Source organism: Raineyella sp. LH-20, from assembly GCF_033110965.1.
Taxonomy (GTDB): Bacteria; Actinomycetota; Actinomycetes; order Propionibacteriales; family Propionibacteriaceae; genus Raineyella.
Genome location: NZ_CP137003.1, coordinates 978,313 through 1,035,983 on the forward strand (window position 1 = coordinate 978,313; position 57,671 = coordinate 1,035,983).

The window sequence follows — 57,671 nt, forward strand, 5'->3', positions numbered from 1 at the left end:
GGACAGCCGGAGTTCAACTTCCATCTGCCGCTCACGGACCGTACGCCCGACGATGTCCTCAAGGGCATGAACCAGCTGTGGCGCCGCAACATCAAGAAGGCCGACAAGCTCGGCGTCACGGTGCGCCGCGGCACCATCGCCGACCTTCCGGCCTTCCACGCGCTCTACGTCGAGACCGCCGAGCGCGACGGGTTCACCCCACGGCCGGCGAGCTACTTCCGGACCATGATGGAGGCGATGGAGACGGAGGACGCCGACCGCATCCACCTCTACCTGGCCGAGCATGAGGGCGACCTCGTCGCCGCCACCACCTGGGTGCGGGTCGGCGGGCACAGCTGGTACTCGTACGGTGCATCCTCGACGCAGAAGCGCGACGTCCGCGGCTCGAACGCGATCCAGTGGCGGATGATCCAGGACGCCCTCGCCGCCGGGGCGGACGTCTACGACCTGCGCGGCATCACCGACTCCGTCGACAAGAACGACCCGCACGTCGGACTGATCGAGTTCAAGGTCGGCACCGGTGGAGAGGCCGTCGAGTACCTCGGCGAATGGGACCTGCCGCTGAACCGGGTGCTCTACACCGCCTTCGATCTGTACATGAAGCGACGCGGCTGAGCCTCGCCGGCAGTCACCGGCTCGGCGTCTGCGCCCGGGAGGGTTGTACGTACGTCGTCACCGGCACCGGCACCGGGCCCGCGGGGCCGGGAGCGGGGCGCTGCGCACCCGCGGCAGTTAGGCTGACCGAGTGAGCGGACTGACCCTGACCATCGACACCGACGCTTGGCGCGCCCACCAGCGGGCCGTCCTCGAGCGGACCCCGGGCATCATCCCGGTCGCCAAGGGCAACGGGTACGGGTTCGGCCTGGCCCGGCTGGCCGAGGAGGCCCGCGCCCTGAAGGTCCCCACCCTCGCCGTCGGCGTTCCCGGCGAAGTCGCCGCGGTCCGCGACCACTTCGACGGCGACATCGTCATCCTCCAGCCGTGGCGCGCCTTCGACGCCCGCGCGGTCGAACTCGCCCGCGACCCCCGCATCATCTCGACCGTCTCCCGGCTCGAGGACCTCGAGGTGCTGAGCAACCTCGGCGGTGGCGTACGCCCCCGGGTGGTCCTCGAGGTGCTCACCTCGATGCGCCGCCACGGCCTGTCCATCGCTGACCTGGAGGGCGCCGAGGCCGCTTCCGGGCTGGTCGAGATCGAGGGCTGGACGATCCACCTGCCGCTGCACTCGACCGCCACCGAGGCGGAGGCCCGCACCCTCGCCGAGCGGGCTGTCGACGCGTTCCGCGCCCCGGTGTGGCTGTCCCACGTCCCGTCGACCACGGCGCAGGCCCTCGCCCAGGACCTCAGCGCCCAGGGCGAGCCGCTCCGGACCCGACTGCGGATCGGCACCGAGCTGTGGCTCGGCAAGCGTTCCGCGTACGCCACCTCCGCAACGGTCCTCGACATCCACCAGGTGTCCCGCGGCGAACGGGTCGGCTACCACCAGCACCGGGCCCCCGGCGACGGCTGGGTGGTGATCGTCGCCGGCGGCACCGCGAACGGCGTCGGCATGGAGGCCCCGACCTCCGGAGCGACGATGCGCGCGAAGGCCATCTCGGTGGCGACCGGGGCGATGGAGGCCGCCGGGCGCGCCCTGTCGCCGTACACCCTGGACGGGAAGAAGCGGATGTTCCTCGAACCGCCGCACATGCAGTCCTCGATGGTGTTCCTGCCGCACGGGTCGACCCCACCGCAGGTCGGCGATCAGGTGCCGGTGGAGGTGCGGATGACCACCGCGCTCTTCGACGACGTGGTCACCGGGCGCATCGGGGCGGAGTAGTCCGCCGGCCCCGGGGCGCGCAGATCCGACCGGCCCAGATCCAACCGGCCCAGATCCAACCGGTTCAGATCCGACCGGCCCAGATCCGGACCGGACGACCTGCCCCGAAACAATCGACCCGCCCGGACCGATCACGGCGGAAGGACGTCTCCAGCAAACTTCCATAGGTTTCCCCTATGGTCCCGCGGAGGACAACCAACACCCCAGCCGGTCGTCGCCTCGTCAGCCCACCAGCTTGCGACGCATCTGCGCGGTGTCGGTCGGGGTCCAGCCGATCCGGCCGAGCATCGGTTCGACACCTCCGAAGTGCTCCTCCGCGTAGCCCAGGAAGGCACGCATCGACTCGGGGCGGGTGTTGTGCGAGGCGACCGGACGGCCGGCCATGCTCTCGGCGTACGTCTCCCGGGCGATCAGGCGGGCGATGATCAGTTCCATCCGTTCGGTGCTTGCGGCGTAGTCCTCGATCACCGCCTCGGCGTCGGCCCCGGCGATCATCAGCGCCAGTGCCACGGTCGTCCCGGTGCGGTCCTTCCCGGCGGCACAGTGCACCAGCGCGGCGCCGTCGGCGTACGCCACATCGCGCAGCGCGGCGAGCACCGATGCCGGACGGTCGGCGAGGAAGGACAGGTAGGAGGAGGCGAAGGCGTCGGCGATCCGGACCGAGTGCGGCCGGCCACCGGTCCACGGCAGCGCGTCCCCCGGCAGTTCGGCGCCACCCCGTCCGTCGGCCTCGTCGTCGGACGACACGCCGTCGGACGACACCACCGTGCCGTCGGCGGCGCGCTCGATGACGAAGGAATGCCGATGGATCGCGAAGCCGGACTCGACCTCCAGCGGTCCGGGCCCCTCGGAGTGCACCTCGAACGCCGACCGCAGGTCGATCACGTCGGTCACCCCCAGCTCCCGTAGCCGCTGGATGTCGGCCGCCGTGAGGGCCTGGAGATTGTCCGAACGGATCAGCCGGCGCGGCAGGATGGCGCCCCCGTCGACCGTCGGGATCCCGCCCACGTCACGGGCGTTGACCAGGGAATCGAAATCCAACCACTGCACGCTCACACCGGCAGTCTGGCACGCCCCGCCCAACAGCGGGTGAACCGGCGGACGTTCCCGCGGGAACGTCCTGAGTGGTCCACGTCACAGCGGGCGCGGTCAGCGGGTGCCGCCGGCAGGCGCGTCACAGCGGGCGCGTCACAGCGGGTTCGTCACAGCGGGCGGGGGCCTTGAGACGTTCCCGCGGGAACGTGAGTGATCACCGCGTGCCGAGACCGCCGAGGACGAAGGCCCCGATCACCAGGACCACCGTGGCGATGCCCCAGGGAAGGTCCGTACGACCAGGCGCGCCGCTGCCGCGCGGCCGCGCCGACCCCACAGCAGGATCCGCCGTCCTGACCTCCGACGCGATCGGCAACGACCGCCAGCCGGCGCCGGCCGCAGCCAGGAACAACACCGCCGAGACGGCGAACTCCCACCGGCCCAGCGCCACCGCGAGCGTCGTCTCGACCACCGTCATGAACAGCAGCGACAGCAGCAGCGACCAGCGCGAGGACAGCTGGTGCGGCGCGCGACCGCGCGGCGACGGCCGCCGGGGCGCCAGAGGATCAGGGAGATGGTCCGTCACCCCGCCATGCTACGGCCGTCGGACCGTACGGTGAGTGCAGCGGGATGCGGCGCCGCCCGATCCGGGGGGACGGCGTCCCGAGAGGCCCTGCCCCCGACTCGCACACCGTCACGCGTACGTCCGGAGGAACCGGGTCACGCCCACCCGCCGCTGCCGCACGACCGCCAGGCCACTGGCCAACGCCCCGAGCAGGGCCCAGGCGAGGATCCCGACCAGCGGCGCACCGACCGATCCGCCGGTCGCCGCCGCCCGGACCGCATCCAGCACGGGGCTGAGCGCCAGCAGGGGCCGTACGGTGTCGAAGAAGGCGGGCAGGGCGGACGTGAGCCCGGCAGCGACGGTGAGGACGCCCATCAGCAGCCCGATGCCGCGGCCGATCATCCCGCCCCAGGCCGCCAGCGCGTGCTGGACCAGCGCGAACATCGCCCCGCCGAGCACGAGCACGCCGAGCACCGCCGCAGCCCGCGCCGCCGACAGCCCCATCACCGCCTGCACGGCCAGCGCCACGCCGATCGCCTGGACCACGCCGATCGCGACGCCCGGACCAACGGTCCGCGCCACCAGCCACGGCGTCGACCGGGTCGAGCCCAGCAGCCGATCGGAGAGCGGCCGGCGCAGGACGTACGTCACCAACGTCCCGAGCCACAGCGCCACCACGGCCAACAGCGCCCCGGCGGCGAGCACCGGGGTGGACGCCACTGCCCCGCGGGTGGCGACCGGGGCGGCCACCACCGCGGCGAGATTCTTCGCCTCGGCATCGGTGTAGGTGGGCAGCGCGCCGAGGTTGTCGGTGATGCCGCGGGCCAGCTGGTCCGCGCCGTCGGCGGCCTGGGTGATCCCGGACGACAGCGGCACCATGCCGTCGGCGAGCTGGGACGTGCCGTCGGCCAGCTGAGCTGCCGCGGACGCGAGCTGGTCGGCGCCGGAGGCCGACGCGGCCGCCCCGTCGGCCAGTTGACCGGCCCCGGAAGACAGCTGTTCCGCCCCGTCGACCAGCGCGGGCCCGTTGGCCTTGAGCTGGGCGAGCCCGGACGACAACTGTGCGGCGCCGTCGTTGAGCTGGTGCACGCCCGACTGCAGCTGGGCGACCTGGCCGGGCAGGTCGTTCAACGCCGCCATGATCGCGTCGATCTGGGTCTGGTCGAGCCCGGGCAGGGTGCCACCGTTGGCCCGGACCAGGGCCTGGAAGGCGCTTGCCCCGTCGTCGGCGGCCTTGGCGGCGGTGACGACGCTGTAGCCGGTCCTCGGATCCTTGGTGGTGAGCAGGCCGAGGGCACGATCCGCCCCGCTCTGGGCACCCTGCTTCCAGGCGGCGCAGACCTCGGGCCCCTGGGCGGTGATGTCGGCGGGACAACTGACCTTCCCGTCCGACATCGCGGTCAGGTCGGCGACGGTCGAGTCGAGCCCCTTCACCACGGCACCGGTGCCGGCGCTGAGCCGGTCGGCTGTGCCCTGCAGGTCCTTCAGGGCGGCGGTGATCTGGTCCAGCACCGGCCGCAGCCGGTCGATCGTCGCCTGGATCTCGGCGAGCTGCTCGGGGGCGGGCAGCGCCGAGTCGAGCTGGCGGGTCATCTGGTCGATGCCGGCACTGATCTGGGCGGCCCCGTCGGCGGCCGAGGAGACCCCGTCGGTGTACTGCTTGACCCCCGAGGCGTACGTGGACGCGCCGCCGGAGAGCTGTCGGGCACCGTCGGAGAGCTGGCCCAGCCCGGACGACAACTGCCCGACACCGTCGGAGACCTGCCGCGAACCGTCGGCCAGCTGCTTGGTCTGGTCGGGCAGTTGCGCGGTGCCGGCCTGCAACTGGGCCAGCCCGTCGGCCAGGTCCGAGGTGCCGGAGGCGAGCTGGCGCATGCCGTCGGCGGACTTGTTGAAGCCCAGGTACACCTGGTCCAGATAGCCCTCGGTGAGCGTGCTGTTCAGGCTGCGCGCGGCGGCGTCGGAGAGTTGGCGGGCGATCTCGGCATCGGCGACCCCGGTGATCGAGGAGGTGGTGACGTCGAGGGTGGCCCGGCGCGCGTCGGCAGCCGGCCCGCCGTACGAGGTGGTGGCCGCGGAGAAGTCGGCCGGGATGACGACCCGGGCGACGTAGCGGCCCGAGGCCAGCCCGGCCGCCGCGTCGGAGTCGTCGCTGAGCACCCAGGTGTAGCCGGAGCCCTCAGCGGGCCCCTCGACCAGCGCGGCCGACAGCTGGCGGCCCATCGGGGCGAGTTGCCCCTGGACGGTCGCCGGCACGTCGTGGTTGACGATCGCGGCCCGTACGGTCGGCCGGCGACTCTCGGCGGTCGCGGTCACCCAGCCCAGCGAGCCGACGATCAGCAGCGGCACCAGCACCAGTCCGAGCACGGTCGCCCAGCGTCGGGCCGCCGTCTTCGTGGTCATCGGGTTTCTCCTGCCTGGAGGACGGCGTCGGCCGGTGCGGTCGGCGCGAGGTCGGGGGACTGCGGTGAGGCGGCCTGGTCGACGGCCCGGTCAGGCCGGGCCGCGTCGGAGCGGGCCGCGTCGGAGCGGGCCCCACCGGGGCGGGACACGCCGGAGCCGGCGGGGACGGCGTGGTCGGCATCAGGTCTGTCCACACCAGGTCGAGCCGCATCGGCACCGGCCGTCTCGGTTCGAGCCGTCGCCACGTACGGTCGGGCCACCACCCGCGGCGTGCCGAACGGCAGCAGCGGCTCCAGGCCGCGCTCGTCCAAGGCCCCGATCACCACCGTCGCCGGACTGTGCCGCACCAGGGTCGCCAGCAGCTCGCGGGTGCGGGCGTCGGCCGCCATGTCGGCGTCGTCGATGACGATCACCCGCTCGGGGTCGGTCGGGCGGTCGACCAGCCGGGCCAGCTCGGCGGCCGCGTCGGGGGTCCGCCACAGGTCGATGTACGCCACCCGACGCCGCACCCGCCCGGCACGTTCCAGCAACCCACCGGCGACCCTGGCCCGCCCCTCGGCCACCGGCAGCCGACCGGCCAGGGCCAGCAGCAGCGCCGTACGGTCCGCGGGCTCGCCGGCCACCAGCAGACGTTCGCCGGGGAGCAGACGGATGTCGACCGGGTGGTGGAGTCGGTGGTCGGCGTCGCCGGCGACCAGTCCCTCGGCGGTGAGCACGGTCGGTTCGCCGGGGCCGGGCCAGTCACGCAGCGAGAGTTCCCGGGCCAGGTCGGAGCCCTCGACGTCGAGCATCGGCATACGTACGTCCAGCCAGTGTGGCAACCACCAGGCGCGGTCACCGAGCAGCGCCATCACCGCCGGCACCAGGGTCATCCGGACCAGGAAGGCGTCGATCGCGACACCGACGGTCAGCGCGAAGGCGATCGGCTGCAGCGAGCCGCGGTCGGACTCGGGCACGAAGAAGGCGAAGACGGCGACCATGATCACTGCGGCCGCGACGACCACCATCGCGGAGCCGACGAAGCCGGTGTGCACCGCGGCCCTGGCCGGCCGACCGTGCACGTGGTCCTCCCGCATCCGGGAGACGAGGAACACCTCGTAGTCCATCGACAGGCCGAAGAGGATGCCCATGGTGATGATCGGCAGGAAGGAGATCAGCGGGCCGGTCACCTCGACGTTGACCAGCCGGGCGCCGACGCCGTCGGTGAAGACGAGCGTGGTGAGGCCGAAGCAGGCGAGGACGGACAGCAGGTAGCCGACGGTCGCCTTGATCGGCACCACCAGGGAGCGGAACACCATCGTCAGCAGCACCATCGACAGGCCGACGACGAAGATGCCGAACGGCAGCAGGGCCGCCCCGAGGCGTTGCGAGACGTCGATCGCGATGGCGGTGTAGCCGGTCACCGCGGTGTCGACGCCGTAGCGGTCGTGCCACTGGGGGGCGGCTGCCCGGATCCGGTGCACGAGCTCCTCGGTGGCCGGGTCGTCCGGGCCGGTGGTCGGGAAGATCTGGACGATGCCGGTGTCGGCGGTGCGGTTGGGCGTGGCGACCGGGACGACGGCGACGCCCGGCATCGCCTCGATGTCCTTCTTCAGCCCGTCCATCACGCCCAGCGGGTCGGTCGAGCCGACGATCTGGGCGGTGACCACCAGCGGCCCGTTGTAGCCGGGCCCGAAGTGCTCCGCGGTCAGATCGTACGCCTCGCGGGCCGGCGTGCCGGCCTTCGCCTGGCCGGCGTTGGGCAGGGCGAGCCGCATGTCCCGGGCCGGCACGGCGAGGGCTCCGAGGATCAGCACGACCGCGACGATGGTGAACGCCGGCCGCCGGGTGACGGTGCGCACCCACCAGCCCGACGGTCCCCCACCACGGCCCTCGGCGACCGCCGCCATCCGCAGCCGGGCCGCCTCGTGCGGGTCGTCGACGTACGTCCCGGCGGTGCGGCGGGCCTGCATCCGCCGGCTCAGCCGCTGCGGTCGCGGACGCATCCGCTCACCGGCCAGCCCGGCGAGGGCAGGCACCAGGGTGAGGGCGATCGACACCGTCACGGCGATCGCTCCGGCGGCGGCGATCCCCATCGTGGTGAGGAACGGGATGCCGGCGACGCCCAGTCCGATCAGCGCGATGAAGACGGTGAGGCCGGCGAAGACCACCGCCGATCCGGAGGTGGCGACCGCCCGGGCGGCCGACTCCTCGGTGCCGAGCCCCTCGGCGAGCTGTTCGCGGTGCCGCGACAGGATGAACAGGGCATAGTCGATGCCCACCGCGAGACCCAACATCAGCGCGAGCATCGGGGTGGTGGAGTTGGTGGTGATGAAGCCGGTGGAGGCCAGGATCAGCGCCATCGAGACGCCGACCCCGACCAGCGCGGTGAGCAGCGGCATGCCGGCGGCGATCAGCGAGCCCATGGTGAGCATCAGCACGACCAGGGCGACGACCAGACCGAGCAGTTCGACCACGCCGACGGTGGGGATGGTCGCGTTGAACGCCTCACCGCCCATCCGCACCTTCGACCCCGGCAGCTGCGCCTGCAGTCGATCGGCGGCGTCGAGCAGCTCCTGCTTCTGCGCCGGCGTGAAGTCGGTCATCGTCACGTCGAGCATCACCGAGACCAGGCCGGCCTGCCGGTCGTCGCTGATCATCCCGTGCATCAGGTCGCCGTACGGAGACTGGGCCGAGCGGACGACGTCGAGCCGGCCGATCTCGTCGGTGGTCCGCTCCACCGCGGACCGTACGACCGGGTCGTCGAGGGTGTCGCCCGGGCCGGCGACGACGACCATGGTGGCCGAGCCGCCGGACATCTCCGGGAAGGTCATGCCGAGCTGGTCGAGGGCCTGCTGGGACTGCGTGCCGGGCAGGGTGAACGAGTTGTCGAACGTGCGCATCAGGCCCAGTGCCGCCCCGCCGGCGAGGGCGAGGATCACCAGCCATCCCACCAGGACGCGTCCGCCGTGACGGAAGCACCACCGACCGATGGCATACAGGACCGATGACAATGTGACTCCCAAGTGCCTGCCGCGTGACTCCCAGATGCCTGCCGCATGGAATGACCGGCATCCGCCGCGTTCGAAACACTAGTGTATCCGCGCTACGGACGTGCCCGAACAGCCACCGACCGGCAGCTGACCGACTATCGTGCATCGCGAACCCCAGCCGAGGAGGACCATGTCCGACATCCCGATCTCGCCCCGACGTGCCGAGACCCGGCAACGGCTGTTGGACGGGGCGGTCGGAGTGTTCGCCGATCGCGGGGTGCTGGCGGCGAGCGTGGAGGAGATCTGCGACCGGGCGGGCTTCACCCGCGGCGCCTTCTACTCGAACTACGCCTCGAAGAACGACCTGGTGCTGGCCCTGCTGGCGCAGGACCGGGAACGCCAGCAGGCGATGGTCGACGGCGTGGCCTCCTCCGAGTTCGTGGGCCGGCCGGTGACCTCGTCCCAGGAGATCGGCGTGCTGGTGGAGCACGCGGTCCGGAGGTTCGTCTCCAGGCGTCGCCTCGACCGCGACTGGGTGATGGTGTCGGCGGAGCTGCGCCTCTACGCCGCCCGCGAGCCCGGGATCCGCGAGGCGTTCCTGGCCCACCAGCAGGCCGCCCGGGCCGAGCTGCTGCAGAGTGCGCTGAGCATCGCCGAACGCGCCGGCTGCGAGTTCACCGTCCCGCTCGACTCGGTGCTGCAGATCTTCGACGACATGTACGAGGGCACCCTCCTCCAGGCGCTGCTGCACCATCCGGAGCTGGGTGACGAGGAGCGGGTCCAGGCCAGCCTGGGCCCCTTCATCCACGTGATCACCAGCATCGTCCGGCCGGTCGGCGGCCGCGCGAGGGCCTGAGGCACCCCGGCGCGCAGGCGCTGTGCGCGACGCAGCGACCGGGCGTCACCCCGACGTAGCCTGGCCTCATGACACCCGTACGCCGCACCGCCACCCGGATCACCGAGCCCCTGTGCTACCACGCCGAGGGCCCGGTCTGGTCGCCCGCGTGGGGCGGCCTGCGGTGGGTCGACATGCTCGCCGGTGACCTGCTCACCCTGCGCGCCGACGGCAGCGTCGACCGGTTGCACGTCGGGACCGGCCCCTGGGTCGACGCAGCGATCGGCACCTCCCGGGGCCGCGACTGGAAGCCGATCGCCGCCTTCTGCCGCCCCCGTGCCGAGGGTGGCTACGTGGTCGGCCTGGAACGCGGCTACGGCCTGGCCGAGGACGTCGACGTCACCCCGGACCGGGTGGTGGCACTGTGGGACGACCCGAACCTGCGGATGAACGAGGGCGGCACCGACCCGTGGGGCCGGCTCTACGCCGGCGGCATGGCGTACGACCGTACGCCGGAGGCCTCGGCGCTCTACCGGATCGGGCCGGACGGCTCGGCCGAGATCGTCGCGAGTGAGGTGACCACCTCCAACGGCATCGCGTTCACCGCCGACCTGTCGAAGGCCTACTACAACGACACCGGGCTGCGGCGCACCGACGTCTTCGACGTGTACGACGACGAACTGGACGGGCGGCGGCCGTTCCACGACGCGCCGATCCTCACCCGCGGGGAGCGGGCCGGCTCGCCGGCCAGCCCCGACGGTCTGTGCGTGGACTCCGCCGGCAACGTGTGGATCGCGATGAACCGCTCCGGTGAGGTGCACCAGGTCTCCCCCGCGGGGGAGGTGCTCACCATCGTCGAGCTGCCGGTGCAGCTGGTCACCGCCTGCACGCTCGGCGGGGACGATCTGCGCACCCTCTTCATCACCACCTCGCGGGAGAATCTCGCCGACCCCGAGCCGGACGCCGGTGCGATCTTCGCCGTCGAGGTGGAGGTGCCCGGGGTGCCGGTCACGCCGTACGCCGGCTGAGCGACAGCACCGGGACGACCGCGCAGGCTTGGTCGGGAAGTTGTGCAGCGAACCGGCGCCATGCCGGCGTCATGTGGAATCCGCCAAAGGTCGTCAGGGTTGGACCTCATCGTCACGCCGCCGCAGATGCGGCCCCGCGCCACCCCTGCTGTTACTCGAGGAGCACGTTCGTCCCGCGTTCTCCTGAGTGTTACCTGAGAGACACCGGGATTCACTACTTCTTGGCCTATGCGTCTTCATCGCCGTCTGACGGCCGCCGCTGCGGCCGCTCTCGTCACAGGCCTCGGCCTGCCCGCCCTCGCCTTCGCCGCCGATGGCACCCCGAACATCCAGATCACCGAGTTTGAGTACAACACCTCGGAGTTCGTGGAGCTGACCAATGTCGGCACCGCTCCCCAGGACTTCACCGGGTGGTCGTTCTCCGACTCCGGCGACACCCCCGGTGACCTCAGCCTCTCCGGCTTCGGCACCGTCGCCCCCGGCGAATCGGTGATCATCTCCGAGGACTCTGCGGCCGCCTTCCGCACCGCGTGGGGCCTCAAGGACACCGTCAAGGTGGTCGGCGGCAACACCACGAATCTCGGCAACGGCGATGCGATCAACATCTATGACGCCGGCAACACTCTGGTCGACTCGCTGACCTACCCCGGCGACAAGGCCACCCAGACGAAGAGCGGCTACGTGCACGCCGATGCGCTGGCCGAGACCACCTTCTCGTTGACCGGCTGGACGCTGTCCAGCGTCGGCGACGCCGAAGGCAGCTGGGCCGGACTGAACGGGGGCATCGGCACCCCCGGCGCCAGCACCCTCGGCACCTCCACGCCGGACGACGTCCGGCTCCCCGCTGACGGCGGCGATCCCGGCGACGGCACCCCGACCGACCCGGCGCCGACCCTGGACTGCCAGCCCGAGGCCGCGTCCGGCACCGGCCCGGCGGCCGCCGGCGCCGTGACCTGGCCGGGCTCCTCCTCGGTGACCGTCGTCGACAAGGAGTGCGCCTGGAAGACCACCACCGGCCCTGAGGGCCGCGACATGAGCGGCATGGTCTTCGACAAGGCCGACCCGAACGTGCTGTGGGCGGTGAAGAACAAGAGCTGGATCTTCCGCCTGGTCAAGGACACGAACGGCCTGTGGGTGCCGGACACCGCCAACGGCTGGGGCGCCGGCAAGGAGATCTACTTCCCCGGCACGACGGGCGAGCCCGATTCCGAGGGCATCACCCAGGGCCCCGACGGCATGCTCTACACCACCACCGAGCGTGACAATGCCGCGAACACCATCGCCCACAACGCCATCCTGGCGTTCGACCCGTCGGCGAACGGCACCTCGCTGACCGCGGTCAAGGAATGGAACCTCACCGACGAGTTCCCGGAGCTCAAGACCGGCACCAAGACCGACGCCAACCTGGGCTTCGAAGGCGTCACGTACGTCCCCGACAGCTACCTGGTCGACAACGGCTTCGTCGACCAGTCGACCGGCGCCGCGTACGATCCGGCTCGCTACCCGCTGCACGGAAAGGGCCTGTTCTTCGCCGCCCTGGAGAACGACGGCAAGCTCTACGCGTACGCACTGAACAGTGACGGCAGCTTCCACCGGGTCGCGGTCGTCGACACGACGATGGGCCACGTGATGGACGTCCAGTACGACGCCGCACTGCAGCGGGTCTGGGCGCTGTGTGACAACACCTGCTCGGTGTCGATGACGGTGCTCGGCATCGACGCCACGGGCACGATGACCCCGCAGGCCGTCTACGCCAAGCCGGCCGACCTGCCGGTGGTCAACCTGGAGGGCTTCGCGGTCGCGCCGGCCTCCACTTGCGTCAACGGCGCCCGGACCGCGCTGTGGTCCGACGACGGCATCTCGGCTCCCGATCACCTCGGCCACGCACTGTACGCCGGGACGCTCCCCTGCACGCTCGACCTCCCGGCGCAGGGCACCGGCACCGGGAACGGGAACGGGAACGGGAACGACCAGGGCCAGGACGGTCCGGGTCAGGACGGCGGCCAGAGCAACGACCAGGGCCAGGCCGGCGGCCAGGACCAGGGCAACGGCGTCGACGGTGGCCACGGCGCGCCGGCCAACGGCGCGGGCAACCTTGCTCGCACCGGTGGTCCGGTGGCTCTCGCCGGCCTGGGCGCTCTGGCACTGCTCGCCACCGGCACCATGCTGGTCCGGCGCTTCCGCTGATCTGGCCCGGCTGCAGGATGAGTCCGGGCGTCCGCTGACCCGGCCCGACGGCATGATCAGTCCGCCCGCGGATCAGGCCCCGCGCCACGATCAGTCCGCCCGCAGATCAGGCCCGGCGGCAGGATCAGGCCCGGGCAGCCCCGCGCCCGGCCCCCGGAAGACACGCCTGGACCGCGCACCAGGTCCACTGACGCGTTTCGCTCATGCGTTCGTGCTGGAAGTCCGACACCAACGCATGAGCGAAACGCATAGGCGAGAGAGCCCCCTGCCGCCCCGGGACACACCTCAGGCTGCTGCCCCGGGACGCACCTCAGGCCGTCGCCCCCGAACGCACCTCAGCCTGCCGGACCGGACGCGACTCAGGCCGTCGGCGCGCCCTCGAAGCCGTACGGGTTCTGCTCCTGCCAGTGCCAGTGGTCGCGGCACATCTCGTCGATGTCACGGGTCGCGGCCCAGCCGAGGTCGGCGAGCGCCGAGGACGGATCGGCGTACGACACGGCGACGTCACCGGGGCGGCGGGCGACGATCTCGTAGGGGATCGGCCGGCCGCTGGCCCGCTCGAACGCGGCACGGACCTCGAGGACGGAGTAGCCGCGGCCGGTGCCGAGGTTCCAGCGGTGCAGGCCACCGTGCTGGGCCAGGTACTCGATTGCCGCGACGTGGCCGTCGCCGAGGTCCATCACGTGGATGTAGTCGCGGACGCCGGTGCCGTCGGGGGTCGGGTAATCGTTGCCGAAGACCATCAGCTTCTCGCGGCGGCCCACGGCGACCTGGGCGACGAAGGGCATCAGGTTGTTCGGCTTGCCGGTCGGATCCTCGCCGATCCGGCCGGACGGGTGGGCGCCGACCGGGTTGAAGTAGCGCAGCAGGGCGACGCTCCAGCGCGGGTCGGACGCAGCCAGATCGGACAGGATGTCCTCGACCTGCTCCTTCGTACGCCCGTAGGGGTTGACCGCGTCGAGATCGAGCTTCTCGGTCAGCGGCATCTCGTCGACGTCGCCGTAGACGGTGGCCGAGGAGGAGAACACGATGGTGCGGCAGTCGACCGCCTCCATCGCCCGCAGCAGGGTGATCGTGCCGGCGACGTTGTTCTCGTAGTAGGTCAGCGGGATCTCGGCCGACTCGCCGACCGCCTTCATCCCGGCGAAGTGCACCACCCCGTCCGGCCGGACCTCCGCCATCACCCGATCCAGGGCCGTACGGTCCCGGATGTCGGCCTGCACCAGCGGCACCTGACAGCCACTCAGCTCCGCCACGCGCTGCAGGGCGACCGGGGAGGAGTTGGAGAGGTTGTCGAGGACGGTCACCTCGTGACCGGCCTCCTGGAGCAGCAGCACGGTGTGCGAGCCGATGTAGCCGGCGCCACCGGTGACGAGGATCTTCATGGTCCCCACCGTAGTGGGCGCGCGGCGCAGTGCTGTCGGCTGCACCGCCCACACCACCATCCATCACACCAACTTGCATGTCCCTAAAGCTCACGTTAGAGTTCCGGTCATCGCCACTCCTGCACCCGTACGACATGAAGGACGTCAGACCATGGCCTATTTCGACGATGCGACCAAGCTCATCGGCCGCACTCCGCTGGTGAAGATCAATCGGCTCTACGGTGATTCCGAAGCCACCGTGCTGGGCAAGCTGGAGTACTACAACCCAGCCAACTCGGTGAAGGACCGGATCGGCGTGTCCATCGTCAACGCCGCCGAGGCGTCCGGCCAGCTGCAGCCCGGCGGCACCATCGTCGAGGGCACCTCCGGCAACACCGGCATCGCGCTGGCATGGGTCGGCGCCGCGCGTGGTTACCGGGTGATCATCACCCTGCCGGAGACCTTCTCCAAGGAGCGTCGCGCCGTGCTGCGCGCCTTCGGCGCCGAGCTGGTCCTCACCCCGGCCGCCGACGGTGTGCCCGGCGCCAACCAGCGCGCCGCGGAGATCGTCGCCGCCACCCCGGGGGCGATCCTCGCCAGCCAGTTCGAGAACCCGGCCAACGTCGAGATCCACCGCAAGACGACCGCCGAGGAGATCTGGGCGGACACCGAGGGCAAGGTCGACATCGTGGTGGCCGGCGTGGGCACCGGCGGCACCATTTCCGGTGTCGGCGAGGTGCTCAAGGCCTACAAGCCCGAGGTGAAGGTGTACGCCGTGGAGGCCGCGGAGTCGCCGGTGCTGTCCGGTGGCCAGAAGGGCCCGCACAAGATCCAGGGCATCAGCGCCGGCTTCGTCCCGCCGATCTACAACAAGGACGTCGTCGACGGCATCATCCAGGTGAAGGGCGACGACGCGCTGGAGTGGGCACGCCGCTCCGCCAAGGAGGAGGGTCTGCTGGTGGGCATCTCGTCGGGCGCCTCGCTGCGCGCCGCCGCCGAGCTGGCCGCCGACCCGGCGAACGCCGGCAAGACGATCGTGGCGATCATCCCCGACTGGGGCGAGCGCTACCTCTCCACCCCGCTCTACTCCGACCTACTCGACTGACAGTCGGCCCGCCGACCACAGGACTTCTTCTCTCGCTACGCGCCGCGGCCGTCCCGCCTCGTCGCCCGGTCATCCGGGCGGTGGTGGGGCGGCCGCGGTGGGGTCTGCGTACGCGCGAATCGCCAACACCTCCGTCAATCCGGCGACATTCTTTTGGATTAGGCCACCCCTCATCCACAAGGAGACCGTTCCTGGCTCTTCGCAGTTGAGGGTGTAGGGGCTGCTTGAGGCTGGGCGGCGCGTCGGGGCCGGAGAGGGGTCGAGGCCTTCCGAAGATGGGAGTTCTCACACAGCCCATCCAGAAGACCTCGACGTGCCTGACGCTACCTTCACATGCCCCGACCTGACCACCTTCACTCGCCTGAACGACCTCGGCCTGGAAGTCACCGCCCAGCTCCTGAAGTCCGACCACACGGTTCTGGCCTGCCGGGTCGTCGAGCCCGACGACTGGTGTGGGCGGTGCGGCTGTCAGGGCGTGGCGCGCGATACGGTCCTGCGGCGGTTGGCGCACGAGCCGTTCGGGTGGCGCCCCACCACGCTGCTGGTCACCGTTCGGCGCTACCGCTGCACCGAGTGTGGCCACGTGTGGCGCCAGGACACCACCAAGGCGGCCCAGCCGCGGGCCAAGATCTCCCGTGCAGGACTGCGGTGGGCCCTGGTCGGGATCGTCTGCCAACACCTGTCCATGGCACGGGTCGCCGAAGGACTGAGGGTCTCGTGGAACACCGCGAATACCGCGGTCCTGGCCGAAGGACGCCGTGTCCTGATCGCCGATCCGGCCCGCCTCGACGGGGTGCGGGCGATCGGGGTCGATGAGCACGTGTGGCGCCACACCCGTCGCGGCGACAAGTACGTCACCGTGATCATCGACCTCACCCCGGTCCGCGACGGAACTGGTCCCGCTCGCCTGCTCGACATGGTCGAGGGCCGCTCCAAGCAGGCGTTCAAGGCCTGGCTCGCCGAACAGGACCAGGACTGGCGCGACCGGGTGGAGGTTGTCGCTATGGACGGCTTCAGCGGGTTCAAGACCGCCACCAGCGAGGAACTGCCCGACGCGATCGCCGTGATGGATCCCTTCCACGTGGTCCGCCTGGCCGCCGAGGCTCTCGATACCTGCCGGCGCCGGGTCCAGCAGGCCCTCCACGGTCACCGCGGCCGGGCCGGCGACCCGCTCTACTCGGCCCGACGGACCCTGCACACCGGCATCGACCTGCTCACCGACAAACAGAAGACACGCATCCAGGCCCTGTTCGCCGGCGATGAGCACGTCGAGGTCGAGGCCACCTGGGCCATCTACCAGCGGATGATCGCGGCCTACCGCGACCCCGACCCCGGCCAGGGCCGCACCCGTATGCAGGCCGTGATCGAGGCCATCAGCAGCGGCGTCCCCGGTTCGCTGATCGAGATCATCACCCTCGGCCGCACGATGAAGAAGCGCGCCGCCGACGTCCTGGCCTACTTCGAGCGCCCGGGCACCAGCAACGGCCCCACCGAGGCCATCAATGGTCGGCTGGAACACCTGCGAGGATCAGCCCTCGGCTTCCGCAACCTCACCAACTACATCGCCCGCTGCCTGCTCGAAGCCGGCGGATTCAGACCCCACCTACACCCCGGATTATGAAGAGCCCCGTTCCTGTGTCGAGGCGTTGGCGATTGGGCGGCGACGGAGCGACGATCCAACCCATTTCCACGCTAAGAATCGCCACACATTCCCCGATGACACGGCCACTGGAAGTTTCGATCGAAATGCACAGCGCAATCACAGATTGTCCACTTTCGGTGACGCCGATGCTGGTGACGAATCGTGCAGCCGTACGGCGTCGTTCTGCGGAGGAGCCCGCCACGAACGTGACCAAGAAGACACAGAGGAACCGCGCCGCTCCCCTCATCGGCACAAACATGCCGTTTCCTCTTCCACTGGACTCGGAGGCGCGGCAGAATGGGCTCAAGCGGCAGGATCGTGCCGGAGGAGGCGGAGGCATGACGTTCGCGGATGACGTCCGGCAGCGACGCAAGGACCTCAGCCTGACCCAAGTCGAGGCCGCCGATCTCGCCGGTGTCTCGGAGCGCTTCGTACGCCTCGTCGAGGCCGGCAAGGTCTCCGTACGGCTGGACAAGCTCGAGGCGCTGCTCGAGGTCCTCGGGCTCGAGCTGCGGGCCTCGTTGAGGCGGACATGAGCACCGATCTGCGCACCATCCGTCGAGCCGAGGTCTACAAGGGCACGCGACTCGCTGCCACCCTGACCCGGGGAGAGGGCACGGTCACCTTCGCCTACCTTCCCGAGTACGACGGCCCGCCGGTGGCGCACACGCTGCCCCTGGGACAGCCCCCGGTCACGACGTACGGGGGAGCCGTGCCGCCATTCTTCGCGGGGCTGCTACCCGAGGGTCGCCGCCTCACCGCGGTCCAGCGGGCCGCGAAGACCTCCGCCGACGACGACCTCACACTGCTTCTCATGGTCGGCTCCGACACGATCGGGGACGTGACCGTCTTTCCTGAAGGCGCCGATCCCGCCGCAGCCGCCCCCGCCGTGACCGCTGCCGACCTCGGAACCGTACGATTCGCGGACCTTCTCGCCGACGCCGGCTTCGTCGACCGCCGCGGTCTGCCCGGCGTCCAGGACAAGCTGTCCACCGGCATGATCACTCTGCCGGTGCGCTTCGCGGGTGCGGAGGCGATCATCAAGCTCGACCCGCCCGACTATCCGGACGTGGTGGTCAACGAGTCCTACTTCCTCGGCGTGGCGCGACGGCTCAGGCAACCGGTCGTCGACTCCGAGCTCATCCACGACCGGGACGGGCGCCCGGGACTGCTCGTGCGCCGGTTCGACCGCCCCACGGGTGATGTCGCGAAGCTGGCGGTGGAGGACGCGGCCCAGTTGCTCGGGCGCTATCCGGCGGACAAATACACGATGACGAGCGAGGACGCCGCCGGCGCGATCGCTGATATCTGTGCCGCCCGGCCGGTCGCCGCCCGGGCAGTCCTCCAACAATTCGCGCTCGCCTGGCTGACCGGCAACGGAGACCTGCACGGCAAGAACCTCGCCATCCTGCAGCGGCCGTCCGGGGAGTGGCGGGTGGCCCCCATCTACGACGTGCCGTCGACGCTGCCGTACGGCGACCGATCCATGGCACTGAGCCTGCACGGCGCGACCCAGGGCCTGACCCGCCGACGATTCCTGGCCTTCGGGGACACCCTCGGGTTGCCGCCACGAGCGGTCGAGTCGGCGCTGGACGAGGTCCTGGCCGCGACCGACGACCTGAACGAGGAACTGGAGGGCGGTGTCCTCCCATGGAACCCGAATCTCCGTCGAAACGTGGTCCGCCAGCTGGCTCGACGACGTCGAGACCTCCTGCCGTAGACGACGGCCACCGGTTCGCGCCCGCAGACGTCCGTCCGGAAACCTAGAGCTGGGTGATCCCCAGGTCGCCCATCGCGGCCTTGAACGCCGGAATCGCCTCGGCGTCGACTTCGTCGAGGTCGTTCCGGGAGCGGAAGGCGGCCCGCACCACGCCGTCCTCCGGCAGGTCGTAGACGACGATGCCCTGCTGCACCAGGCCGGGCATGAAGAAGGTCGCCGCCTCGTTGACGAAACCGGTGGCGGGGGCCGAGACCGTCAGGATCTTCTTGCCGCTGCTCAGTTCGCCCTGGGCGAGACCGTAGTAGTGCAGGTGTCCCGAGCACCAGGCCCGCAGGTCGACCCCGGCGAGGATCGTCAGCAGTCGCTCACGGTCGGCGTCGAACAGGCCGACCTGGTGCTCACCGAGATCGATCGGCGCCCACAGCGGCTTGTGGCTGAAGCCGATGACGTGACGGTCGCCGACGAGTGCGGGCACGGTCTCCAGCCACGCCCACTGCGCGGCCTCCTCGGGCAGGCCGGTGCCCATCACCTCGCTGTTGAGCCCGATGATCGCCCAGTCGCCGAGGATCTCGACCCAGTGGTCGGTCCCGAACACACCGGTGAACGCACTGACTCGCTCGCTCGTGGTGGCCAGGCCCTTCCAGGGGTGGCGGCCCGGCTCGCCGACGTCGTGGTTGCCCGGGAGGACGCGATGCGGCGCCGTGATGGCGTCGTGGAGTCGCTTCGCGGTGAGACGATCCTCCGCGTTGTCCGGGTCCAGGATCGAGACGTCGCCGGAGGTCACGACGAAGTCGAGGTCGAAGGAGTTGACGAGCTCGACCAGCCGCTCGAAGTTGTCGACGGTGGCGCCGCCGCGGTGGGAGATGTGGGTGTCGGAGAGTTGCGCGATGCGCATGCGGGGTCCTTTCGGGGGTGCGACAGCCGGGTCAGCGGACGACAGTCCAGGTCAGCGCAGGCCGGATCGTACGAAGGCGTCGACGATGTAGCGCTGCAGGAAGATGTAGATCAGGAAGATCGGGATGCACGCGAGGCCGGCGGCGGCCATCATCCCGCCCCAGTCGTCCCCGGCCTCGCCGAGGAACGACCGGATGCCCATCTGGATGAGCGAGTTCGGCTGCTTCGCCAGGATCAGGGCGGGCCACAGGTAGTTGTTCCAGGCCTCGATGAAGAGCATGATGCCGAGAGCCGCGAGCGCGTGCCGCATGTTCGGCATGACGACCGTCCAGAGCGTGGACCAGTGGTGCCGGCCGTCCATCCGCGCCGCGTCGAGCAGTTCACGCGGGAAGGACTGCATGTGCTGGCGCATCAGCATGACGGCGAAGGCCGAACACATGTTAGGCACGACGACCCCGGCGATGGTGCCGAGCAAGCCCCACTGGGCGATCAGCACGTAGTTGGGGATCATCGTGACCTGGAAGGGCACCAGCCACGAGCCGAGGAAGAGCAGGAACAGCACGTTCTTGCCCGGGAATTCCCACATGGCGAAGCCGTACGCCGCGAAGATCGCGACCAGCAGCTGACACACCGACACCGCGAGCGCCATGCCGAAGGTGTGCACCAGCATGTTGCCGATCGGGATCTGCTGCCACACGTGGACGAAGTTCGCGACACTGATCGGCCACGGGAATGGCGTCGCCAGGATCGCGTCCTCCGGCCGGCGCAGGGAGGTCGCGTAGAGCCAGTACACCGGGAAGATGCTGATGAAGGCCATCACGACGAGGACGGCGTGCCCGACGATGCGCGAACCGACGGAGTGCTGGGCTCGGACCGTGGCTGCCACATCGCCCTGGCGGGCCTTCTTCCGCCCGACCGCCGGAACGGCGGCATCGGGCCGGGCGGTGCCGACATGGTGCGGCGCGGTGATGGTGAACGCCATGATGCGGTCTCCTGGATCAGTTGTCGTAGAAGGAGAACTTGTCCGACAGTCGGACCAGGACGAGGGCGATCACACCGAAGACGATGAAGAACACCGTCCCTGCGGCCCCCGCCATGCCGGCGTCGAAGTTGTTGAACGCGATCTCGTAGAGCAGGTAGTACACGTTCGTGGTCGCGTTGTCGGGCCCGCCCTGGGTGAGGATGTCGATCATCGGGTAGGTCCACTGCGCGGAGAGCAGGATCGTCATCAGCGCCAGGAAGAGCAACGTCGGAGACAGCAGCGGCAGGGTGATCCGCCAGAGGATGCTGCGTCCACCGGCGCCGTCGACGGATGCGGCTTCGGAGTAGTCGGTGCTGATCCCGGCCATCCCGGCGGACATCACGAGCACGCCGAAGCCGAGCATCTGCCAGCCCACGATGATGATGATCGCGATCATCGCCCCGGCTTGATCGCGGAACACGCTGCCGATGTCCCAGCCGAACAGCCCGCGCAGGGTGACGACGATGATGCCGTCGTACGGGTCGAACAGCCATCGCCAGACCGCGACGGTGGCGACCGGAGTGACCAGGAAGGGCACGAAGATGAGCGCCTGGTAGATGGTCTTGGCACGGCCGTGGACGCGCTGCGACAGGAGCGCGATGACCAGCGGCAGCACGACCGAGAACAGCAGGAACGCGAGGATGTAGATGATCGTGTTCAGCACCGCACGGCCGAGGTCCTGGTCCTGCATCAGTGTCGCGTAGTTCTTGAACCCGACCGCTGTCCTGGGCGCGGTGGGCAGCAGGTTCCAGCGGTAGAAGGAGAGCTGGAACGTCTGCACGAGCGGCCGGTAGATCCACATGACGAGGAGCGTGATGGCCGGCAACACGTACAGGTACGGGGCGATGACGACCTTCCGCCGCCGCTTCGTCACCGGCGCGGCGGTACCGTCGACGGTCTCGAGGGGTCGCCCTGGCGTTTCCGAGATGATGAACATGAGGATCCTCCGGCCCGCTCGTGACTGACGGTCAGTGCTCGTTCGCGACCGAGGCGTTCACGGCGACGAGTTGCTCCTCGGGCGTCTTCGCGAGGAACGCGGCGAGTTGCTCACCGTCCATCGCGTACGCCGTCGGGTAATCGCCGATGGGCACGATCGAGTGCAGCACCCGGTCCTCGTAGACGTGCACCAGGTTGTAGGACTGGCCGCCTGCCTGCCCACGCGCCGCCGGGTAGGGGACCTGGAGGTCCTGGGTGTAGCAGGTCGCGGAGGCCACCGACACCGGGACCCCGGCGAAGGTCGAGGTGGTCGAGTAGTGCAGGTGTCCACCGAGGATGCCGATGACGTCGGTGCCGCGGATCACCTCGGCGAACCGGTCCTGGTCGTGCAGCTCGAACAGCCGGATCAGGCCGAGCGGGCTGGGCACCGGTGGATGGTGCAGCGCCAGCAGGGTGCCGTCGGGGGCCGGAGTGGCCAGCACGTCGCCGAGCCAGGCGAGCTGTGCCTCGGTGAGCTCTCCCCAGTGCTGGCCGGGCACGGTCGAGTCGAGGACGACGACGCGCAGGCCGTTGAGGTCGAAGACCCGGTCGTACGGTTCGTCGGAGGCCTCCTCGCCGAGCAGGTCGGCGTAGAAATTCTCCCGGGTGTCGTGGTTGCCCATGCACCAGATGACCTGGGAGCCGTAGCGGGCGGCGGCCGACTCGACCACGTCACGTACGCGCAGGTAGGCGTCGGAGTCCCCCCGGTCGGCGATGTCACCGGTGATGATCAGGGCTTCCGGGTGGGCGTTCGCCCGGTCGAAGCCCTCGAACATCTCCCGGAGGTTCGCCTCGGAGTCCACGATGTCGTGGAGCATGCCCCGGCCGTCCACGAAGTGGGTGTCCGAGAGGTGCAGCAGAAAGTGCTTCGGTTCGGGGTAGTCGTGGGTGCTCATCTCGAGTCCTTACGTCGTGGAAGACTTCGTGGAAGCCGGGTGGGTGGGGTCAGCCGAGCAGGGAGGACCGGAGCAGTGCGTGCTCGGACTCGGTGAAACCGTGGGCGGCGAGGAAGTCGGCGGCGGAGCCCCATTCGGCCTCCCACCGGTCGATGATCCGGTTCATCAGCGCCGCCGGACTCGCCGTGACGAGGGCGGAGACCTCGGAGCTGACCGGGAAACCGGAGCCGTGCATCTTCGCGAGCATGGCGTCGGCCCATTGGCCGGCGAGATAGTTCGCGGTGAGCGCGTAGTCCTCGACGACGGCGTCCCGGTGCACGCCGAGCGCCAGCAGCGTGAGCGCGACCACCAGCCCGGTGCGATCCTTTCCGGCCGTGCAGTGCACGAGCACGGCCTCGCCGTCCGCATGGGCGATCTGCCGGACGGCCTCCGTCAGCCGGTCACCGTGGGCGTCGACCATCAGGTCGTACACGCTGTCGAGGTCCGCCGGCCGATCGGGCTCCACCGCCGGGCGCCCGGAGATGAAGATCGGCGTGTGCACGATCGTCACCTCCGGGAGCTCGGTCGGCTCCGCGACCGTCTCGTCGTCGGAGCGCAGGTCGACGATCCAGCGGATGCCGAGGTCGGCCATGGACTGCTTGCCGGCCGGGGTGAGCCCGGCGAGCGCGTCGGAGCGGAAGAACCTCCCCCAGGGGATCGTGCCGCCCTCCGCCTGGTGCCCGCCCAGTTCACGCAGGTTGTACGTGCCGTCGATGGCGAGGCGGTCGCCTCCGATGGTGCGGTCCATGTGTCTGCCTCCAGATCGTCGCGGTAGGTGTGCCGGGGTCGGGGGTGTTACTGGACGAGCGCCTGGGCGTCCTTCTGCGCCTGCTGCATCGTCGCCTGCGGGTCCTTGCCGAAGTAGACCGAGTTCTGCACCGCGTCGGCGAAGATCTTGCTGATCTTGGAGTAGTTGTTGCCGGGGTAGGCGTCCCACGACTGCAGCTGCTGCAGCTGGGAGACGTTCACCTGAGCGCCCGGGGTGGCGGCGTACCAGGCGGCGAGCGGACCCTTCGGGTCGCTGGCCATGGTGTCCCGCAGCGGGACGTACCCGATCTTGGTGGTGATGTCATACACGGCCTCGGGACCGGTCATGAACTGGATGAACTCCCACGCGGCCGCCTGCTTCTTCGGGTCGGCCTTGTCGTGGTGCACCATGAACAGCGCTGAGCCGGAGTTCGTCGGGGCCGGGGTGTGACCGGGGAACGACGGCATCTTGGTCGCCGCGAGCGTCCAGCCACCGGCCTTGGCCGCTGCCAGGTAGGTGGCCGAGGAGTTCGAGGTGTTCAGCTGGACGAGCGCCTGGCCCTTGGAGAAGTTCGTGATCTGGGTCGTCACGTCGGCGTTCATCAGCACACCGTCGTCATAGAGCTTGCGCATCGCGCTGACGGCCGCGACGGATCCCTCGTCGCCGAACTGGATGGACTTCTTGTCGGCGGAGACGATCGAGCCGCCGTCGGACTTGATGATGCCTTGCATGCACCAGTCGCCGCCGGTGGCGGCGCAGGTCACGCTGATCGGGGTCTTGTGCCCGGCCGCGACCAGCTTCTTGCCGATGGCGTCGATGTCGTCCCAGGTCGGCGCGTCGGGCATCGTGATCCCGGCGGCGTCCAGGGCGGACTTGTTGTACCAGAGCACCGGCGTCGAGAAGACGTACGGCACGCCCCACGTCTTGCCGTTCTCGTTCGCCAGCGTCTGGGCGTTCTTGTTGTATGCCCAGGTGCCGGGGTAGGTGGTGCTGGTGTTGACGCCGGCGAAAGCGGTGTCGAGGGCCTTCTGGCCGACGAGATCCGAGATCGGATCGACGACGCCCTGCGTGCTCATCCAGTCGAGTGCGTCGAAGGTCTCCTGGGCGACGTCGGGGGCCTGACCGGCGAGCAGCTCGGCCTGGAGGTTGGCGGCGTACGCCGTGTTCGAGCCGGTGAGGTTGGCCGGGGCCTGGGGAGTGACCGTGATGTTCGGGTGCTGCGCCTCGAACTTCGAGATCAGCGTGGTGATCGTCTCGGCCCAGGTGCCGCCCTGGGCGATGTTGTAGCTCTCGAAGCTGATGCTCACCTTGTCGTCGGGGCTGAGGGTCGGCAACGTGCCGTTCTCGGGGCTGCCGGCGGAGGAGGTGGTGCCGCCCATACAGGCGGTCAGCATCAGGGCCGAGGCGAGGCCGGCCGCCGCAGCGGCGATGCCCTTGGAAACGCGCATGAGTCAGTTACTCCTTGGTGAGGGGGTGCAGAGGCGAGGGGGTGGGGGCGTCGGAAGGCAGGACGAGCGGGGGTCAGTGGGCCCCGACGAGGACGTCCTGCGGCTCCGGGATCCACTCCATGCGACGGCCGGTGGCCTTGTCGAAGAGGTGGATCGCGTCGAGGTGGGCGCCCAGCGAGAGCTGCTGGCCGCGGGTGAGGGCGACCTCGCGGGCGCCCTTGCCGATGATCAACTGGTCGCCCACCCGCAGATAGACGACCTGCTCGCTGCCGAGATTCTCGAGACGCTCGATCGTTCCGGTGATCCGCATGGCGCCGTCGTCGGCTCGGGCGACGCGGAGGTGCTCGGGGCGTACGCCGATGACGATGTCGTGCGCTGCGACCTCACCCGGCCACAGCTTCGAGGTGATCCCGGCCGTCTCCGCGTGGATGTACCCGCCGGAGCAGGTCAGGTGGCCCTCGATGAGGTTCATCGGCGGTGTGCCGATGAACCCGGCGACGAAGACGGAGGCCGGCGTGTCGTAGACCTCGGCGGGCGTGCCGATCTGCTCGATCCGGCCCGCGTTGAGGACGACGATCTTCGTCGCCATCGTCATCGCCTCGACCTGGTCGTGGGTCACGTAGAGGAACGTCGCCTGCAGCCGCTCGTGCAGCTCCGAGAGCTCCTGGCGGGTGCTGGTCCGCAGTTTCGCATCGAGGTTGGACAGCGGCTCATCCATCAGGTACGCACTGGGCTGCCGGACGAGGGCCCGACCGACGGCGACCCGCTGGCGCTGGCCTCCCGACAGCTCGCGCGGCTTGCGAGCGAGCAGGTTCTCCAGGCCCAGGGTGGTGGCGACCTCGAGGACGCGACGCTGACGCTCCTCTTTGGAGAGCCGAAGCACGGTGAGCGGGAAGGCGAGGTTCTTCTCCACCGAAAGGTGCGGGTAGAGCGCATAGCTCTGGAACACCATGGCCAGGTTGCGCTTCTTCGGCGGGAGTGACGTGACGGCCTGGCCGTCGATGAGGATCTGCCCGCTGGTCGGCTCCAGCAGTCCGGCGATCATCCGCAGCAGGGTCGTCTTGCCGCACCCACTGGGGCCGAGCAGGACACCGAAGTCCCCGTCATCGAAGGTCAGACTGATGTCATCGACGGCGCGATGACCCTTGAATTGCTGGGTGAGGCCGATGATGTCGATGCGGCTCACAGAAGCTCCTCCGGCTCATGGAATCTCGTTTCCCGATCTGGTTTCGATTGGGATTCTCGTTACATGGGTATCCTGAGGAGCGCGGGTGAACAGCGCGAGACGTGCTGGGGACGATGGACCGAAGTGGTCATGAACACTGCCGGACCCAGCAGGGTGTCCGATGAGTCCGGCGGATGCCGCAAGGATCCGGCCTGATAGGTCCGGTGGACGCCACGCGGGGCGGACGGGTGCCACCCGAAGCGCACGGGTGCCGCGTGAAGCGGCAGGAGGCCTACTCGGTGTCCTGCTCCGTTGACCCCTCGAGCACGTCGATGGCCTCGTCCATCACGGCGTGATCGGTGGCCGGCTTGCCCAGAGCGGCAGAGACACCGGTCTGCAGGGCGGTGAACAACACGACCTGCGCCAGGTTGCCGGAGATGGCGCCGCTCGCCCAGTTGACGGCGAACGTGCTGCACACCAGCGTGATCGCACTGGCATCCTCGAGTCGGGTGCGCAGGTAGCCGGTCGCGGCGACGACGGTGGCCCCCGCATTGCCGGCGGCCTCCGCGACCCGGAGGGTTGCGCTGTTCGTGCCGCTCGAGGAGATGCAGAAGCACACGTCGCCCGGTGCGAGCGACCGGGCGGTCAACTGCTGCACCACCGAGTCCGCCGGTGCCTCGTTCGGTCGTCCGGAGGACATCAACCCGAGCGAGAGGAGCTGGGCCATCGGCCCCGACGCGCCGTTGCCGGCGATGAGCACCCGTCGTGCCCCGGCGATCGCGGCCACCGCGCGGTCGAACGCCTCGAAATCGAGCGGCCCGATCGCACGGCCGAGCTCGTCGCCGGCCGAGCGGAACAGGCCCGGCAGCCAATCGCGGCCGGCACCTTCACCCGACGGCACCATCGGCGCGGGTCCCGTGGGCAGGTCGCGCAGCAGGAGCAACCGCAGATGCTGGAATCCCTTGAACCCCATGCTCTGACAGGCGCGGATCACCGTCGCCGCCGAGGTCCTGGTGCGGCCGGCGAGATCGGCGGCCGACATCATCGCGACGTCCTGCGGATGCCGGACGATCTCACGCGCGACGCGCTGTTCGCTCGGCACCAGCGCCGGGACCAGCGAGCCGATGTAGGCGACGGTGCCGCCCAGAGGTGGGTCCGCGGGGCCGCAGTCAGTCACGCCCTTTGTCTACCACGAAGCGGGTCGTCACCGTGCGCGGCGCTGCGAGGCCGGTCAGAGCAGGTGCAGGGCAGGATCATCCAGCGCGTACGTCCGCACCGGTCCCGGCCCGGTCTCCGCGGTCTCGAAACGTACGGTGACCCGGCCCAGCCCGGTCCCCCAGATCCAGCCCGGCCCCATCTCGTCGTGCATCACGTCGGCCCCCGGCAGCCACCGGGGCGCCCGCCGCTCGAGGGTCTCCGCGGCGGTCCCTTCCGGCACCGACGACCCCGACCCGTCCGACCCCGCCGGCCCGCCCGACCCCGACGCCCCGCCCGGCACGACCTCCTCGTGGTCCTCGCGCGCCTCGAACAGCCGGTCCTGGGCCACCGTCGTCAGGCCCGACACCCCGACGCCGAGGAGGCGTACGCCCTGGTCGAGTTGCTCCAGCCGGAGCCCGCTGAGCAGGTCGGTCGCCTCGGCGGCGACCACCTCGGCGCTGTCGGTGGCGCCCTCCAGGGTGCGGGAGCGGGTCCAGGTGGTGAAGTCGTGCAGCCGCACCTTGAGCGTCACCGTCCGGGCGAAGACGCCCATCGCCCGCATCCGCTGGGCCACCAGCCGGGCGTCGCGGACGATCCGGGGGATCATCTCGTCGCGGCCGGCCAGGTCGGTCTCGAAGGTGTCCTCGACCGAGATCGACTTGCGGTCCCGGTCCGGCGACACACCGCGGTCGTCGCGGGCGAAGGCCAGGGCGTGCAACGCCGTGCCGTACGCCCGGCCCAGTTCGCGGACCAGCTCGTGCTCCGAGCGCGACTGCAGGTCAGCGACGGTCGCCACCCCGAGCCGGGCCAACCGGTCGAAGGTCGCCGGGCCGACCCCGGGGATCACCCGCACCGACAGCGGTGCGATGGTCTCCACCTCAGTGCCCGGGACCACCAGGTGGATGCCGTCGGGCTTGTCCAGCTCGGAGGCGAGCTTCGCGATGAACTTCGACGACCCCAGCCCGATCGAGCAGGTCAGCCCACCGGTCCGCTCGGCGACCTCGGCCTTGACCCGGCCGGCCAGGGCGAGCACCGACGCGTCGGTGAGGTCGAGCGGCTCACGGGCGGCGGCGAGGTCCACGAACGCCTCGTCCAACGACAGCGGCTCGACCAGCGGGGAGAGGTCCTCCAGGATGCCCATCACGATCCGGCTGGCCGCCCGGTAGGCGCCGAACCGGCCGGCCAGGAACGCGGCGTTGGGGCACAGCCGGCGCGCCTCGTGCATCGGCATCGCCGAGTGCACGCCGTACGTCCTGGCCTCGTACGACGCGGTGGAGACCACCCCGCGCTGTCCGAGCCCGCCGACCACGACCGGCTTGCCGCGCAACGACGGCTTGTCGCGCTGCTCGACCGAGGCGAAGAACGCGTCGAGGTCGAGATGCATGATCGAGGCCTGCCGGCGCATCCCGCACCCCCTCGTCGTCGGACACCGGTGTCCCCCACCGGCTCGTGTCGAGGGTACCGAGCGGCGCCGGCTCAGCGCCTGCTCAGCACTCAGGGACGTTGACCGCCAGACCGCCCATCGCGGTCTCCTTGTACTTGCTGCTCATGTCTCGGCCGGTCTCCCGCATGGTGACGATCACCTCGTCGAGGGTGACCACGTGGGAGCCGTCACCCCACACGGCCATCCTGGCCGCGTTGATGGCCTCGGCGGCCGCGATCGCGTTGCGCTCGATGCACGGCACCTGGACCAGACCGCCGACCGGGTCGCAGGTGAGGCCGAGGTGGTGCTCCATGGCGATCTCGGCGGCGTTCTCGACCTGGGCGGGGGTGCCGCCGAGGATCTCCGCCAGACCGGCGGCCGCCATCGACGACGCCGACCCCACCTCGCCCTGGCAGCCCACCTCGGCCCCGGAGATCGACGCCTGTTCCTTGAAGAGCACGCCGACGGCACCCGAGGTGAGCAGGAAACGCACCACGACGTCCTCCTGCGCCGGCACCAGCGGGGGGTTCAGCCGGCCGAGGGCATGCCGACGCACCCGCGGGCAGTAGTGCAGGGCGTGGTGCAGCACGGCGGGGATGATCCCGGCGGCACCGTTCGTCGGCGCGGTGACGATCCGCCCGCCGGAGGCGTTCTCCTCGGTGACGGCCAGCGCGACGAGATTCGCCCATTCCTGCCAGTACGCGGGATCCCGCGACGGGTCCTCGGCGAGCAGCCGGGCGTACCAGCCCGGAGCGCGGCGGCGGACCTTGAGCGGCCCGGGCAGCTGCCCCTCGCGGCGCAGCCCGGAGATGATGCTCGCCTCCATCACCTCCCAGATCCGCAGCAGTCCGGCGCGGATCTCCGGCTCGGTGCGCGATGCCCGCTCATTGGCGAGCATCACCGCACCGATCGACACCCGTCCCCGGGCGCAGTGACCGAGCAGCTCGGCGGAGGTCCGGAACGGGAACGGCAGCTGCTGTCGGGTCTCGCGGAGCTCCTGGCGAACCGCGGCCTCCTCCCCCTCGCGGACGACGAAGCCTCCACCGACCGAGAAGAACGTCTCGTCGTACCGGACCGCTCCGTCGGCATCGGCGAGGCGGAACCGCATGCCGTTCGTGTGCCGCGGCAGGACCGTGAGCGGGTGCAGTCCGATGTCCTCGGTCCCGAAGGGGAGCGAACAGACGCCGCCGAGCAGCAGCGGCCCGCCGGCGGCGAGGGCCGCCAGGCGTTCCTCGACCTGCGCCGGGAGGGCCTCCTCCGGTTCGAGGCCCTCCAGCCCGAGCAGGACAGCCGTCAGCGTGCCGTGGCCCCGTCCGGTCGCCGCCAGCGATCCGTACAGGTCCACCTGGAGCGAGCAGGGTCGGGTGAGCAGCCCTCGCTCGCGCAGCTCGTGCGCGACGGTGGCGCCGGCGCGCATCGGCCCCACGGTGTGGGAACTCGACGGACCGATGCCGACGGTGAAGAGATCGAAGACGCCGACGACCATGTCGGGCACCTCCTTGGGTCGGATGTGTCGGGCGGGCTGCGGATCAGCCGCGGCGCCCGGGCGCCATTGCCGGGGCGGCTGCGTGACCGCCGACGCCGTCTGGCCCGGTGGCGTCGGCGGTCGTCGGCTCAGGCGAGTTCGCCGCCGTTGCGCTCGAGATACTCCTCGGCCGAGAGCAGGGTGCCCTCGGCGGACATCTCGACGGTGAAGAGCCAACCGGCGCCGTACGGGTCCTCGTTGACCAGGGCGGGATCGTCGAGCACCGCCTGGTTCACCTCGACCACGGTGCCGGTGGCCGGCGCGTACAGGTCGGAGACGCTCTTGGTCGACTCGATCTCACCGCAGGGATCGCCGGCGGCGAGCTCGGTGCCCGCCTCGGGCAGCTCGAGGTGGACGACGTCACCGAGCGCCTCGACGGCGATCGCGGTGACGCCCACCCTGGCGGGCGTCACCGCGGTGTCGAGCCACTCGTGGTCCTCGGAGTAGCGGAGGCCGGCCTTGACTGTGCTCATCTGGATGCTCCTGTGCTGGTGGATCGCTGGCGATGCGGTGTGCTGGTGCGGTCGTGGATCGGATCGGTGCTGGCTGGTCGGTGCTGGCGGATCAGGTGGCGGGCGTGCCGGTGGGTCGGCGCGACCGTGCCGGGGCGGTGTCTGCGAGGGGCCGTGGTGGTTATCGCTGCCGCCGGTAGAACGGCAGGGCGACGACCTCGAACGGCTCGGGCCGGCCGCGCAGGTCGACGTCGAGCCGGGTGCCGGGCTCGCTGAGGTCGACCGGGACGTACGCCAGCGCGATCGGGTGGCCGAGGGTCGGGCTGGGCAGGCCGGAGGTCACCTCGCCCACCGGGCTGCCGTCCCGGAGCACGGTGTAGTGCGAGCGGGCCGCTCGGCGCCCGAGTCCCTGCAGGCCGACCAGCCGCCGCCCGCTGGTGGTGCCCACGCCGTCGTCCCTCTGCTGTTGCAGGGCCGTACGCCCGACGAAGTCGCCCTCCTTCCCGAGGGCGACGACGCCACCGAGGCCCGCTTCGTACGGCGAGACCTCCCGGGAGAGTTCGTTGCCGTAGAGCGGCATCCCCGCCTCGAGCCGCAGCGAGTCGCGGCAGGCCAGGCCGCAGGGGATCAGGCCGCTCCCCTGCCCGGCCTCCGCGAGCGCCGCCCAGAGGGCGGGCGCGACGTCGTTGTCGACGAAGAGCTCGAAGCCGTCCTCCCCCGTGTAACCGGTCCTCGCCACCAAGGCCCGGTGGCCGGCCACGGTGGCCCGGGCGCAGGAGTAGTACTTCAGGGCACCGACCCGCGCGGCGTCCTCGGTGGACAGCAGGGAGAGCAGGATCGCAGCGGCGTGTGGACCCTGCACCGCGAGCAGGGAGGTCTCGGCCGACGCGTCGTGCACCGTGACGTCGAAGCCGGCGGCCCGCTCCTCGAGGGCGGCGACGACGATCGGCGCGTTGCCCGCGTTGGGCACCACGAGGTAGTCGTCCTCGGCCAGCCGGTAGACGATCAGGTCGTCGATGATCCCGCCGTCCGCAGCGCAGATCAGCGAGTACTTCGCCTTGCCGACGGCGATCGCCGACAGCCGGCCGACCAGGGCGTGGTCGAGGAAGGCACCCGCCGCCGGCCCGGTGGCCCGGACCTCGCCCATGTGGGACAGGTCGAAGAGCCCGGCGGCCTCGCGGACGGTGCGGTGTTCGGCGAGCTCGGAGCCGTACTTCAGCGGCATCTGCCAGCCGCCGAAGTCGGTGAAGTGGGCCCCCAGGCTCTCGTGCACGGCGTGCAGCGCGGTGAGCCGGGGGGACGCGGTCTCGGGGATGTCCTGCGACGTGTTTTCGGGGGTGTCCTGCGACATGGTGGGGTCCTTCGTCGGGGCGGGGCCGTCAGTCCTGGAAGGCTTCGACGGGCGGACAGGTGCAGACCAGGTGGCGATCACCGAAGGCCTGGTCGATGCGCCCCACCGGGGGAAAGTACTTGTCCTGGCGTGGCGTACGACCGGGGAAGGCTGCCTGTTCGCGGCTGTAGGGCCGGTCCCAGTCCGAGCTGACCACCGCGGCGGCGGTGTGCGGGGCGCGGCGCAGCGGCGACTCCTCCAGCGGGAAGTCGCCGGCGGCGACCTGGTCGATCTCGGCGCGGATGGCGATCATCGCGTCGGCGAAGCGGTCCAGCTCGCCGAGGTCCTCCGACTCGGTCGGCTCGACCATCAGCGTCCCCGGGACCGGGAAGGCGAGGGTCGGCGCGTGGAAGCCGAAGTCGATCAGCCGCTTCGCGACGTCCTCGGCGGTGACGTGGGTCCGGGCGGTGAGGTCGCGCAGGTCGAGGATGCACTCGTGGGCGACGAACCCGCCCTCACCGGTGAAGAGCACCGGGAAGTACGGGTCCAGGCGCTTGGCGAGGTAATTGGCTGCGAGCAGCGCCGAGCGGGACGCCGCGGTCAGCCCCTCCCCGCCCATCAGCTTCACGTACGCCCAGGAGATCGGCAGCACCCCGGCCGAGCCGTACCGGGAGGCCGACACGGGCAGGCCGGGGCCGAGGTCGTCGCCCGGCCAGTGCGCGGCGTCCGCCGGCAGGAACGGGGCGAGATGGGCCCGTACGCCGATCGGGCCGACGCCGGGGCCGCCACCGCCGTGCGGGATGGCGAAGGTCTTGTGCAGGTTCAGGTGGGAGACGTCGCCGCCGAACCGGCCCGGTCGGGCGAGGCCGACGAGCGCGTTGAGGTTGGCCCCGTCGATGTAGACCTGACCGCCGGCGGCGTGGACGAGGCCGCACACCTCGCGCACGTCGGCGTCGTACACGCCGTACGTCGACGGATAGGTGATCATGATCGCCGCGAGCCGCTCCCGGTGCGTGGCGATCTTCTCCTCGAGGTCCGCCCGGTCGATCGCGCCGTCCGCGGCCGTGGCGACGACGACCACCTTCATGCCGGACAGCGCGGCGGACGCGGCGTTCGTGCCATGCGCGGAGGCGGGGATGAGGCAGATGTCACGCAGGCCCTCGCCGCGGGAGGCGTGGTAGCCGCGGATGGCGAGGAGGCCGGCGAGCTCGCCCTGCGAGCCGGCGTTCGGCTGCAGGGAGACCCGGTCATAGCCGCTGATCGTGGCGAGACTCTGCTCGAGATCGGCGATCAGCGCCCGCCAGCCCTCGGTCTGGGAGTCCGGGGCGTACGGGTGGATGCCGGCGAACTCCGGCCAGGTGATCGGCTCCATCTCGACGGCGGCGTTGAGCTTCATGGTGCACGACCCCAGCGGGATCATCGTCCGGTCCAGGGCCAGGTCACGGTCGGCGAGCCGACGCAGGTAGCGCATCAGCTGGGTCTCCGACCGGTGGTCGTGGAAGACGGGGTGCTCCAGGAAGGGGGTCGTACGACGCACCACCGCGTCCAGGGCGAAGCCGTCCGCACGCTCGACGCTCTCCGCGGTGCCGGCGCGATCACCGGCCGCAGCGCCGTCGGTCCCGGCACCATCTTCCCCGACACCGCCTGCCCCGACACCGCCTGCCCCGAAGACCGCGGCGACGGTCGCGACGACGGCCTCTGTCGTCGTCTCGTCACAGGAGATGCCCACCGTGTCCTGGTCGACCAGGCGGAGGTTGATGCCCTCGGCTTCGGCTGCGGCGACCAGGGCGTCGGCGCGGCCGGGCACCCGTACGGTCACGGTGTCGAAGAAGCTGCGGTGCACCACCTCGACGCCGGCGCCGGTGAGTGCCGCGGCGAGGGTCAGCGCGTGATGGTGCGTACGCTCGGCGATCGCCCGCAGCCCCTCGGGACCGTGGTGGACCGCGTACGTCGCCGCGACCACCGCGAGCAGCGCCTGGGCGGTGCAGATGTTCGAGGTCGCCTTCTCCCGCCGGATGTGCTGCTCGCGGGTCTGCAGCGCCAGGCGATAGGCCGGACGCCCGGCGTCGTCGGTGGACACACCGACGAGCCGGCCGGGCAGCTGGCGCTCCAGGCCCTTGCGGACCGCCATGAACGCCGCGTGCGGACCGCCGTAGAAGAGCGGGACGCCGAACCGCTGGGCGCTGCCGACCGCGACGTCGGCGCCCTGCTCGCCGGGCGGGGTGATCAGGGTGAGCGCCAGCAGGTCGGTGGCGACGGTGACCATCGCCCCGGCTTCGTGCGCGGCGGCGATCAGCGCGGTGGCGTCGCCGACCCGCCCGGAGGCACCGGGCTGCTGGAGCACCACCCCGTTGATCGGACCCTCCGGAAGACCCTGGGTGAGGTCCGCCACCTCGACCTCGAAGCCGAGCGCATGGGCGCGGCCGCGCACCAGCGCGATCGACTGCGGGAACAGCTCCGCGTCGAGGACCGTACGTCCACCGGCGGCCTGCTTGTCCTTGTTGGCCCGGCGCATCAGCAGCACCGCCTCGACGACGGCGGTGGCCTCGTCGAGGAGGGAGGCATTGGCGATCTCGAGCCCGGTGAGATCCTCGACCATGGTCTGGAAGGTCAGCAGCGCCTCGAGCCGGCCCTGCGAGATCTCCGGCTGGTAGGGGGTGTAGGCGGTGTACCAGCCCGGGTCCTCCAGCACGTTCCGCCGGATCACCGCCGGGGTGATGGTGTCGTAGTAGCCCTGCCCGATCATCTGCACCCGGGGGGTGTTCCTGGCCGCCAGGCCGCGCAGCGCGTCGAGGGCCTCGGCCTCGGTCAGCGCGGGGCCGAGGTCGAGCGGGGCGTCCTGCTTGATGCTGTCGGGGACGGCCGTCGCGGCCAGCGCCTCGACGCTGGCGGCGCCGACAGCGTCCAGCATGACCTGCACCTCGTCGTCACGCGAAGCACCGAGGTGGCGATCGACGAAGGCTGCTGGCTGGGCAGGGATCATGAGGAACTCCGCGGGACGGGCCGGCTGACGCCGGCATCGGCTGGGTTCCTCTCCGCTCTGTAGGGGACCTGAGAGTTTCCGCCGGCCTGAGCCGGCTTGCACCGTCGGTGAGCCCGGCGGACCGGACTGCTTTCCAGAGTTGCCTTGCTGTGGCGGTACAGGGGCCTGAGAGATTCCCGGAGAGGTGTTGCTCCTACGGCGCCTGCGGACTCACGTCCGCAGGACTCTCCCGCCACAACTCGGAAGGCATCGCCCTTCGGCGACTTGCACCGCAAACTACTCGCTGGCCGGGCGGTCGGCAAGCTGCCCGCGGCAGTGGTCCGGTTACGGTCAGGTGGCGACCGCGGCCGCTCCTTATCATGGCCGCATGATCCGGCTCGAACACGTCTGCGTCGTCCATCAGGTCCTGCCCGACGCCGGCCGGGTCGGCCGCACCGGGATCGACAAGCGTCCGGTCGAGGGGCCGGTGAAGGTCGGCCCGCTGCAGCTGGCCGGGGACGAGATCTGCGACACCAAGCACCACGGCGGACGGTTCCGCGCGGTCTACGTGGTCTCCGACGAGGATGCGGCGGTGATCGAGGCCGAGTTGTCGCGGGCGCCAGAGGAGATCCTGACACGTACGGAGGAGGCAGACCTGCGTACGGACGGGACGGTGCCCCGCAGCCCAGGGGCGGGGGCCGACCGTACGCCGCCGGTCGGCTGGCTGGGCGAGAACTTCCGCGTCTCCGGGCTGTCGATGAGCGACGTGCTGCTCGGCGAGCGGTGGCGGATCGGCGACGTCGAGATCGCCTTCACCGAGCCGCGGGTGCCCTGCTCGACGTTCCAACGGTGGGTGCAGGAGGAGTCCTGGGTGCGGCGGTTCGCCGACCTCGGCCGACCCGGGGCGCTGGCCGAGGTGATCCGACCGGGAGCTGTCCGCGCCGGCCTGCCCGTCGAGGTGGTGCACCGGCCCGACCACGGGCTGACCATCGGCGAGGCCTCCCGGCCGTCGATGCCGCCCGCCAAGGCCGCGGCGCTGCTGGCGTCGTACGCTCCTGAGGACATCCAGCCCGACATGCTGCGCAAGGCACGGGCGGCCGCGGCCCGCTGACCGGGCGGCAACTCCGAAGAAATTTCCATAGGGCAGACCTATAGAAAAATTCAGGAACACCATCTTCTTCCGGCCGGCCAGCACCTATGCCATCTTCTTCCGGCTGGCCGGTGACTATGCCGTCTTCTTCCGGCTGGCCAGCGCCTATGCCGTCTTCTTCCGGCTGGCCGGTGACTATGCCGTCCGCCCGGCCAAAACACACGTCGCATCTGAACGGTGTTGTCGGCCCCCGCATCATAGGTTCGTCCTATGGAAACTCGGCCGTTGACCATTCCGGGCCGCGAGGCCGCGGTCGAACTGCGCCACCTCCGTTCCTTCCTGGTGCTCACCGAGAGCGCGACGCTGACCGAAGCGGCCGCCACTCTCGGCATCAGCCAGCCCAGCCTGAGCGCCCAACTGACCTTCCTGGAGAAACATCTGGGCGTACGGCTGTTCGATCGTGACCGCAACGGCCCACGGATCACCGTCGACGGTCGCCGACTCCGTGCCCTGGTCCTTGACCCTGTGGTGGCGCTGAACTCGGGCCTGCTGGAGTTCGGAGCCGAAGGCCTTCCCGTCCAGGTGGTGGCGCCTCCTGATCTCGGGCCGGGCCTGCATGAGGCCGCTCGGAACGTGCTGAACGGACGCTTCCCCGGTCGTCCCGTACAGTGGCGGGAACTGGCGAGCCGGGAGCGAGTCGCGGCGTTCCGCGCACGTACGGCGCAGGTCGTGGTGGATTGGGAGCCCATCGACGGCGCCACCGGGATCACGCTGCTGGGGCGGCCGCTGGGGGTGCTGATGTCGGCATCGTCCTCGTTGACGAGCCTGGACGCCGTTGTCGGGGATGACCTGGCCGGTCACCCGGTGGCGACCCTTGCAGGGGCCGATCTGCTGCGCTCCGGGACCTCCCTGTCTGCGCTCATCGCGAACGGGTGGACCTCGCGGTCAGGTGCGGCCACGATTGACGGTCTCGACGACCTCGCTGCGGATCCGCGGTTGGTGATGGTGACTCCCGAGCCCGAGCAGGCGGATCCACGGTTCACCTGGCGGCCCCTCGTCGTCCCGGTCGCCGAGAGCGCCTGGCTCGTGGTCTGCTAGGTCAGCTGGCCCACTGTCCGGTGGCGAACATCCACGCCCACCACACCATCAGCCCGATCGACACCGCCGCGGCCAGCCCGACGAGGAGCCGGCCGGCGTACGGCCGGGTCCGGTCGTCCGCGACCCCACCGTCGCGCTCGGTCTCACCGTCGCGCTCGATCCCACCGTCGCGCTCGATCCCACCGTCGCGCTCGATTCCCAGGCTCCGCCGCGTAGTCTCCACGCCCCGACGCGCAGTCTCCACGCCCCGACGCGCGATCGCCCCGGTCTCGCGGTCACCCGCCGACCGCCTGCCGGTCAGCCGGTCCGCGAGCTCGCCGAGGATCGCCCAGGTGGGGAACCACAGCAGGACTGCCCGGTTCACCGACATCAGCCACGGCGAGAACGAGAAGGCCAGCACCTGCACCCCGACCCAGGAGGCCTCGGCCCACCGGCGACGCCGCAGCATCCAGCCGGTGGTGAGCAGACCGATGGTGAAGGACACCAGTTCGTAGCGGAAGATCCAGCCCCAGCCGTTGGCGTCGGCGTAGCCGCCGGGGCGTACGGCGATCAAGGTGGCCCGGACCGATTCCCAGGGCCAGGTGAACGTCCGCTGCCAGCCCTCCTGCTGGGCGGCGAACCAGGCCGTCCACGACCCGGTGAGCGTCCACAGGTAGACCACGTACGCCAACAGCACGGCCAGCGGGACGAGCATCCAGACCGCACGGGAGGCCGCGACGCCGAGCCGTCGCCCCAGCTCCTTCCCTCGCGCGCCCGGCCAGGTCAGCGCCAACACCACCAGCGCACCGATCAGGAACAGTCCGGAAACCCGCAACGTGGTGGCAAGAGCGGCGAGCACGGCGGCGGCCGCCCAGCGGTCGGCGCGGGCGCGCTCCCAGGCCCAGAAGGCGGCGGCACAGAACAGCGCCTCGGTGTAGCCGACGACCGTGAACACGGCGGTCGGCGCGATCAGCCAGGCCACCGTCGCCCACGTCCCCGCGGCCTCGGGCTCTCCGGCACGCCCGCCGGCCTCTCCGGCACGCCCGCCGGCCTCCCGGGCACCCCCACCGGCCTCTCCGGCACGCCCACCGGCCTCTCCGGCACGCCCGCCGGCCAGCCGGACCAGCGCGGCCGCGGCCAGGGCGGAGGCCACCAGGGAGAGCAGTGCCCCGGTCACCTCGGGAGGCAGCCCGATCGTGGAGCCGAGCCGCATCAACAGCGGCAGCCCCGGGAAGAACGCCATCTCCTGGTGGTCCGGTGCGTAGCCCTGGTGGGCGATCCGGGCGAAATGCGCCACGTCCCAGTTGCCGAGCACCCCGATCACTCCCCGGCCGGTGACCGCAGCCGTCACCAGCAGCGTGCCGAGCAGCACCGTACGACTGGCGATCCAGGCGACCACGACCGGCCGGGCCCGTACGCGCACATCCTCCTCGAGCGGGGAGGTCCCGGCGGGCGGCCGGGGCTCGGCCGGCCGGGGCTCAGCCACCGGTGGTCTGCCCCTTGCCGCCCCCACCACCGCCCGGCAACACCCCGCCCGAGCCGAGGTCGATCCCCGTGCCGCCGTCAGTGCCGGTGGACGTCTGCGTACTGGGCTTCGGTTTGCTCGTCGGCTGGCTCGAGGCATCGGCCGACGGCCCGTGATCCTTGGGCCCGTTGCCCGGCGTCTTGGTCGCCGTGGGGGTCGCCGTCGGCTGCGACGGCGTGGTCACCGCCAGCGGCGAGGCCGTCCGACGGGCCGGAAGGTTCGCCGCGGTGTCGAAGTTCTCCACCGGCATGCCCTTGGTCGCCGCCTGCATGTAGGACAGCCAGGTCAGCGCGGGGTAGCCGGCGCCGAAGAACGTCGGGGTGCCCGGCTGGCGATAGGGGTCGAGGTCGCTGGAGCCGTCGTCACCGGCGACGTACATCACGGCGGTCGAGATCTGCTTGGTGTAGGCGACGAACCAGGCCGAGGCGATGTCGTTGCCGACACCGGCGGTACCCGTCTTGCCCGCCACCGGTCGGTTGAGCGCCGATGCCTTGGCACCGGTGCCCTCGTTGACCACCGACTGCAGGGCCGCGGTCGTCGTAGCGGCGACGTCCTTCTCGACGGTCTGCTTGTTGCCGGACGGCGCCTTGTAGAGGACGTTCCCGTCGCGGTCCTTGACCTCACGGATGACGTGCACCTGGTTCTGCCTGCCGCTGTTGGCGAGAGTGGCGTACGCGTTCGCCATGTTCACCGGGCTGACCTCGGCGAAGCCGAGCACGATGCGGTTGTACGGGTCCCAGGCGCCGGCCTTCGGGGCGCCGGCATCGTTGGCCGCCTGGATCACCTTCTGCGGGCCGTTGTCCATCTGGGAGACCATGTCGACGAAGGCGGTGTTGATCGACTGGGCGGTGGCCACCTGCAGGGAGACCGGACCGTACTGGGTGCTGAACTCGTTGCGGACCGTCTCGCTCTCGCCCCGCGGGGTGAACGTGTTGCCCTGGAAGACCGAGTTGAGGGTGAAGCCGTCGCGCAGACCGGCGATCAGGCCGAACGTCTTGAACGTCGATCCGGTCATCCGGGCCGTGGAGGCCCAGTTGCGGGAGTTCTTGACGAAGTCGTCACCGCCGTACATGGCGATCAGCTCGCCGTTGGAGCTGTCGACCGACGCGATCGCGGCATGGACGGCGTTGGCGTTCGTGCCACGGGACCGGGCCGCCTGGTCGGCAGCGGCCTGGTTCGTCTGCGCCGCCTTCTCGGCGGCCGCCTGGGCCTGCTGGTCGAAGGTGGTCGTCACCCGCAGGCCGCCGCCGTTGATCTGGGCGTCGGTGAAGCCGAGCGAGGCCAGCTCCTGCTCGGCCATGTTGACCAGGAAGCCCTTCGGGCCCTGGTAGCGCGGGTTGGCCTTCACCGTCGGCAGCTCCGGCATCTTGCCGGTGAACTGGTTGTACTGGTCCTTGGTGATGGACTTCTCGTCGAGCATGCCGGACAGCACGTACTCGTAGCGGGCCTTGAGCCGGCCGATGTTGTCCGGGTCGACCTTCGGGTCGAGGATGCTCGGGTTCTGCACCACCGAGGCGAGGACCGCGGCCTGGCCGACACTGAGGTCCTTGGCGTCGATGCCGAACCACGCCTGCGAAGCGGCCTGCACGCCGTACGCCCCACGACCGAAGTAGACGGTGTTGAGGTAGTTGGCGAGGATCTCCTCCTTGCTGAGCCGGTTGCTCAGCTTCAGGGCGAGGATGACCTCTTTCACCTTGCGGGAGATCGTCTGCTGCGGCGTCAGGTACATCAGCTTGATGTACTGCTGGGTGATCGTCGAGCCGCCCTGGATGTCCTTGCCGGAGGCGATCGCGACCAGGGCGCGGACCATACCCATCGGCGAGATGCCCGGGTTGGTCCAGAAGGTGCGGTCCTCGGCCGCCACCTGGGCGTCCTTCATCGCCTTCGGGATCTGGTCGTACGGCAGGCTGGTGCGGTTCTGCACCGCCAGGTCGGACAGCTGGGTGGTGCCGTCGCCGTAGTACAGGTACGTGGTGTTGGTCTGGAAGTCCGCGTTCGGGTCGGGCACCTTGGTCGTCGAGTAGAGCCCCGCGAACGCGACACCGCCCATCAGCCCGACGGCCACGACCGCCGACACCACGATGGCGAGGATCTTCTTCCAGAGGGCCATCCTCCGCCACCTCGACGTCTTCACCGGGGCGGCGCCTCTACGGGCGCCAGCCGGGGGCCGTGAACGCGGGGTCATGCGAGCCATGGATGTCCTGACGGTCTGCTGCCGGCCCGGTGATGACGATGCACCTCCACGCCAGGCAGGACGGGTACTTCTCGTGGGCACAGTGAGCCACGTGGCCACTAGGATATGTCGGCGCTCCTGAGCGGGCCGAACGGAGCCCTCCGATGTGGCAGGAACGGCACAGCGCGGCGAGCGTACGCGCGGCGTCGGCCGTCCGGAGAGTGGAACGGGGCAGGGCCCGTCGACGGCCGCGCGGCAGCCCACCCTGCACAGTGCAGACCCTCTGTCAGCGGCGACGCCCGAAGCGCTTTGGTTTGGGCAACGGGCGGCGGTCCCGTATCGTGGCAGAGTCGTACGTACGTCGTACGCACCTGGGGCATTGGCGCAGCTGGTAGCGCACCTGCTTTGCAAGCAGGGGGTCAGGGGTTCGAATCCCCTATGCTCCACCACCTGGAACCGCCCCGATCCCCCACAATCATGCGGGATCGGGGCGGTTCTTTCGTCTCTCCTGACGGGTCGGAACGCGTCTGACGGTGAGTGTGGTCACGGTGGTACCCGCGGGTACCCGGATCGGCTTCATTCCGCCGATCGGCCCGGGGTACCGTGCGGGCCGGTGGTACCCGATCGGTACCGGCGCACCAGCTTCCCCATGGCATCTCCGACGTCGTCGAGGGGCCGGTCCCACAGGTGTCCTTCCCGATCAAGCGTCATCTTCGCCGGCTGGTGTCCCAGCATCGCCTGGACCGCCTTCACGTCAGCTCCACTTGCGATGGCCAACGACGCGGTCGTATGGCGCAGATCGTGAGGGACGACCTGCGCTGGGCGCCCGGCGGTTGGCCGAGCCTTTGAGAACACCCTTCGGCGCCAGTCCAGGTACCAGCCGGGACGCCGGTCGGGTCTCTCACCACGTGGATGTAGCCCGACAAAGGGGTCGCACTACGCGGCGTTGGCGCTGATCGGTACATCAATCGAGTCGCGCGCGACCACAATCCCGTCCTTGATGACGTAGCACTCGACGATGTGCTCGCCTCGGAAGGACGTCCGCTCGTGCCGAACTCCGGGGCGACTTGACGAGATGATCTGGCCCCGGATGTTGTTGCGGCGTTCGGCTTCCTCGCCTCGGTTGAGCACCTTCCACCTCACCTCGTACGGCTCCTGCACATCGCACCCGGTGATGGCGAAGTCGAGTTCCTTATTTGGGAGGAGCAGGCTTCGCCCCCGGAGCATCTCCCGCAGCAAAGCTGGTCGCCATCCGTTCTGCGTGACCATGCAGTCGATCGTGACCGAACGGCCGATGTCGACTGGGAACTGGTTCTCGATGAACTCCTCGGTGTTGGTGAAGGCATGGGCGGATTCGCTGGTCGCCAGCGGCACCGCGGTGCCGAACACCTCGCGCCACTTCTTGTTCGCCGAAGCCGTGCCCTCATCAGCGATCGCTTCGCGGCAGCGGTTGTACGCCTTCTTCGCCTTGGGCTGGAACCTCCGCTTCACCTTCACATGCTGCTTGCTGCCCGGCGCGAGGTAGTAGTCCTGGTCTGGCTCGTTCATCAGGAACTCGAAGAAGTCGCGAACCATGGAGTCAAACCAGAGCGTTCCCTTGTCGTCGTATTCCGTCGTGTTCGAGAAGAACCCGTGGACGAGCGTGTCAATGAGCAGGCCTCCCATGACTACACCGTTCGTGTCCTTCCACGCCCGCGCCAACCGGGCGAGGTGGCGCATGTTCCTCGAGGTGCGATCGTTGCACTCCTTCGTTGCAGCGATCTCGTCGCGCGGTTTGGTGGTCTTCCAAGACTTCGACTTCGTGTCTGGGTAGTCGAAGCTTCCGTCCGCGTTCTCGAACGCCGGCTGGACCTCGAACTTGAACTTGTTGCTGGTGAACTGCACTCGCACGACGCACTGGTCGACGCGAATATCGGTGTTCGGGTAGCGGGCCTTGAGAGCGTCCTTGACTCTCGTGAGGGCTCGACGCGGCCCCGTCTCTGTGTCATAGGTCGAGCGCAGCGAGGCCGGGAGGATGAAGATCATGTCCAGGTCAGACACGCCTCGGATCGCCGTGTTACGACCGTAGGATCCGACCATCAGCCGGTTCGCTGTGGAGCCCTCTACGGCCCTGAAGTCCTTGTTGAGCGCCTTCGTGATTTCGTCGCGGCGCATGGCGATCGTGGCACTCGCGGCGCCGACCTTGAGGTTCTCAAGCAGCGCGTCGAAGATCTCCGAGACCTTCACGTTCACGCCTCGTTCTCGTTGAGACGCAATGCCTCGGGCAAGAGGAAGTCGATCTCGCGAGAGGAGAAGGTCAGTTCCTCGTTGTTCTTCAGGCCGTCCTGCGCTCGTCCGTAAGCCTTGGCTGTGGTCCGCGGCGCTTCGGCGTAAGCCTTGCGTGTCGCTTCCTGGAGCGCGTCGCGCCGGGCGCGAGCGTCGGTCGCCGACGTCGCGCCCGACATCAGGTCGGCAATCAATGACGCGTACGACTCACGCACATCCCACAGGCGTGAAGCGATGTCGCGGTGGGCCCCCGACTCCTCGTCGAACCTGAAGCTCTTGGTCGCAAGGCTCAGGGCGCTGACCACTATCGCAATGGCCGAGGTCGCGAGGCTGGTGAGGACCGGGCTGCCGACGAGCCCGAGCACGCCCGCCAGGAAGGTTCCGGTGCTGAGCGCCGTGAAGGCGACCAGCAGGCCCTGCTGCCACCGATGCCTCTTGAAGCACAGGTCCGCCTGCTTCTCGTGGGTCTTGTGGCTGTAGGCCACTCTGCCGAAGGCCTCACGAACCTGGGCGAGGAGGTACTCGTTGTGCGCATCGTCGGTGGCGGGTTCAGGCGACATCATGCTCCGTTCTTCCTACGGCGTTACAGAGTCCTCCAAGCGGCAGAGCGCAGGAAGAGCGACAGCGTTCGGGGGATCGCTGCATCGCCTCCCATCATGGGGAAGACCACTGACATCGCCTTCGCTGTGCGCTGTCATGTCGCGGTCGAGCGCCGGGGGCGTAAACCCTCCCTCCGCGAGCACGGCGGTACGGGCCGCCGAACGGCCCACGCTGAATCGCGCTCCAACCTCGGTCAACGAGAGTCCCGTCGCGTACAGCCGAGCAGCAGCCTCTGCCCCGAGTTGGCTCGAATTGGTGCGCACCCTCGCCGGCGAGAAGGTCGAGGATCTCCTGGGCCGCGGGTGGGATGGCTGGTGGGACCGTGATTGTCCGGGTGCCGGTGTTGATCACTGCTGACTGCAATGGCCGCAGGGTCTGCAGGAACTTCTTGATCGACAGTCCGGTGCGGGCCTGGACCGTGCGCCCTACGGCGAGGGCGGCGAACACGACGGGGAGGTGAGCCTCGATCGAGTCGCGGGTGCGGCGGAAGACGGTCGAGCGGCGAGGTCGCTCTTGGCCATCCGAAAGGAGGCTTCAACCTGCCACAGGTCGCGGTAGGCCGCGACGGCGGCCGGCCCGTCGAGGAGGTTCGGGGACAGATTGGTCACATACCCCTTGAAGCCGGCGGCGGCGCGGGCAGCTCGACCAAGCCCCAGTCCGCGCCCTTGGTCGCACCCTCCAGCTTGACGAAGCGGTGCTTGCCGACGGGGCTTGGCCCGCGGCGATCTTCTCGGCGCGCTGGATCTGCTTGTTCAGCGTCTGTTGGTCGCGGCGGGGCCTGGAGGCGAGGTAGTGCCAGACCACCCGGCGGTCGCGCCGGTCCGTGCCGATGCCCATCGGGCGAGTCACCTTGAACGTGGCACCGTCGGGCTGGTAGTTGCAACCCGGCGTCCTCCAGGCGTTCAGGTTCGCCGCCGATACATGCCCGCATCGGCCACCACGACCAAGTCCGTCACCTGGTGAAACCAACTCGGGTCCGTCGCCGTGGGATCGCGATATGGCGGTTGAGCGGCCTCCACTTACGCAGATGTTTGGCAGTAGCCTTTGTCCGACGCGGCTGCGACACGAATGGGAGGGCCGATGAACCTCGTCAGTCTCGCTATCAAGGGCGTGCCGAAGCTCGCGAAGGCCGGACCGAAGGTTCTGGTGCCGCTCGGGGCGGGTGCTGCTGTCGCAGTCGCTGCCGCGACAAAAGGCGCGGTCGACCTCCACAAGGGGAAGGACACCCGTCGCGGGGCGATCACTCGACTGGCAGAAGCGCTATCGGATCTCAATGCCATCGAGGTCGAGACCGAGCGCATTGCGCAGGAGTACGGCGAGTTCCAGATCGGCGTCCATACAGCGAATCTGAGTCGCTTCGCCGACTGGCTCGAACGGAACCAGGCACAGGTGAAACGGCTCAACTTCAAGAAGGTTGACGGCGTACGCATCAGGGTGCCGAGTGTCCCGAAGTTCGTAGCAGGAGTCCAGGCGATCACTACTGGCGCTGCCGGACTTGTCGGTGCAGTAGGTGCAGGAGCCGCTGCCCCTGCGGCTGCGCTCTGGGGCGTATCCACTCTCGGAACGGCCGGTACAGATGCCGCAATCACGGGTCTGAGCGGCGCCGCGGCGACGAATGCGACGCTTGCCGCACTTGGAGGGGGCACGCTCGCCGCGGGCGGCGGTGGGATGGCCGCCGGCGCCGCCATCCTCGGTCTGACAGCGGCAGTCCCGGCGCTGCTCATCGGCGGATTCACCGTCGGAGTCGTCGGCGCGAAGGCCAAGACGGAGTCGAGGAAGTTTGCCGCGGAGGTGAGCCTCGAGATTGAGCGTGTCGGCCTCGCCAAAGATCTACTGCGGGCAGTGCAGCGACGTATCGGAGAACTACGGGATCTGCTCGACCGTATGGCTCAGTGCTCGTCCGCAGCGCTCGATACGCTGGAGTCGGTCGAGTTCGACGCTGAGAGGCACGCGAGCGAGTTCCTCCGTGCGCTCCAACTCGTCACCGCCGTCAAGGAAATTCTGAATACTCCGGTTCTCGACCCCAAATCGGGTGAACTGAGTGAGGCATCAATCGAGATTACGAGGAAGTACGCATGAGCCGGCCCAACGCCGTACAGCCCCTCAGCCAGACCGCGAAGAACCTCCTGCCCAAGCCTGGTCCCGCGATGGTGGTAGACACCTTCAACCTGGTTCTCGCTTCCGCGAACCAGTGGGTCAATGTGATCAACGAGGAGAAGACGAAGCGCAATGAGATTCGGGCTTGGGAGCAGACCCAAATTGAGATCATCCATGTGCAGCGCGACTTCCTGCTGACCGCACTCGACAAGACCTTTGACGAGCGCAGCGAGAACTTCCGGAGGCTCTTCGACAACCTCGAAGTTGCTCTCACCTCAGAGCGCGACGACGCAGGGACTCAAGTCTCCGAGATCCTTGGTGCGATCACGGACCTCGCACAGACAAGCCCGTTCAAGGACCTTAGGAGTCCTACTCTGGTTGTCCAAGGGTTCCTGCAGGGCGGAAAGGTCATCGAACTCTGAATCTTCTTCGCCCCCGATGCAGATCGCGTGGGCGTCGGCCACGAGGCCGAGGGTCTCCTTCACGACCTCCATTGCGGCCGACCGGTCGAGCTTGCGGCCAAGTCTTTGTCGAGCGAGGTCATGCGCCCTCGGCGAGTGATTCCTCGTGGCTGTCCGGGCGGTCGTCGGGCACCTCTACCTCGTACTCGGCTGCGACAGCCAACACGTCGACTGCGCCTTGTTCTCGAACGACGGGTTTGCCCATCGCGCCTTCGATCAGCCCGATAAGGAAGTTCTTGCGGTAGGCGAAATGCGCCTCGAAGTCGTCGTTGCGAAGGGCATTGGTGTCAATGCCATGGGTCGCGATGATCCTGTCGACGTGGGTGATGTCGAGCTGCGACCTCGACTGGACGCGGGGCAGGTACTCGGTCGGTGCGACCCCGCCGATCGCACGGTTGGTCGCTGCAGCAAGGGGTGTCTTGTTGATGATGCTGTCCCACTGGGAGCGGTCGAGGTTCCTGTCCTTGCTCCATTTCTCCGGAAAGATGTGGTGAATGTCGGTCTGCAAGGTCTTGTACTGCACGCGGCTGAAGGTGACGTCCTTGATCCAGTCCTTCGCGCCCGTGCCGATAATGAGCGCGTAAATGCCCTTGTAGGCGGCGGACTGGCGGGTCTTCAATGTGTAGAGGCGCCGTTCCTGGAAGAGCGCCTCGCTGACCGTTCGCGGTGCGACGGACGTCGTGTCCCGTGCCCACTCAGCCAGTTGCTCGACATCGCGGGCGAAACGCGTCTCCGTCGCGCTCCCATACAGCTCTCCGAGGATTCCGCACCAGTACCACCGCTTCAGGCGCTCCTTCACCCCGTGGTTGTCCGCGATATCGTCGAGGATCACCTTTGTGACGGCGAGCGGCACAAGCTGAGTCGGGTAGGGCATGAAGCGCGGCTCGAAAATGTGAAGGTCGGCGACAAAGACAGCCGTCCACTCGAATGCCTTCACGAGGACGCCTCGCCACTCCAAGTAGTCGGTGAGTTGCAGCTTCAGGATGTCATCGCGCTTCGCGGAGATCGCGGGCTTTCGCTCAGCGGTGCTGTCCCTGTTCCGCTTCCAGGTGGTGAGGAGCGTTGCGGCTTGGAGGAAGTCGGTGCTCCCCAGGCTGGTGAGCACCGGCTCGGCCCTGAACTCGTCCTGGATCGCAGTCCAGTCGTCGTTGAGGCGGAAGTCGTCCCCGTGCTGGTCGAAGTAGGCCTTGTCGCCAGCGAACGTCGCGGTGAGCAACTCGAACACGTTAAGCGGGACGCCCCCGGTGTTCACCTTCTCGAAGACCGTGGCCACCGCGGACTTGCTGGTGTCACTGCCAAGCTGGATGGCGGGGATCTGGTAAGTTGCGGTCGGCTTGAGGACCAGTTCCATGAACTGCTTGGCGAGCTCTTGGTTCGCGATGCCGTATAGCCATCCGTTCTGGTCGTACCCAGCGAAGAGCAGTCGGAGTGGGAACCACGCCTGCTGCTGTTCAAGTGCCGGGGTGCTCAGGTCGAGGACGATGTCGCGGTCGAAGTTGGTCTTGATCTTGCCGTCACCGGGAACGGACTTCACCGATTCGTCGATGAACTCGTCGCCTTGCACGGCCAGGGCCATGTCTACGTAGTAGCGGCGATCGAACAACTTCTTCTTGTCGTCCTTGGTGTGGACGATGCCGTCTCCCGTCAGGGCTTGGGTCAGAGACGTCAAACGCTGCTGCCCATCCAGCAGCAGCAGCTTCGGTTCCGCGCCCTGCGCAACGCTCGTGCCACTGACCGGCTTGGGCTTGAATCGCACCTGGTCACTACCAGTTTCCAGGAGCATGACAGCTCCCATCGGGTGGCCGCGGAGGACCGTGACGAGCAGCGACCGAATGCGTTCGTCCTCCCACTTGTACTCACGCTGGAAGTCGGGCAGCTGGAGACGACCGCTGGACGTCCATGTCAGGTAGTCCGAGAGGGGCGACTTCGGTGTCTCAAAGCCCATGGCAGTCCTTCGGCCGGAAAGTGTGCGTCTCTCCACACGGTATCGGGTCGTGCGCACCGTCACCCCAAGCCGGACGTCGGTCATGCAAGCGCCGACCGGATCAGCCGCGGCGCCCACCGGATGGCCATATGCATCTGCGGTCCGCCAAGGCGCCGGCCCCTGCTCGGACAGGTCGGAGGCCGACCGGCGGTGGTTGCGTGGCTTCTGCTGGCAGCGGTCGGCGTCCTGTCCTGGCTCCTTGGGGCGTCGTCCTACTGATCGGCCTCCTCATCACCACCTAGTCCGGTCGACATCGGGGGTCCAACCTCTACGCATGACTCCCCTCCTGGTTGGCAGTTGCCATGAGGCACGGATACCCAGCAGCAGTCCCGACCGGCCGCCGATCGAACGGCCCGAGCGGGCCCCCGCCCCACTCGCGACCTCGTCCCCCAGGACTGCTATACAGGAAGCGGCCGTCGTCCGGCGACCGTACGCCCGACCGGCGGAAGGCTCGCATGTCGACCACACGGACCAGCAGTTCCGCACCCCTCATCGTCCTGATGGCCTGCCTGCTGGCCCTGGTCGGCACGCTCGTGGCCGTCCTCACCAGGGACGACATGTCGCGATCTGGTACATCGTCATCATCGCGGCCGAGCTCGTGGTCGTCGTCCTGATCGGCGCCTACATCCGCGCCAGCCAGAAGCACTCGACCGACTGACGTCGGTCTTCGCAGCACGATCCCCACCGCCCACCCACAGGCCACGAGAGCCCGAAACGTGCGGGCCTACTCGCGTGCGAGCCTGCGTTCCTCAGCCAACTGCTGGATCAGCACCAGCGTACGTCGCAGGTGCTCGACGGTCTCCTCGACGATCGCCTCGATGTCCCCCTCGCGGTAGGCCGTGAGGAGTTGACGGTGCTCGACGTACGACTCCTGGATCCGCTGCGCACCCAGCGACAGCCCCACCCACAGCGCCGAACTGTTCCGCAGCGACTGGAGGATGTCGGCGAGCCGGGACGTGTCGTCGCCCGAGCTCAGCACCTCATGGAACCGGCGATTGAGCTCGACCCAGACGTGCTGGTCCTCCTCGTCACGCATCTGCTCCAGCAGCTCCTCCGCCTCGTCGAGCATCGCGGGATCGACGCGTGCGCCGGTGCGACGGATCATCACCGGCTCGAGCAGCATGCGCAGCTCGTAGATCTCCTCCACCTCACGGATGTCGAGATCACGGACGATCGCACCGCGATGCGCGTCCATCTGCACGAGACCTTCGACCGAGAGGTCGCGCAGTGCCTCCCGCACCGGGGTCGTGCTGACGCCGAGAGAGTCCGCGAGATTGCTCTGCAGGAGCCGCGACCCCGGCGCGAGCGTGCCGTCGAGGATGCCGTCACGGATCCTCCCCTTGACGTACTCGTGGGCGGTGAGCATCCGCGCAGCGGTCGCCGGCCCGCCGAATCTACTCATGCATCTCTCCTCATCACGACGTGAGCCTCAGTATCTTCGATCGGCAGCACACCCCGCTACAGTTCGCCGTGCGCGAGGAACGCGGCGCGCACCTGGTCCGGCGGCAGCTCCGCCGCGAGGAGGGCGCGGAGCAGCGTACGGCTCTTGCGCCCGTCGAGCCAGCCGGAAAGGATCGCGCCCCGTTGGGCGAGGTCGCGTTCGGACCCCTTGAACCCGTACGTCGAGCGGAGCGTACGCCCCGCGCCGGTGCGCGAGCTCACGACGACCGGCACCGTCTGCGCGGCCTCGGTGATCGCCGCGGCCACCCGCTCGGGCAGGTGGGCGGCGCCGAATCCGTCCACGACCAGCCCGTCGACCCCGGCGGCGATCACCGCGCGGACAGCGGTGCCGTCGTCGTCCAGGCCGGTCCCCAGGAAGGCGACGCGGACATCGTCCCGCAGCGGCGCCGGCACACTCGGCCGCGCCTGGGCCCGCACGACCTGCTCGAACCGGCCCTCCACGACATACCCCAGCGGTCCGGGGTGCGAACGGAAGGCGCCGAGCGCGGACGAGTGCTCCTTGCGCACCCAGGCGGCGGCGTGCACCTCCTCGTTGAGGACGACAGTGACGCCGATCCCGCGGGCGGCTTCGTCGCAGGCGACGATCACCGCCGCGGCCACGTTCGAGGGGCCGTCGGTCGACAGCGCGTGCAGGGGACGCATGGCCCCGGTGACGACGAGCGGCTCGTCCCGGTCCCAGCGCAGTCCCAGGTAGTACGCCGTCTCCTCGATCGTGTCGGTGCCCTGCGAGACGACCACACCGACGGCACCACAGTCCACCGCGTGACGCGCCACGGCGAGCAGCTCCTCGAGGTGCCGGAAGGTCAAGGAGGCGCCCGGGATCGTCACGACGGTCGACGCTTCGATCGTCGCGATCGTATCGATCCCGGGAGCCGCCGCGATCACGTCGGCGGCGGTGAGGGACGGCACCACGCCGTCGGCGCCGGTCATCGAAATGGTGCCGCCCAACGAGGCGAACAGCACCGTAGGGAGGGGGACGGACGGAGACATCATCGTTTCCTTTCGCGGCGACGATGCCGGAGACGTCACCCTTGACTCTCCCCGGCGGGTGTTCACATAATACACAATGCAGATTATACGATCCGCTCAGCCGTTGTCCCTCACCGATGAGGAGTCGTAGTGTCCACCAAAGATCGCAGCGCAGCCCCCGAACCGATCACCCGCGGTGCCGCCGCGCCTACTGCCCGCGGTGCGGCCATCCCGATCGGCCGCACGGTCGCCATCGCCAGCCTGGTGTTGCTGGCACTCTCCTACGTCGTCAACGCGATGGACCGACAGGTCTTCCCCGTGGTGCTTCCCAGCGTCAACCACGAGTTCGGCTTCGACCTCGGGAGGGCAGGGTGGTTGTCGACCATCTTCACCCTGGGCATCGGGGTCGCCGGGATCCCGACCGGCTTCCTGCTGGACCGGCTGTCCCGCAAGGCCGTCATCATGATCGGGATCGGAATCTACTCCGCGTTCACCCTGCTGACCGCCGTGTCGCACGGGTTCGCCGACATGTTCGCCTACCGCGCGCTCTCCGGTGTGGGGGAGGCCATGCAGAACGCCTCGCTGTTCGCCGCGGTCGGAGCATTCTTCTTCGCGAATCGCGCGATGGCGCTCGGCACACTGAACTTCGCCTATGGCGTCGGCGGCTACCTCGGGCCCCAGCTCGGCGCGTTGCTCGCGATCCACGGATGGCGTACGCCGTTCTATCTCTACGGTGGCATCGGCGTCTTCATGATCATCCTGATCGCGCTGTTCATCAGGGAATCCTTCACCGAACGCGAGGAAGCCACGGTCGTCACAGCGGCGCACGAGTACAACCATGTGCCGGCCGGCCTGCTGACGCGCAACATCGTGCTCCTCGCCATCGCCGCGGCGGCCGTCGGCCTGGCGATGTACGGCTACATCGGCCTCTACCCGACCTTCCTCCAGACGAAGCTCGGCTTCACGCAGTTGCAGGCGGGCACCACAGCGAGCATGTTCGGCCTGGGTGCGCTCCTCGGCATCCCTGCCGGCTGGATCGGTGACCGGGTCAACCTGAAGTGGTTCCTCGTCGTCACTCTCCTCGCCGGCTGCGGCGTCGGGTTCCTGATCTTCAACGGCCCGACCGGATTCGCGGCCCAGCTCGTGCTGTCCTTCGCCGAGGGCGTCGTGGCGAGCGGCATCTGCTTCGTCAACATCTACGCCGCCATCCAACGGGCCGTACGCCCGGAGCTCGTCGGCCGTGCCTCGGGCATCTTCGTGAGCCTCTTCTACATCCCGGCCGCCTTCGCCGGGATCCTCTTCTCGGCACTCGTCAAGCAGCTCGGCTGGGGCGGGGCCGGCATCGTCCAGCTCGGTCTCATCCCGATCATCGCCATCATCGCGGTCCTCTTCATCCGACTCGATCAGCAGTCGAACGCACGTAAGGCGGCAGCAGCATGACCTCCCCCTCGTCCCCCGCGCCCCGGCCCCCGGCCCCCGGCGGGCCGCGCCGCTGGCACGAGCAGCGCTGGATCATCGACTCCGTGCTGCGCACCGACGGCCTGGAGTGGGATCAGCCCCGCATCGCGTACACGCTGCGCCCGATGGGGCTCGACGGCAACACCGACTTCCAGCTCGCGCTCGGCCGGATCAACAAGTTCAGCGACCTGGTGCCGGTCTTCCGCGACCTGGCCGACCGCCGACGGGGACTCGGTGAGAAGGCCCTCGCCGCCGGCCGCACAGTGACCGCACGCGAGCACTTCTTCCACGCCGCCGTGCTGTACTCGACGGCCGAGTGGTCGATCTGGAAGACGACGCCGGAGCTGATCGCGCTCGACGACGCCAAGAACGCGGCGTACGCGACGTACGCCACGCTGGCCGACCACCACGTCGAGCGGGTCGAGATCCCCTTCGGCGACGGATTCCTGCCGGCCTGGTACCACCGCCCGGTGGGCGCCGGCGACGAGCCGCTCCCGCTGCTGCTCTCCTGCGGCGGCATGGATCAGGCGAAGGAACTCAACGTCAGCATGTACGGCGACAAGTTCCTCGAGCGCGGGTTCTCCATCCTCGCGTTCGACGGCCCCGGGCAGGGCGAGGCCCCGATCCGTGGCGTCGACTTCACCCCGACCGCCTGGATCGATGCCGGCGAGGCGCTGTTCGGCTGGGCCCGCGACCGGGCCGACGTCGATGCCGAGCAGATCGTCGGCTACGGACTGTCGTTCGGCTCGTACTGGATGACCCAGATCGCCGCCTCGCAGCCCACGATGCGGGGTGCCGCCGTCGGCCTGGTCTGTCACGAGCCCGGCGGGCACGGGATCTTCGAGGCGGCCTCCCCCTCGTTCAAGGCCCGCTTCATGTGGATGAGCGGCCTCGAGGAGGACGAGGCGGCGTTCGACGAGATGGTCACCCACCTCGATCTGCGCGACCAGGTGTCCGGGATGACCGTGCCGTGGCTGGTCGTCGCCGGGGACGCCGACGAGCTGTCGCCGGTGGAGCACAGCTATGAGCTCGCGCGCCTCGCCGGCGGGCCGTCGCCCCTGCTGGTCTACGCGCAGGGACGCCACGCCCTGTCCTTCCCGACCCCGTCCGTCGTCGCCGGGCCGAACTGGTTCGCGTACGCCGCCGACTGGCTGCTCGACCGGCTGGCCGGCATCCCCGCCACGGACACCTTCGACTACGTCACCTCCACCGGCGCCGTGGAACACCGCACCCACCCCAAGGAGACCCACTGATGAGCACCCTTCCCGCCATCGACCCCGCCCGCACCGCCGTCGTCACCATCGACATGCACCGCGGCCACCTCGACCCGGCCGTCGCGACGATGCCGATCCCGGCCGACCGCGCAGCCGAGGTGACCGAGCACAGCGCCGCGATCATCCGCGAGCTGCGCGACCGCGGCCTGCCGGTGATCCACGTGGTGACCTCCTACTCGGCGGTCGAGGAGATCTCCGCGAACCCGTGGTGGGCCTCGGTCGCCGGCACCGGAGCCACCCGGGCGAACGTGCTGCGCCACCAGCTTCCGGGCAGCCCGGGGCTGCAGGTCATGCCGTCGGTCCTCGACGAGAGCGACGTGATCATCTACGGCAAGAAGCGGTACGACTGCTTCTACCTGACCCCGCTGGAACTGGCGTTGCGCAGCCGCGGCATCGAGACGGTGATCCTCTTCGGCATCAATACGAACAGCTGCGTGCTCGCCACGACCATCGCGGCGAACGTACGTGACTTCACGGTGGTCGTCGCCTCCGACGGTGTGGACACCATGGACCGCAGGCTGCACGAGCCCGCCCTCGCCGTGATCGCCCAGGCGTTCGGCTGGGTGGCCACCGGCGCGGAGATCGTCGCAGCACTGTGAGCACCATCGACGTCCACGCCCATGTGATCCCGCAGGAGATCGTGGAGGCCTTCCGCTCCGGCGACGGTCCGGACGGCATCCGCACCGAGACGGTGGACGGGCAGGAGTGGGTGGTGCACCGTCAGGGATACCGCTATCCGCTGCTGCCCGGCTTCTACGATCTCGAGGCCCGGCTCACCACGATGCACGCCCAGGGGACCGATGCCGCGGTGCTGTCGGTCGCCCCGCCGCTGTTCCTCTACTGGGCCCACGCGGACGAGGCCGTCGATGCCGCGCGCCGGATCAACGACGCGATCGCGCGGCTCGGCGCGCAGGCGCCGGAGACCTTCACCGGCCTGGCCACGCTGCCGCTGCAGGATCCGGACGCCGCTGTCGCCGAGCTGCGGCGCGCGGTGACCGAGCTGGGCCTGCGGGGCGCCGAGATCGGCCCGCAGGCGGAGGGCGTCCCGTTGGACGGCGACGCCCTCCGCCCGGTGCTGGCGGCGGCCCAGGAGCTGGGCGTGCCGCTGGAGATCCATCCGTACTACGTCGGGTCCGCGCCCGGGCCACTGAACGACTTCTACCTCACCAACCTGCAGGGCAACCCCTGGCAGACGGCGGTGTCGGCCTCCCGGCTGATCCTGTCGGGGGCGCTCGACCAGTTGCCGACCCTCGACCTGCTGCTGGTGCACGGCGGTGGACACCTGCCCTACCAGCTCGGCAGGCTCGACCACGGCTACCGGGTGCGGCCCGAGGCCCGTACGCCACTGCACGAGCCGAGCCACTACGCCCGCCGGTTCCACTACGACACCATCACCCACAGTGCCGAGGCGACCCGGTGGCTGGTGGAGCGGGTCGGCGCCGACCGCGTGCTGTACGGCACCGATGAGCCCTTCGACATGGCCGGCGGCAGCCTCGCGACGCAGCTCGCGGCGGTCACCGACGAGGAGACCCGACGCGCGATCGGCGAGCTCAACGCCCGCCGCCTGTTCGGCCTGGGCACGACCGGGCCGGCCGGCGCCAGCACGAAATGACCCACGAAAGCGAGAGAACGATGCGCGAAGCCCTTCTGCATATCGACGGTCGCCCGGTCCCGGCCGAGGACCACGCGACGATGGACGTGGTCAGCCCGGTGACGGGTCGTACGGTGGCCCGGATCGCCCACGCGAGTCCCGGCGACGTGGATCGCGCGGTCACCGCCGCCCGACGGTCCTTCGAGGACCGGCGCTGGCGAGGGATCGCCCCGCGCGAGCGGGCACGGGTGCTCAACCGCGCGGCCGCGCTGCTGTCGGAGCGTGTCCACGACCTGGCCGCGCTGGAGACCGAACAGATCGGCCGGCCGATCCGCGAGATGCGCGCCCAGCTGGCCCGTCTTCCCGAGTGGCTCGAATACTTCGGTGCCGTCGCTCAGACCGATCGCGGCTCGGTGCCCGATGTCGGCGCCGGGCAGGTGAACCTGATCCGCCGCGTCCCGATCGGCGTCGCCGGACTCATCACGCCGTGGAACCACCCGCTGCTGATCACCATGAAGAAGGTGTCGGTCGCCGTCGCCGCCGGCAACAGCGTCGTCATCAAGCCGAGCGAGCTCGGGCCGCTCGTCCCGCTCGAGCTCGCCCGGCTGCTGGAGGAGGCCGGCGTGCCCACCGGCGTGGTGAACGTCGTGACCGGGGCCGGTGCCACCACCGGACGCGCCCTGTCCGAGCACCGCGGGATCGACAAGCTCGACGTCACCGGCGGCACCGAGACGGGCCGGGTCATCGCCGCCGAGGCCGGCCGCCGACTCATCCCGGTGACCGCCGAGCTGGGCGGGAAGGCGCCGGTGATCGTCTTCGACGACGCGCCGCTCGACGACGCGGTCGCCGGGGCGCTCTTCGCGTCGTTCATCGCGACCGGGCAGACCTGCGTGCAGGGCTCCCGGATCCTGGTGCAGGACACGGCGTACGACGCCTTCCTCGCGCGGCTGCTCGAGCGGGTCGGGGGTCTGCGGCTCGGGGACCCGGCGGACACCGCCACCCAGATCGGGCCGCTCGTGTCGGCGGTCCAGCGGGACCGCGTCGCCTCGGCCGTCGAGCAGGCGCGTGCCCAGGGCGTGACCGTGGCGGCCGGTGGCCGGGTCCCGGAGGATCCGGCGCTCGCGGCCGGGCAGTACTACCTGCCGACGATCCTCACCGAGGTGACCACGTCGCACGACATCTGGCGCCAGGAGGTCTTCGGACCGGTCGCGGTGGTCGTCCCCTTCCATGACGAGGAGGACGCGATCCGTCTCGCCAACGACGCCGACTTCGGCCTGGCCGGGTCGATCTGGACCCACGACACCGCACGCGGGCTGCGGATGGTCGACCGGCTCGACATCGGGATCGTCTGGATCAACGACCACCACCGGGTCGACCCCGCCTCGCCCTGGGGCGGCATGAAGGACAGCGGCATCGGGTCGGAGAACGCCATCGAGGCCTTCCACGCGTACACCCAGATGAAGAGCACCGTGATCAACACGGCACCCTCCGGCGCCGACTGGTTCGGCACCACCGAACCGATGCGGTACTCATGATCGCGGCGATCCGCCCGGTCGATCCTCCCCCAGACAGGAGCACACGATGACGCACTTCGAGCTCGCGATCCGCAACGGCACCGTCGTCACCCCGCAGGGGCGTCGGCGGGCCGACATCGGCGTCAGCGGCGGCCGGATCGCGGCGATCGGGACGATCGCCGCGGCCGACCACGACGTCGATCACGTTGTCGACGCCGACGGGCTGCTGGTGATGCCCGGCGGCGTGGACACCCACGTGCACTTGATGGATCCCGGCGATCCGACGCGTGAGGACTTCCCGACCGGCACGGCCGCGGCCGCGGTGTCGGGTGTCACCACGATCATCGAGCACTCGCACGGGCGCCCGGTGCGCTCGGTGGCGGACCTCGAGGAGAAGGTCGCCTACCTCGCCGACCGGTCGTACGTCGACTTCGGTCTGGCCGCGCACGCCTGGCCCGGCGCCTCGGGCGAGGTCGCCCGGCTGTGGGCGGCCGGCGTCGCGTTCTTCAAGGTCTTCACCTGCACCACGCACGGGATCGCCGGGCATGACGCCGGGGCACTGCGGGCGCATCTCGCGGCGACGGCCGAGGTCGACGCCGTCAGCCTGCTCCACTGCGAAGACGAGTCGCTGACCGCGGCCGCCGAGGCGCTGCTGCGGGAGGAGGGCCGCGAGGACGGCGCGATCGTGTCCGCCTGGCGCAACCGCGACGCCGAGCTCGTCGCCGCAGCCGTCGCCGCGCTGCTCGTCCGGAAGACCGGTGCACGGGCGACGGTGGCCCACGTGAGCAACCCCGAGGTGGCCTCCTACCTGCAGGCCGAGCGCGCCCGCGGAGCGCGGATCAACGCCGAGGGCTGCCCGCAGTACTTCCTGCTCCGGGAGGCCGAGGCGCTCGAGCACGGCGCGCTGCGCAAGTTCACGCCGCCCGCCCGCGCCCGCAGCACGGCGGACGAGGAGGAGATGTGGGCGCTGCTGCGGCACGGCGTGCTGACGCACATGTCGACCGATCACGCGCCGTCCACGCGGGAGCAGAAGGCTGCCGGCTCGATCTGGGACGTCCACTTCGGTCTGCCGGGGCTGGACAGCACCTACGCGGTCCTGCTCGACGCGGCGGCCCGGGGGTCGTTGTCCTACGAGGACGTCGCCCGGGTCTACAGCGACGAGCCGGCACGGATCTACGGTCTCGACGGCCGCAAGGGCCGGATCGCCGTCGGTCGCGACGCCGACCTGCTGGTGGTGGACCCCGCGGCGACCCACACGCTGAGCGACGAGACCGTGCTCTCGAAGGCGGGGTGGACGCCGTTCGCCGGTCGTACGGTGACCGGCCGCGTGCTGCAGACCTACCTGCGCGGTCGGCTGGTCGCAGCAGACGGCGCCGTCGTCGGGG

The 57,671-nt window shown here is 69.7% G+C and carries 46 protein-coding genes, 1 tRNA gene and 1 riboswitch (2 of these 48 only partly in view); of the genes, 21 read left to right on the top strand and 26 right to left on the bottom strand.

Annotated elements, in window-relative coordinates:
* Together R0146_RS04275 and R0146_RS04280 are read left to right on the top strand one after the other, a co-directional pair.
* A protein-coding gene (locus R0146_RS04275) for a lipid II:glycine glycyltransferase FemX (protein ID WP_317691623.1) crosses the window boundary here: on the top strand, positions 1-615 show its 3' portion. Its footprint begins 597 nt before the window's first position; 615 of the gene's 1,212 nt are visible here — the last part of the coding sequence; its start codon lies off the left edge, out of view; its stop codon occupies positions 613-615.
* 130 nt (positions 616-745) lie between these two features.
* On the top strand, positions 746-1,819 hold the full coding sequence (locus R0146_RS04280; RefSeq protein WP_317691624.1) for an alanine racemase: 1,074 nt from the start codon (positions 746-748) through the stop codon (positions 1,817-1,819).
* 222 nt (positions 1,820-2,041) lie between these two features.
* On the opposite strand, the gene R0146_RS04285 is transcribed toward R0146_RS04280, so the two are convergent.
* The 4 genes from R0146_RS04285 to R0146_RS04300 form a co-directional block, all read right to left on the bottom strand.
* On the bottom strand, positions 2,042-2,875 hold the full coding sequence (locus R0146_RS04285) for a tyrosine-protein phosphatase (RefSeq protein ID WP_317691625.1): 834 nt from the start codon (positions 2,873-2,875) through the stop codon (positions 2,042-2,044).
* A gap of 193 nt (positions 2,876-3,068) precedes the next feature.
* The gene (locus R0146_RS04290; RefSeq protein WP_317691626.1) at positions 3,069-3,437 is read right to left on the bottom strand and encodes a hypothetical protein; all 369 of its coding nucleotides are present in this window, start codon (positions 3,435-3,437) and stop codon (positions 3,069-3,071) included.
* A 108-nt stretch (positions 3,438-3,545) separates the two neighbouring features.
* Complete coding sequence (locus tag R0146_RS04295) at positions 3,546-5,819, bottom strand: hypothetical protein (RefSeq protein ID WP_317691627.1); 2,274 nt, start codon at positions 5,817-5,819, stop codon at positions 3,546-3,548.
* The gene (locus R0146_RS04300) at positions 5,816-8,740 is read right to left on the bottom strand and encodes an MMPL family transporter (RefSeq protein ID WP_317691628.1); all 2,925 of its coding nucleotides are present in this window, start codon (positions 8,738-8,740) and stop codon (positions 5,816-5,818) included. Before R0146_RS04300 ends, R0146_RS04295 begins: the two co-directional genes overlap by 4 nt.
* Positions 8,741-8,981: 241 nt before the next feature.
* Here R0146_RS04300 and R0146_RS04305 point away from each other — a divergent pair, with 241 nt between their 5' ends.
* The 3 genes from R0146_RS04305 to R0146_RS04315 all read left to right on the top strand — a co-directional run bounded on the left by R0146_RS04305 (position 8,982) and on the right by R0146_RS04315 (position 12,841).
* Complete coding sequence (locus R0146_RS04305; protein ID WP_317691629.1) at positions 8,982-9,647, top strand: TetR/AcrR family transcriptional regulator; 666 nt, start codon at positions 8,982-8,984, stop codon at positions 9,645-9,647.
* A gap of 68 nt (positions 9,648-9,715) precedes the next feature.
* Entirely contained in the window at positions 9,716-10,654 is a 939-nt protein-coding gene (locus tag R0146_RS04310) for an SMP-30/gluconolactonase/LRE family protein (RefSeq protein ID WP_317691630.1), read from the top strand.
* A 228-nt stretch (positions 10,655-10,882) separates the two neighbouring features.
* Positions 10,883-12,841: a lamin tail domain-containing protein gene (locus R0146_RS04315; protein WP_317691631.1), complete on the top strand. Its 1,959-nt coding sequence runs from the start codon at positions 10,883-10,885 to the stop codon at positions 12,839-12,841.
* A gap of 359 nt (positions 12,842-13,200) precedes the next feature.
* Here the strand turns inward: R0146_RS04315 and galE are convergent, their stop codons facing one another.
* On the bottom strand, positions 13,201-14,226 hold the full coding sequence (gene galE, locus R0146_RS04320) for a UDP-glucose 4-epimerase GalE (protein WP_317691632.1): 1,026 nt from the start codon (positions 14,224-14,226) through the stop codon (positions 13,201-13,203).
* A gap of 151 nt (positions 14,227-14,377) precedes the next feature.
* Between galE and cysK the strand changes: the two genes are divergently transcribed.
* From cysK to R0146_RS04340, 4 genes are all read left to right on the top strand, one after another.
* Positions 14,378-15,310: a cysteine synthase A gene (cysK, locus tag R0146_RS04325; protein ID WP_317691633.1), complete on the top strand. Its 933-nt coding sequence runs from the start codon at positions 14,378-14,380 to the stop codon at positions 15,308-15,310.
* A 313-nt stretch (positions 15,311-15,623) separates the two neighbouring features.
* A complete protein-coding gene (locus R0146_RS04330) occupies positions 15,624-16,931 on the top strand; it encodes an ISL3 family transposase (RefSeq protein WP_317689725.1) in 1,308 nt (435 codons plus the stop codon).
* A gap of 359 nt (positions 16,932-17,290) precedes the next feature.
* Entirely contained in the window at positions 17,291-17,488 is a 198-nt protein-coding gene (locus R0146_RS04335; RefSeq protein WP_317691634.1) for a type II toxin-antitoxin system Y4mF family antitoxin, read from the top strand.
* Positions 17,485-18,672 (top strand): type II toxin-antitoxin system HipA family toxin, encoded by a 1,188-nt coding sequence (locus R0146_RS04340; RefSeq protein ID WP_317691635.1) that lies wholly within the window; start codon positions 17,485-17,487, stop codon positions 18,670-18,672. The genes R0146_RS04335 and R0146_RS04340 overlap by 4 nt, the downstream gene beginning before the upstream one ends.
* 43 nt (positions 18,673-18,715) lie before the next feature.
* Here the strand turns inward: R0146_RS04340 and R0146_RS04345 are convergent, their stop codons facing one another.
* From R0146_RS04345 to gcvP, 13 genes are all read right to left on the bottom strand, one after another.
* Positions 18,716-19,567 carry a metallophosphoesterase family protein gene (locus R0146_RS04345; protein WP_317691636.1) on the bottom strand — a complete coding sequence of 284 codons (852 nt, stop codon included), beginning with the start codon at positions 19,565-19,567 and terminating at the stop codon, positions 18,716-18,718.
* A 51-nt stretch (positions 19,568-19,618) separates the two neighbouring features.
* Entirely contained in the window at positions 19,619-20,548 is a 930-nt protein-coding gene (locus R0146_RS04350) for a carbohydrate ABC transporter permease (protein WP_317691637.1), read from the bottom strand.
* A gap of 16 nt (positions 20,549-20,564) precedes the next feature.
* Positions 20,565-21,524 carry a carbohydrate ABC transporter permease gene (locus R0146_RS04355; RefSeq protein ID WP_317691638.1) on the bottom strand — a complete coding sequence of 320 codons (960 nt, stop codon included), beginning with the start codon at positions 21,522-21,524 and terminating at the stop codon, positions 20,565-20,567.
* A gap of 31 nt (positions 21,525-21,555) precedes the next feature.
* Positions 21,556-22,458 (bottom strand): metallophosphoesterase, encoded by a 903-nt coding sequence (locus tag R0146_RS04360; RefSeq protein WP_317691639.1) that lies wholly within the window; start codon positions 22,456-22,458, stop codon positions 21,556-21,558.
* Between the two features lie 49 nt (positions 22,459-22,507).
* The gene (locus tag R0146_RS04365) at positions 22,508-23,245 is read right to left on the bottom strand and encodes a tyrosine-protein phosphatase (RefSeq protein WP_317691640.1); all 738 of its coding nucleotides are present in this window, start codon (positions 23,243-23,245) and stop codon (positions 22,508-22,510) included.
* 47 nt (positions 23,246-23,292) lie between these two features.
* A complete protein-coding gene (locus R0146_RS04370) occupies positions 23,293-24,693 on the bottom strand; it encodes an extracellular solute-binding protein (protein WP_317691641.1) in 1,401 nt (466 codons plus the stop codon).
* Positions 24,694-24,766: 73 nt separating this feature from the next.
* A complete protein-coding gene (locus R0146_RS04375; RefSeq protein WP_317691642.1) occupies positions 24,767-25,879 on the bottom strand; it encodes an ABC transporter ATP-binding protein in 1,113 nt (370 codons plus the stop codon).
* Positions 25,880-26,150: 271 nt separating this feature from the next.
* A complete protein-coding gene (locus tag R0146_RS04380; protein WP_317691643.1) occupies positions 26,151-27,035 on the bottom strand; it encodes a MurR/RpiR family transcriptional regulator in 885 nt (294 codons plus the stop codon).
* Positions 27,036-27,089: 54 nt separating this feature from the next.
* Positions 27,090-28,460 (bottom strand): DNA polymerase IV, encoded by a 1,371-nt coding sequence (locus R0146_RS04385; protein ID WP_317691644.1) that lies wholly within the window; start codon positions 28,458-28,460, stop codon positions 27,090-27,092.
* 82 nt (positions 28,461-28,542) lie between these two features.
* Positions 28,543-29,964 (bottom strand): L-serine ammonia-lyase, encoded by a 1,422-nt coding sequence (locus R0146_RS04390; RefSeq protein WP_317691645.1) that lies wholly within the window; start codon positions 29,962-29,964, stop codon positions 28,543-28,545.
* Positions 29,965-30,092: 128 nt separating this feature from the next.
* On the bottom strand, positions 30,093-30,476 hold the full coding sequence (gene gcvH, locus R0146_RS04395; protein ID WP_317691646.1) for a glycine cleavage system protein GcvH: 384 nt from the start codon (positions 30,474-30,476) through the stop codon (positions 30,093-30,095).
* A 160-nt stretch (positions 30,477-30,636) separates the two neighbouring features.
* Positions 30,637-31,806, bottom strand: a complete 1,170-nt coding sequence (gene gcvT / locus R0146_RS04400; RefSeq protein ID WP_317691647.1) for a glycine cleavage system aminomethyltransferase GcvT — start codon at positions 31,804-31,806, stop codon at positions 30,637-30,639.
* Positions 31,807-31,834: 28 nt separating this feature from the next.
* Positions 31,835-34,768: an aminomethyl-transferring glycine dehydrogenase gene (gcvP, locus tag R0146_RS04405; protein WP_317691648.1), complete on the bottom strand. Its 2,934-nt coding sequence runs from the start codon at positions 34,766-34,768 to the stop codon at positions 31,835-31,837.
* 143 nt (positions 34,769-34,911) lie between these two features.
* Positions 34,912-35,010, bottom strand: a riboswitch (glycine riboswitch).
* 125 nt (positions 35,011-35,135) lie between these two features.
* On the opposite strand from gcvP, the gene R0146_RS04410 reads away from it, so the two are divergent.
* A complete protein-coding gene (locus tag R0146_RS04410) occupies positions 35,136-35,858 on the top strand; it encodes an MOSC domain-containing protein (protein WP_317691649.1) in 723 nt (240 codons plus the stop codon).
* A gap of 264 nt (positions 35,859-36,122) precedes the next feature.
* Entirely contained in the window at positions 36,123-36,935 is an 813-nt protein-coding gene (locus R0146_RS04415) for a LysR family transcriptional regulator (RefSeq protein WP_317691650.1), read from the top strand.
* A 1-nt stretch (position 36,936) separates the two neighbouring features.
* On the opposite strand, the gene R0146_RS16155 is transcribed toward R0146_RS04415, so the two are convergent.
* Entirely contained in the window at positions 36,937-38,400 is a 1,464-nt protein-coding gene (locus R0146_RS16155; protein ID WP_411567171.1) for a hypothetical protein, read from the bottom strand.
* Positions 38,393-40,549 carry a transglycosylase domain-containing protein gene (locus tag R0146_RS04425; protein WP_317691651.1) on the bottom strand — a complete coding sequence of 719 codons (2,157 nt, stop codon included), beginning with the start codon at positions 40,547-40,549 and terminating at the stop codon, positions 38,393-38,395. Before R0146_RS04425 ends, R0146_RS16155 begins: the two co-directional genes overlap by 8 nt.
* 436 nt (positions 40,550-40,985) lie before the next feature.
* On the opposite strand from R0146_RS04425, the gene R0146_RS04430 reads away from it, so the two are divergent.
* A tRNA-Ala gene (locus tag R0146_RS04430) sits at positions 40,986-41,061 on the top strand.
* Positions 41,062-41,188: 127 nt separating this feature from the next.
* On the opposite strand, the gene R0146_RS16160 is transcribed toward R0146_RS04430, so the two are convergent.
* From R0146_RS16160 to R0146_RS04440, 3 genes are all read right to left on the bottom strand, one after another.
* Entirely contained in the window at positions 41,189-41,467 is a 279-nt protein-coding gene (locus R0146_RS16160) for a tyrosine-type recombinase/integrase (RefSeq protein ID WP_411567172.1), read from the bottom strand.
* Positions 41,468-41,548: 81 nt separating this feature from the next.
* A complete protein-coding gene (locus R0146_RS04435; protein WP_317691652.1) occupies positions 41,549-42,844 on the bottom strand; it encodes a nucleotide-binding domain-containing protein in 1,296 nt (431 codons plus the stop codon).
* Positions 42,841-43,440 carry an SLATT domain-containing protein gene (locus tag R0146_RS04440; protein WP_317691653.1) on the bottom strand — a complete coding sequence of 200 codons (600 nt, stop codon included), beginning with the start codon at positions 43,438-43,440 and terminating at the stop codon, positions 42,841-42,843. The genes R0146_RS04435 and R0146_RS04440 overlap by 4 nt, the downstream gene beginning before the upstream one ends.
* 1,117 nt (positions 43,441-44,557) lie before the next feature.
* Between R0146_RS04440 and R0146_RS04445 the strand changes: the two genes are divergently transcribed.
* Positions 44,558-45,556: a hypothetical protein gene (locus tag R0146_RS04445; RefSeq protein ID WP_317691654.1), complete on the top strand. Its 999-nt coding sequence runs from the start codon at positions 44,558-44,560 to the stop codon at positions 45,554-45,556.
* A complete protein-coding gene (locus R0146_RS04450; RefSeq protein WP_317691655.1) occupies positions 45,553-45,996 on the top strand; it encodes a hypothetical protein in 444 nt (147 codons plus the stop codon). Before R0146_RS04445 ends, R0146_RS04450 begins: the two co-directional genes overlap by 4 nt.
* Positions 45,997-46,114: 118 nt before the next feature.
* Here the strand turns inward: R0146_RS04450 and R0146_RS04455 are convergent, their stop codons facing one another.
* Entirely contained in the window at positions 46,115-47,980 is a 1,866-nt protein-coding gene (locus R0146_RS04455) for a GmrSD restriction endonuclease domain-containing protein (RefSeq protein ID WP_317691656.1), read from the bottom strand.
* 313 nt (positions 47,981-48,293) lie between these two features.
* Between R0146_RS04455 and R0146_RS04460 the strand changes: the two genes are divergently transcribed.
* Positions 48,294-48,677: a hypothetical protein gene (locus tag R0146_RS04460; RefSeq protein WP_317691657.1), complete on the top strand. Its 384-nt coding sequence runs from the start codon at positions 48,294-48,296 to the stop codon at positions 48,675-48,677.
* Positions 48,678-48,743: 66 nt separating this feature from the next.
* Here R0146_RS04460 and R0146_RS04465 read toward each other — a convergent pair whose 3' ends face one another.
* Complete coding sequence (locus R0146_RS04465) at positions 48,744-49,421, bottom strand: GntR family transcriptional regulator (RefSeq protein WP_317691658.1); 678 nt, start codon at positions 49,419-49,421, stop codon at positions 48,744-48,746.
* A gap of 56 nt (positions 49,422-49,477) precedes the next feature.
* The gene (locus R0146_RS04470) at positions 49,478-50,470 is read right to left on the bottom strand and encodes an asparaginase (RefSeq protein ID WP_317691660.1); all 993 of its coding nucleotides are present in this window, start codon (positions 50,468-50,470) and stop codon (positions 49,478-49,480) included.
* A gap of 129 nt (positions 50,471-50,599) precedes the next feature.
* Between R0146_RS04470 and R0146_RS04475 the strand changes: the two genes are divergently transcribed.
* The 6 genes in view from R0146_RS04475 to R0146_RS04500 are tightly spaced (at most 46 nt apart) and all read left to right on the top strand, a layout consistent with a single transcriptional unit that may run on beyond the window.
* Positions 50,600-51,889 carry an MFS transporter gene (locus tag R0146_RS04475; RefSeq protein ID WP_317691661.1) on the top strand — a complete coding sequence of 430 codons (1,290 nt, stop codon included), beginning with the start codon at positions 50,600-50,602 and terminating at the stop codon, positions 51,887-51,889.
* Positions 51,886-53,160 carry an alpha/beta hydrolase family protein gene (locus R0146_RS04480; RefSeq protein WP_317691662.1) on the top strand — a complete coding sequence of 425 codons (1,275 nt, stop codon included), beginning with the start codon at positions 51,886-51,888 and terminating at the stop codon, positions 53,158-53,160. Before R0146_RS04475 ends, R0146_RS04480 begins: the two co-directional genes overlap by 4 nt.
* Positions 53,160-53,780 (top strand): cysteine hydrolase family protein, encoded by a 621-nt coding sequence (locus R0146_RS04485; RefSeq protein ID WP_317691663.1) that lies wholly within the window; start codon positions 53,160-53,162, stop codon positions 53,778-53,780. The genes R0146_RS04480 and R0146_RS04485 overlap by 1 nt, the downstream gene beginning before the upstream one ends.
* On the top strand, positions 53,777-54,793 hold the full coding sequence (locus R0146_RS04490; RefSeq protein WP_317691664.1) for an amidohydrolase family protein: 1,017 nt from the start codon (positions 53,777-53,779) through the stop codon (positions 54,791-54,793). Before R0146_RS04485 ends, R0146_RS04490 begins: the two co-directional genes overlap by 4 nt.
* Positions 54,794-54,813: 20 nt before the next feature.
* On the top strand, positions 54,814-56,307 hold the full coding sequence (locus R0146_RS04495; protein WP_317691665.1) for an aldehyde dehydrogenase: 1,494 nt from the start codon (positions 54,814-54,816) through the stop codon (positions 56,305-56,307).
* 46 nt (positions 56,308-56,353) lie between these two features.
* Positions 56,354-57,671 carry the 5' portion of a dihydroorotase gene (locus tag R0146_RS04500; RefSeq protein ID WP_317691666.1) on the top strand. The gene runs 41 nt beyond the window's last position, so only the first 1,318 of its 1,359 coding nucleotides appear in the window; it begins with the start codon at positions 56,354-56,356; its stop codon lies beyond the right edge, outside the window.

Excerpts from the sequence above, each read along its gene's own strand:
- R0146_RS04295 (WP_317691627.1), bottom strand. The coding sequence starts at position 5,819 with ATGACCACGAAGACGGCGGCCCGACGCTGGGCGACCGTGCTCGGACTG.
- R0146_RS04305 (WP_317691629.1), top strand. The coding sequence starts at position 8,982 with ATGTCCGACATCCCGATCTCGCCCCGACGTGCCGAGACCCGGCAACGG.
- R0146_RS04310 (WP_317691630.1), top strand. The coding sequence starts at position 9,716 with ATGACACCCGTACGCCGCACCGCCACCCGGATCACCGAGCCCCTGTGC.
- R0146_RS04315 (WP_317691631.1), top strand. The coding sequence starts at position 10,883 with ATGCGTCTTCATCGCCGTCTGACGGCCGCCGCTGCGGCCGCTCTCGTC.
- galE (WP_317691632.1), bottom strand. The coding sequence starts at position 14,226 with ATGAAGATCCTCGTCACCGGTGGCGCCGGCTACATCGGCTCGCACACC.
- cysK (WP_317691633.1), top strand. The coding sequence starts at position 14,378 with ATGGCCTATTTCGACGATGCGACCAAGCTCATCGGCCGCACTCCGCTG.
- R0146_RS04335 (WP_317691634.1), top strand. The coding sequence starts at position 17,291 with ATGACGTTCGCGGATGACGTCCGGCAGCGACGCAAGGACCTCAGCCTG.
- R0146_RS04340 (WP_317691635.1), top strand. The coding sequence starts at position 17,485 with ATGAGCACCGATCTGCGCACCATCCGTCGAGCCGAGGTCTACAAGGGC.
- R0146_RS04345 (WP_317691636.1), bottom strand. The coding sequence starts at position 19,567 with ATGCGCATCGCGCAACTCTCCGACACCCACATCTCCCACCGCGGCGGC.
- R0146_RS04350 (WP_317691637.1), bottom strand. The coding sequence starts at position 20,548 with ATGGCGTTCACCATCACCGCGCCGCACCATGTCGGCACCGCCCGGCCC.
- R0146_RS04355 (WP_317691638.1), bottom strand. The coding sequence starts at position 21,524 with ATGTTCATCATCTCGGAAACGCCAGGGCGACCCCTCGAGACCGTCGAC.
- R0146_RS04360 (WP_317691639.1), bottom strand. The coding sequence starts at position 22,458 with ATGAGCACCCACGACTACCCCGAACCGAAGCACTTTCTGCTGCACCTC.
- R0146_RS04365 (WP_317691640.1), bottom strand. The coding sequence starts at position 23,245 with ATGGACCGCACCATCGGAGGCGACCGCCTCGCCATCGACGGCACGTAC.
- R0146_RS04370 (WP_317691641.1), bottom strand. The coding sequence starts at position 24,693 with ATGCGCGTTTCCAAGGGCATCGCCGCTGCGGCGGCCGGCCTCGCCTCG.
- R0146_RS04385 (WP_317691644.1), bottom strand. The coding sequence starts at position 28,460 with ATGCGCCGGCAGGCCTCGATCATGCATCTCGACCTCGACGCGTTCTTC.
- R0146_RS04390 (WP_317691645.1), bottom strand. The coding sequence starts at position 29,964 with ATGGTCGTCGGCGTCTTCGATCTCTTCACCGTCGGCATCGGTCCGTCG.
- gcvH (WP_317691646.1), bottom strand. The coding sequence starts at position 30,476 with ATGAGCACAGTCAAGGCCGGCCTCCGCTACTCCGAGGACCACGAGTGG.
- gcvT (WP_317691647.1), bottom strand. The coding sequence starts at position 31,806 with ATGTCGCAGGACACCCCCGAAAACACGTCGCAGGACATCCCCGAGACC.
- gcvP (WP_317691648.1), bottom strand. The coding sequence starts at position 34,768 with ATGATCCCTGCCCAGCCAGCAGCCTTCGTCGATCGCCACCTCGGTGCT.
- R0146_RS04410 (WP_317691649.1), top strand. The coding sequence starts at position 35,136 with ATGATCCGGCTCGAACACGTCTGCGTCGTCCATCAGGTCCTGCCCGAC.
- R0146_RS04425 (WP_317691651.1), bottom strand. The coding sequence starts at position 40,549 with ATGGCCCTCTGGAAGAAGATCCTCGCCATCGTGGTGTCGGCGGTCGTG.
- R0146_RS04440 (WP_317691653.1), bottom strand. The coding sequence starts at position 43,440 with ATGATGTCGCCTGAACCCGCCACCGACGATGCGCACAACGAGTACCTC.
- R0146_RS04445 (WP_317691654.1), top strand. The coding sequence starts at position 44,558 with ATGAACCTCGTCAGTCTCGCTATCAAGGGCGTGCCGAAGCTCGCGAAG.
- R0146_RS04450 (WP_317691655.1), top strand. The coding sequence starts at position 45,553 with ATGAGCCGGCCCAACGCCGTACAGCCCCTCAGCCAGACCGCGAAGAAC.
- R0146_RS04455 (WP_317691656.1), bottom strand. The coding sequence starts at position 47,980 with ATGGGCTTTGAGACACCGAAGTCGCCCCTCTCGGACTACCTGACATGG.
- R0146_RS04460 (WP_317691657.1), top strand. The coding sequence starts at position 48,294 with ATGACTCCCCTCCTGGTTGGCAGTTGCCATGAGGCACGGATACCCAGC.
- R0146_RS04465 (WP_317691658.1), bottom strand. The coding sequence starts at position 49,421 with ATGAGTAGATTCGGCGGGCCGGCGACCGCTGCGCGGATGCTCACCGCC.
- R0146_RS04470 (WP_317691660.1), bottom strand. The coding sequence starts at position 50,470 with ATGTCTCCGTCCGTCCCCCTCCCTACGGTGCTGTTCGCCTCGTTGGGC.
- R0146_RS04480 (WP_317691662.1), top strand. The coding sequence starts at position 51,886 with ATGACCTCCCCCTCGTCCCCCGCGCCCCGGCCCCCGGCCCCCGGCGGG.
- R0146_RS04485 (WP_317691663.1), top strand. The coding sequence starts at position 53,160 with ATGAGCACCCTTCCCGCCATCGACCCCGCCCGCACCGCCGTCGTCACC.
- R0146_RS04495 (WP_317691665.1), top strand. The coding sequence starts at position 54,814 with ATGCGCGAAGCCCTTCTGCATATCGACGGTCGCCCGGTCCCGGCCGAG.